The organism is Brevundimonas sp. LM2 (genome assembly GCF_002002865.1).
GTDB lineage: Bacteria > Pseudomonadota > Alphaproteobacteria > Caulobacterales > Caulobacteraceae > Brevundimonas.
Genome location: NZ_CP019508.1, coordinates 775,438 through 831,758, shown reverse-complemented (window position 1 = coordinate 831,758; position 56,321 = coordinate 775,438). Strand labels below are relative to the sequence as shown.

Genomic DNA, 56,321 nt, shown 5'->3' with positions numbered 1-56,321 from the left:
ACCTTCTGCGTCACCTGCTCGGCGCGGAAGGTCATCGGCAGGTTGCGGACATTGGTGTCGAAGCGAACGGTCACCAGTTGGTCCAGCATCTCGGTCGGGGCGGCGTCCGCGCGACGGACGGTGCCGTCGAAACCCGTCACCTGGCAGAACAGCTGATAGAGCGGCACCGCGGCGAAGGCCGCGCCGGTCATGGTCAAGACCCCTGCCGCGCAGGCCAGGGCGATGGCGTTCTTGGAACTCAGCTTCGGCTTCATCAGCGCGAGCGCTCCGCGATCGCCTGCTGCTGGGCCTCCCGATCCGCCAGGTTGCGCTGCATCCGCAGGAAGGTGGTGGAGAAGATCAGCAGGATGAAGGCCACCAGTCCGAGCGCGATCCAGAGGCTGCGCTTGTTGCGGGCGGCGAGTTGTTCAGGCGTCAGATAGACAGGCATGGATCAGATCCCGGGAAGGCCGAAGCTCTCGACCAGAAGGGCCGCGAACAGGGCCATCAGATAAAGGATCGAGAAGGCGAAAAGATTGCGCGCCGGTTTGGCCTCTGCGCGCACGTCATACAATGCGGCCTCTCGCCCCACGGCCTCGGCCTTGTCCGGAGCGTCCCCGGCGCGCGAACGCCAGATCCGCAGCGCCAGCACCAGGAACATCAGGCCGCCGCCGATGGAAACGGCCAGGTAGACGGGCCCGCCCAGACCCGTGAAGCCCGGCGCGATGGCCACGGGCACCAGCACCAGGCTGTAGAGCAGGATCTGCAGCCGGGTCGATTTGGCCCCGCGCGCCACCGGCATCATCGGGATGCCCGCCTTGGCGTAGTCGCCGGTGGAATACAGGGCCAGGGCCCAGCTGTGGGGCGGGGTCCACAGGAAGATGATGGCGAACAGCAGCCAGGCCTGCCACGGCGCGTCCCCCGTCGCGGCCGCCCAGCCGATCACCGGTGGAAAGGCCCCGGCCGCGCCGCCGATGACGATGTTCTGGGGTGTCCGCCGTTTCAGCATCAGGGTGTAGAAGACGGCGTAGTAGACGATAGTCGCCAGCAGCAGACCGGCCGCGAACCAGTTGGTGTTCATGCCCAGCAGCATGACGGAGAAGACCGACAGCACGACGCCGAAGGCCATGGCGTCGTTCTTCTTCAACCGTCCGGCCGCCACGGGACGGCCACGCGTGCGGCGCATCAGGGCGTCGGTCTCGCCTTCCAGCGCCATGTTGAAGGCCCCCGCCGCGCCGGCCCCGATGGCGATGCACAGCACGGCGATGGCGCCGACGAAGGGATTGATCGCGCCCGGGGCCACGACGAGCCCGGTCAGGGCCGTGAACACCACCAGCGACATCACGCGCGGCTTCAGCAGCTGGAAATAGTCCTCCGGCTGGGTGGTCGAGACGGTCGGCGTGTCGGTTGCAGGGGTCTGGGTCATTTGAAATGTCAGAGGGCCGCCTCCCGGTCGGGAGACGGCCCTCGTCCTTGGCATGAACGGAACGGGTCTAGTGGACGTCGGCCTTGACCACCGGCAGCTCGTTGAACTGGTGGTGCGGCGGCGGGGAGGACAGGGTCCACTCCAGCGTCGTGGCGCCCTCGCCCCAGGGGTTGGCGACGCCGGCGCGGCGACGGATCGCGGCCTCGGCCAGCATGATCAGGAAGACCAGCACGCCCACGGCCGTGATCGCATAGCCCCACGACGACACCAGGTTCCAGAAGGCGAAGGCGTCGGGATAGTCGACGTAGCGGCGCGGCATGCCCTGCAGGCCCAGGAAGTGCTGCGGGAAGAAGACGATGTTCACGCCCACGAACATGATCCAGAAATGGGTCGCGCCGAGGTACTCGTTGTACTTCACGCCGAACATCTTCTCGAACCAGTAGTAGAAGCCGGCGAAGATCGCGAACACGGCCCCCAGCGACAGCACGTAGTGGAAGTGGGCCACGACGTAGTAGGTGTCGTGCAGGCTGTAGTCGATGCCGGCGTTGGACAGGACCACGCCGGTCACGCCGCCGACGGTGAACAGGAAGATGAAGCCGATGGCCCAGAGCATGGGGGTCTTGAAGCTGACCGAACCGCCCCACATCGTGGCGATCCAGCTGAAGATCTTCACCCCCGTCGGCACCGCGATGATCATGGTCGCGGCGATGAAATAGGCCCGCAGGTTCACGCTCATGCCGACCGTGTACATGTGGTGGGCCCACACGATGAAGCCGACGAAGCCGATGGCCACCATGGCGTAGGCCATGGCCAGGTACCCGAACACGGGCTTCTTGGAGAAGGTCGAGACGATGTGGCTGATGATGCCGAAGCCCGGCAGGATCAGGATGTAGACCTCGGGGTGGCCGAAGAACCAGAACAGGTGCTGGAACATGACGGGGTCGCCGCCGCCGGCCGGATCGAAGAAGCTGGTGCCGAAGTTGCGGTCCGTCAGCAGCATGGTGATGGCGCCGGCCAGAACCGGCAGCGACAGCAGCAGCAGGAAGGCGGTGACCAGCACCGACCAGGCGAACAGCGGCATGCGGTGCAGGGTCATGCCCGGCGCGCGCATGTTGAAGATGGTGGTGATGAAGTTGATGGCGCCCAGGATCGAGGAGGCCCCGGCGACGTGCAGCGAGAAGATCGCCAGGTCCATGGCCGGTCCGGTGTGACCGCTGGTCGACAGCGGCGGATAGATGGTCCAGCCGCCGCCGAAGCCGCGCCCCGGTCCCCCGTCGACGAACAGCGACAGGCACAGCAGGATCCAGGCGGCCACCAGCAGCCAGAACGAGATGTTGTTCATGCGCGGGAAGGCCATGTCGGGCGCGCCGATCATGATCGGCACGAACCAGTTGCCGAAGCCGCCGATCATGGCGGGCATGACCATGAAGAAGATCATGATCAGGGCGTGGGCCGTGACCACGACGTTGTAGCCGTGCTTGGACTGTTCGACGAGACCCATCAGGGCGACGCCCGAGCCCTCGGTGAAGATTTGGATGCCCGGCTCGGCCAGTTCCCAGCGGATCAGGCCGGACAGGGCCCCGCCCACGATGCCCGCCATGATGGCGAACAGAAGGTACAGGGTGCCGATGTCCTTGTGGTTGGTGGACAGGAACCAGCGGGTGAAGAAGCCCGGCTTATGGTCATGTTCGGCGTGCGCGTCGTGCCCGGGCGTATGAGCGATATCGTCGGCGGTGATGTCGGTGGCCATGTGTGTCTCGGGCTCGCGTTACTGGGCGGCCGGTGCGGCGGCGGCGGGCGCCGGCGTCGCGGGAGCGGTCGTAGGGGCGGCGGGATCGGGAGCCTCGGTCGCTGCGGGAACGGCAGAACCGGCGGCGGCGGGGGCCTCGCCCGTGGCGGGCGCGGCAGGAACGGCGGCGGCGGCAGTCGCTGCAGCGGCGGTCGCGGCCGCATCGGCTGCAGCGGTCATCGAGCCGCCCTTGGAGGCGACCCAGGCCGCGAACTCGGCTTCGGAGACCACGTTGATCTGGATCGGCATGAAGGCGTGATCGACGCCGCACAGCTCAGAGCACTGTCCGTAGAAGATCCCGGTGCGCTCGGCGCGGAACCAGGTCTCGTTGACCCGGCCCGGGATGGCGTCGGTCTTCAGGCCGAAGGCCGGCAGGGCGAAGGAGTGGATCACATCCGCGGCCGTCACCAGAACGCGCACGGTCTTGCCGACCGGCACGACGATCGGCTCGTCGACCGCCAGACGGAACGGCACGCCGCGTTGCCCGGCCTCGTCTTCCGGCAGCATGTTGGAGATGTATTCCGACACGCCCTGATCCGGGTATTCGTAGGCCCAGTTCCACTGGTTGCCGGTGGCCTTGATCGTTAGGTCGACCGGCGGCGTGTCGTGGTAGGCGAACAGCAGGCGGAACGAGAACAGCGAGATACCGACCAGGATCATGACCGGCAGGACCGTCCAGACGATCTCGACCACCGTGTTGTGGCTCCACTTGGCGGGAACCGGGTTCGACTTTTCGTTGTAGCGGAAGACGATCCACGCCAGCAGGCCCAGGACCAGCACGCAGATGCCGACGATGACCGGCATCAGGATGACATTGTGAAACCAGATCGCCTCATGCTTGAGCGGCGAGGCGGCCGGCTGCAGATCGATGCCACCCGGCGTCGGCTGACCCATGAGGTCCTGCGCCCACGTGGGGGTGGCTAACAAGACGGCGAGCGAAGCGGCGCCCAGAAGGCCACCGGTCTTGCTCATGGCTCGCGTGCCTGAATTCGGGACCCTTTGGCCCATGCGAAACATCCTCATTACATCAGCGATCAGGCCACGACATTACGTCGCCCCGCCCGGCCTCTGGGGAGGGGCCCGGCGATTTCAAGCGCGGTCCATATCGGCTCGCTTCGGCCTTGCCAAGCGATACGGCCGCGTTCCGTCGCCGCATGCGGCGAATGTCACACCCGACCCGACCATTAAATCGCTGTCATGTTAGGACAGCTACCTTGCAGCGCACGATACCTTGCGATAGCCTTCAGAAATCAAAGGAGGTGGTCGGACATGCCCGAAACCATAGAGATACAGTTGAAGAAGGGGGTGCTGGGCCTGTGTGTTCTGGCGCTTCTGGCGCGTGCCGACAGCTACGCCTACGAGATCGCAAGCCGCCTGTCGGACGCGATCGACATGGGCGAGGGCACGATCTACCCGCTCATGCGCCGGATGCAGAGCGACGGCCTGGTCGAGACCTATCTGGTCGAATCGTCCTCGGGCCCGTCGCGCAAATACTATCGGCTGAGCCCGGCGGGCCGGGCCGCCCTGGCCGCCCAGTCGGCCGAATGGACCCATTTCACCCGCGCCGTCGACGCGATCGTCGCCAACGATCCCGTCGTCCCCGCCCCTGCCACCGCCCAACCGGGAGAGCCCGCATGACGCGCGCCGAATTCCTTGCCCGCCTGAAGAAGGGTCTGGTCGGCCTGCCGACCTCGACCGCCGCGGACATTCTCAACGACTACGAGACGCACTTCACCGACGGTGCCGCCGCCGGGCGGACCGAGGCCGAGGTGGCCGCCGCGCTCGGCGATCCCGACCGCCTGGCCCGCGAACTCCGGGCCGAGGCCGGGGCCCAGCGCTGGCACCAGGAAAAGAACCCCTCCGCCGCCGCCGCCGCCGTCTTCGCGGTGCTCGGCCTGGGGGCGATCGACATCCTGATCCTGCTGCCGATCCTGATGGGTGTGGTCGGCACCCTGTTCGGGTTCGGCATCGCCGCCATCGCCCTGTTCGTCTCGGGTGGGGCCATCATGGTGGCGGGACCGTTCGCCGGCTTTCCGGGCGGAGCGTTCGCCGCCATCCTGGCCGGTCTCGGACTGATGGCCGCGGCGGCCTCGGCCGGGGCCCTGGTGGCGATCCTGACCATCTGGCTGGTCAACGGCATCATCTGGTTCGCCCGCCTGCACTACCGCCTGCTGAAGCCCGCCCTCGAGCCTCAAACCATCACCCCTGCCGTGGGAGACCCCGCATGATCCGCACCCTGTTCATCATCGCCGCCGCAGGCCTGGTCCTGGCGACGGCCTCCCTCAGCGGCGCCTTCGCCCTCGGCGGCCGGGATCTGGCCCGCCACGGCTGGGCCTGGACCTTCAAGGACGAGGACGGCGACACGGTTCGCTTCCAGCGGGCCGACGACCAGCGCAGCGCGGACGTGACGCGCCAGATCGCCTGGACCGGTGGAGACACCCTGACCGTCGATCTGTCCGCCGATGTCGATTATGTCCAGGGCGACACCCCGGGCGTGACGGTCACCGGCCCGGCCGACCTCGTGGAAAAGGTGCGGCTCATCGACGGCCGCCTGACCTGGGCCGCCGAAGACGCGGACGGCCCGAACCACGAGACGGTCGTCTACGGGCGCAATAAGAATGGCCGAGGCATGTGGGCCCAGTCCGAAGCGGTTCGCATCGTCGTCACCGCGCCCGGCGTCCACACCTTCAACCTGCAGGGCTCGGCCGACCTGACGCTGAAGGACTACGACCAGGAGACCCTGACGGTGGACATCTCCGGTTCGGGCGAGGTCTGGGCAAACGGCACGGCGCGAGCGCTGGAGCTCGACATCTCGGGCTCGGGTGACGCGGACTTGTCGGCGCTGGCGACGACCGACGCCAATGTCGCCATCGCCGGCTCGGGGGACGCCCGCGTCGCTCCGTCCGGCCGGGCCGACATCGCCATCTCCGGCTCGGGCGACGTCGACGTGACGACGCGGCCCGCCACCGTGAACCAGAACGTCTCGGGCTCCGGTGAGGTAAGCCTGGGGTAGGGCAACGGTTTCTCCCTCCCCGCTCGGGGAGGGAGAAGACATTCGCCTTCGGCCTCCCTATCTTTCCGTCATGACCGTCCATATCCCCCCGCCGCCCCTGCTCGAGACCTCGGGCGTCGAGCCTTCCGAAGCCCTTTCGATCCTGCAGTCCGCCCTGCGCGGGGCCGACGACGGCGAGCTGTTCCTGGAACGCTCTGAGTCCGAATCGCTGGTCTTCGACGACGGTCGGCTCAAATCCGCCGCCTATGACGCCAGCGAGGGCTTCGGCCTGAGGGTCGTGGCGGGCGAAACCGCCGGCTATGCCCACGCCAACGAAATCAGCACCGCCGCCCTGCGTCGCGCCGCCGACAGCGCCTCCCTGGCCAAGTCCGGCCACGCCGGCGTCACCGCCGAGGGCCCCCGCGCGACCAATCAGAAGCTGTACGACGCCGTCGACCCGCTCGCCTCACCCGCCTTTTCCGACAAGATCGCCCTGCTGCAGGAGATCGACGCCTGGGCCCGCGCGCGGGATCCGCGGGTGGTCCAGGTCTCGGCCTCGATCGTGGGCGAGCGTCGGGCGATCGAGATCCTGCGCGCCGACGGCCTGACGGTGCGAGACGTGCGCCCCCTGGTGCGGCTGAACGTCTCCGTCACCGTCGAGAAGGACGGGCGGCGCGAGACCATGTCCAGCGGAGCCGGCGGCCGGGCCGGGTTCGAGACCTGGATCGCGCCCGAGCGCTGGCAGGCCCAGGTGGACGAAGCCCTGCGCGGAGCCCTGGTCAATCTCGAGGCCGTCGACTGCCCGGCCGGGGAGATGGACGTGGTGCTGGCGGCCGGTTGGCCTGGCGTCCTGCTGCACGAGGCCATCGGCCACGGCTTCGAAGGCGACTTCCACCGTAAGGGCTCCTCGGTGTTTTCCGGCATGATGGGCCAGCGCGTCGCCGCGCCCGGCGTCACCGTCGTCGATGACGGCTCCATCGCCGGCCGTCGGGGATCGCTGAGCGTCGACGACGAGGGCACGCCGACCTCGCGGACCGTCCTGATCGAGGACGGCATCATGGTGGGGCTGATGAACGACCGGCTGTCCGCGCGTCAGCTGGGCCAGCGCGCCACCGGCAACGGCCGTCGCCAGTCGTTCGCCCACATGCCGATGCCGCGGATGACCAACACCTTCATGGAGGGCGGCAAGGACAACCGCGCCGACATGATCGCCTCGACCAGGCGAGGACTCTATGCCGCGAACTTCGGCGGCGGCCAGGTCGACATCACCAACGGCAAGTTCGTGTTTCAGTGCACCGAGGCCTATCTGATCGAGGACGGCCGGATCACGGCACCGGTGCGCGGCGCCACCTTGATCGGCGACGGGGCCACGGCCCTGACCAACGTCTCGATGATCGGCGACGACTTCGCCTTCGATCCCGGCGTCGGCGTCTGCGGCAAGTCGGGCCAGGGCGTTCCTGTCGGGATCGGACAGCCGTCACTGAAGATCGGCGGCTTGACCGTCGGCGGCACGGCCGTCTGAGCCGCGCCGACCTCAGCGCTACGCCCCACGCCACCTTGTTCTCTTAACGTTCTACCACCGGATGGCCGTCCGGACCCCCCGCGACGGCTCTCAGGGGGTTTGATGATGCAAGGTTGGGAGGAACGGTTCGCTCAGGCGCTCGAGGCGCGGGCGGTCCATAAGTCATATGCGCTGGCGGTCGAGCTGGGCGTCGACGAAAGCGCCATAAGTCGGTGGCGGCGAGGGCGATCCATTTCGCTCGACAACGCCGTGAATCTCAGCCGGGCTCTGGACGTGTCCCTGGACTGGCTCCTGACCGGGCGCGGACATATCGACGGCCACCGGGACGACGACACACCCGTGTCTCGAGGGATCCGAGAGCTTCTGTCCGAACTTCCAGAACATGTGGCCCTCGAAGCGATCGCCGCCCTGCTCGGCCTCGTGAGGCTGATTCAGGCTGGCAAGACGAGATACTGAAGCGTGAGCCGCATCAAACAACTAATGATCTTGCGTCCGGCGCAACATGAAAATCTACCTTAGGTAGATTTTCATGAGATCATTATCTCGTGAGTTGCATTCCGCCATTCATGCCCGGCCCGGCCGGGGCCATCTCCATCAGGAGAGAAGCCATGCCCACGCCCGAACCCACGCCCACGCCTTATGTGATCGAGATCTCCCTTCCCTCCGACACCGTGACAGCGCTGAAGGGCGAAAAGTTCGCCCTTCATGGTTTCAAGGCCGTCAAGAGCAGGATCGGCGGAGCGGCGCCCCTCGTTTGGTTCTCTGACCCGAGTTTCCTGACCACCACCAAGGTGGCGTGGACCGAGCAGTACCAGGCCTATATCTCCGACACCAAGATCATCTCGGACGGTACCATCGTGGCCAGCGCGGCCGCTGACATCACGCTCGGGCAGACGGCGAATGTCGACGTGGACGGAAACCTGGAGACGGTCAGCGAGGGAACGGCATCCGCTATCTCGATCTTGAACGAAAGCAGCACGCAATACACGGCGGGCATCTCTCAGAAGGTCGCTGGATCGGCCAATCCGATGTGCGCGATCCCGTTGCACGGCAACATGCTGGACGTCGTGGTGCCGATCGAGAAGGTTCTCCTGACCTTCGCCTCCAGAACCGTGAACACCGGCACGGTGATCTACAAGGCCTACGCCCCGAGCCTGCTCATCGACCTGACTGAAAAGAGCACGCGCAAGGTCAATTTCGACATCAACGAGGGCTGGAGCTGGGACGACGGCACCTGGGCCACGCCGATCAAGGCGCAGGCCGACCTGGTGCCCCTTCTGATCCACAGCTGACCTCCGTCCGGCTCGCTGGCACGCCCGCCACCGGGCGGCCGCATCTTTCCTCTATCAAGGATTATCCCGATGCCTCAGACCGTCATCCTGAAGGGCCAGGCACACACGTTCGCCGCCCATACCATCCCCGGCAACGTCGATGTGATCACCACACACCCCGCCACCGGCAATGTCAGGTACACGCTGGCCAACGCGCCTGAAGTCGTCGTGCCCATGGACGACAACAAGGTCCACACCTTCACGGTGCGGGTGGTCGACAATACGCTGACCATCACGAACCAAACGACGTCTGGCCTGTCCTGCACCTACTGAGTCCGTTGGGGCGAGGGCTTTCCTCGCCCCGACGGATCGTCTGCGAGGCTCTCGTGACCCGACACCTGACCGTGACGCTTTCCAGTCCCACGGTGCCCGCGTTGCACCGCGAGAACATGGCGCTGTACCTGTTCGCCGCCGTTCGACAGGGCCCATTTGCGTCCAGTGCGCTAGGGACAGCCGGCGGCACCTCCCTGGCGTGGATGAGACGAACCAACCTGTTGCAGACGACAACCATCGCGTTCGGGGACGACCTCAGCGTCTATCTGTCCCCGACGGCAATAGAACCGAACGCCGTCGTCGGGGTCGGGGCGCGGGTCGAGGTCGCGCTCGGTCAAACGGCCCGTTTGAACGACACCCGGCTGCTGACCGCATTCGCTTCAGGCCTTCCGGGCGTCGCCGCCCTGATCAATGATGGCGAGGAAGCCTGGACCTGGGGCCTCTGTCGGACCCTTGCCGGCGAGATGGCCCCGATCTGTGCCTTTCCCCTGCACGGTCACGGCATGGGCATGCTCGCCCCCACGGACCGGATCGTGGCGGTTTTCGCCACCGATTCGACGCCCCTTGGGTCCGTCGTGGAGACCGCCTTCGGACCCGGTCTCTTGATCGACTTCTCCGGAGCCAAGGCCCGGGCGGTGAGTTTCGACATCGACCGCGGCTGGGCGGCCGAAGGCGCCGCCTGGGCCCGGCGGATCCCGGCCGGTTCGGCGCTGGGGCCGTTGCTGATCGCCAGATAGGCCGAGCCGTCGGCTCACCGTCGCGGACAACCGTCACGCTCGCCGTTCGATGCAACGGCATCGGGCCTTGGGCCGCGGGAACCCCTGCACCGCTCCCGGGTTTCCGCGTCACCTGAGGAGCGTCCCCGATGAAGACCATGCCGCCAGCGCGATCGCCTGCAAGACGGGCGTCGGTAGTCGTGTGCACCGCCCTTGTCGCGGCCTTATCGCTTGGCGTCGCGGCCTGGAGCGTCGCGCCTCGCGAGTCAAACGCGTCCGGTCCAGGTCCGCGGTTGTCGATCGCCGTCGTGCCGCCCCGCGAGCCGGTCCTCGTCGAGGGAGGCGTTTTGGAGGTGGGCACGCTAAGCGACGAGTTTGACCGCGCGGTCCTGGAGCGGCAGCTCGAGATGACGGACACGCCCTATGCGCCGCAGGAGGCCTATACGGGGTCGGACTGGTCGCCACCGCCGTCAGCTGCGGAACCGCAGACGCACGCGATGCCATCCGCACCGACCGAAGATTCCGTCATCACGAGCACAGACCCCCTGGCCGACGGATCGCGCCTGTTCGGCTTCGACAGAGGCGCGATCGTCGCGCCACCGGCGGTCGAGCGGTCCGCGAGCACGGATGCAATCCCACAGCGGATGAGCGCTTCCCAGGACTTCTTCCAGTGAGGGCCAGCTCAGAAAATTCAATCGTTACAGTCGCGTAATACTGTCCGCGAGTTAATCCACCTGTCTCCCTTGTAACTGGCGATCGGGTCTTCGGCTCGGCACACCTGCCCTCGCAAACGAGGGGAATTCCAGGCGATGACCAAGACCATCCTGATGGCCACGACGGCTGTGCTTTTCGGCGCGATGCCCGTGCTGGCCCAGACGGCCCCGGCCCCCTCCGCCCAGACGGCGGAACCCGCCGCGGCGGCCAGCCAGCAGGGCGTCCTGGTCTTCACGCCGGACTTCTTCACCGATTACCGACCCAATACGGCGCTGGACATGGTCAACCGGGTGCCCGGCTTTTCGGCCGAGGACGGCGATGGCTCGCGCGGCTTCGAGGGCGCGGTCGGCAACATCCTGGTCAACGGCGCGCGGCCCGCGTCCAAGAACGACTCCGGCACCTCGGTCCTGGGCCGGACGCTGGCCGCCCAGGTCGAGCGGATCGAGCTGGTCCGGGGCGGGGCGCCGGGCATCGACATGCAGGGCTATTCGGTGGTGGTGAACGTGATCACCAAGAGCCAGTCGAGCCGCCAGTCGGTGCTGACCGCGACCGGCTTCCTGTTCGAGGGCGGCATCGACGTCTACAACGGCTCCTACCAGTTCACCGCCAAGGACGGCGATCGCACCTTCGGCGTCACCCTGTCCGACGGGGTCAGCACCAGCGATTCCAACGGACCGGGCCGCGTGCTGCGGCGCGACGCCAACGGCGTGGTCCTGCGCGACGAGGCCTATGACAGCGATCAGCAGGGGGGTGGCCAGGCCATCCGGGTCAACTACGCCAACGCCTTCCTGGGCGGCAAGATCGACCTGACGGCCCGCCTCGGCCAGAACGACTATCGCAACTTCAGCCTGCAGACGGCCCCCGGCATCCGTCGCGACAACGGCTACAGCGAGGAGGGCACCAGCGGCGAGATCGGGGCGGTGTTCACCCGTCCGCTGCGGACCGGCCTGAGCAGCGAGACCCGGTTCATCCGCGAGTGGAACGACTTCGACAGCGCGTCGGTGTCGTCCAGCGAGATCGCGGGCATGGTCAATCCCGAACAGCGGTTCACCTCTGTCGGCAACGCCTCCGAGACCATCCTGCGCTCGCTGCTGCGCTGGGAACGGTCGCCGTCAATGACCATCGAGGGCGGGGCCGAGGTCGCCTACAACATGCTGGAGACCGATCAGGCCTTCACCGTCGGCGGGACGAACGTGCCCCTGCCCTCGGCCTCGGTCCTGGTCGAGGAGACGCGGGGCGAGGCTTTCAGCAAGGCGACCTGGCGCATCCGGCCGGACCTGACCCTGGAAGGCGGGCTGCGCCTCGAGGCCTCGACCATCACCCAGTCGGGGGACGCGGACCAAGAGCGATCCTTCTATTTCGCCAAGCCCCGGTTCCAGGCCACCTGGACCCCGATGGCCAACAACCAGGTGCGGTTCCGGCTGGAGCGCGAGGTCGGGCAGCTGGACTTCGACGACTTCGCGGCCTCGGCCGAGCTGGAGGAGGACAACGTCTTCGGCGGCAACGTCGATCTGGAGCCGGAACAGCGCTGGGTCACCGAACTGGTCTATGAGCGGCGCTTCCTGGGCGACGGAATCGTGTCCCTGGGCTATCGCCATGACGAGATCACCGGGGTGATCGATCAGCTGCCCCTGCCCGGCGATCTGTCGGCGGTCGGCAACATCGGCGACGGCACCCTGGACCAGCTGACGGTCAACATCAGCATCCCGCTGGACCGGACCGGTTTTTCCGGCGGGCAGTTCACCTTCAAGAACGACTGGAACAGCACCGAGGTCACCGATCCGACCACCGGCCAGACCCGGCCCATCTCGGGGATCCGCGAGTCCCAGCCCAACTTCACCATCAGCCAGGACATCGCCAGCTGGAAGCTGAACTGGGCGGTGACCTATCTGTCCACCCTGGCCGAGTATTCCTACGACCCGGACCAGACCTCGGGCTTCTACGGTGCGGACTACATCGAGGCCTTCGTCGAGTACAAGCCGACGGCCTCCACCTCGATCCGGGCCCAGGTCAACCTGTGGGACGACTTCAACGTCGAGCGGACGGTCTATGCCAGCCGTGACGCCGGCCGGCCGATCGCCTTCACCGAGACCCGCGACATCGATCCGCGCACCTTCTGGCAAATCCGCCTGCAGAAGACGTTCTGAGCCGGAAGGGCGCGGACCGCAGGGTCTATTTGACGCCGCGCATCATCCATTTGAGGCCCGGCGAGAGCAGCAGCAGAATGCCGCCGATCGCCACGCCCCAGATGCCGATCTCCTGGAACACCCGGGAATAGGTTTCCAGGGCCAGGGCCGGATTGGTGACCACGCCCCCGACCGTCTCGGTCGAGGTCGACTTGGCGATGATGCCGGCGACGATGTGGGCCAGGGCCGAGGCCATGAACCAGGCCCCCATCATCATCCCGACCATCTTGGGCACCGACAGTTTGGTGATCATGGACAGGCCGACCGGAGACACCAGAAGCTCGCCGATCGAGTGCAGGAAATAGGCCAGGAACAGCCAGATCAGCGGCACTTTGAACAGGGCGTCGGCCTGGGTATTGGCGGCCCAGACCAGCAGCAGGAAGCCGGCCCCGACCGAGACCAGGCCCAGGCCGAACTTGACCGGGACGTTCGGCTCCAGCCCCTTCTTGCCCAGCCACAGCCACAGCCCGGCCAGGATCGGGCCGAAGACGATGATGGTGCCGGGGTTGAAGACCTGGGTCATGGCGGCGTTGAAGCCGGCCGGCATCTCGGTCGACTGGTCCGCGAACAGCGTCAGGCTGGAGCCCGCCTGTTCGAACAGGGTCCAGAACAGGACCGAGAACATGGTCAGGATGATCGCCACCAGCATGCGCCAGCGACCGTCGCCCCGGATGAAGACCACCGAATACAGCAGCAGGCCCGCGAAGATGGTCGGCACCAGATACAGCAGCGAGGCCTCGACGGCGTCATGCTGCTGGACGATCAGCCACATCGGAATGACCGCGAGGATGCCGAGGATGTAGATCCAGGCCTCGCGCGGGACACCGAAGGTCTTCTTGTCCAGCTGGGCGCTGGCGGGCGGATCCGCCCGGTTGCCGAGCCAGCTCTGACCGACCCAGAAGGTGATCAGACCCGCCAGCATGCCGATGCCGGCCAGGCCGAAGCCGTATTTCCAGCCGTATTCGATCCCCAGCCAGGCGCAGACCGCCGAGGCCAGGAACGACCCCAGATTGATGCCGACGTAGAAGATGGTGAAGCCGGAATCGCGGCGCGGATCGCCCTGCTCATAGAGCGAACCCACCACCGTGGAGATGTTGGGCTTGAGGAAGCCCACGCCGACGACGATCAGGGCCAGGGCGAAGAACAGAACCGACTGGCCGGCCAGATCGACGGACTTGTCGATGGTGTAGGCCCCCGGCGCGATCAGGGCGGGAAGCCCGGCCCGGGCGGCGTTGTCGGTCGCGGTGGCGGCGGCGGCATTGGCCCGGTCGACGACGGTCTCGGGAGCCGTGGCCGCGGCCGAGACGGGCCCGTCGGCGGGAACGGCGGCGGCTTCGGGATCCGTCACCGTCTCGACGGCGGGCACGGTGCCCAGCGACGAGGCGGCGGCCGCCGAGGCGGCGCTTTCGGCCGTCGTCGGCAGGTCGGAGACCCGGATGCCCTCCGGCGTGACCTGGATGGGCAAGCGCTGGTCGCCGACGAGGGCGAACAGCTGGCGGTCGGTATCGCGACCCTCGACCTGAATGGCGTAGGACTGGCCCTGATACTGGATGGTCTCGCGACCGCCCGAGCCCTCGAAGGCCATCATGCCGTGACCGGCGACCAGCAGCAGGGCCCCGATGGTGACGGCCTTGCGCGAGCCCAGGAAGCGGTCGGCGATGGCCCCGCCCAGGACCGGCATCAGATAGACCAGGGCGGCGTAGGCGGCGTAGATGCCCTGCGCCTCGGACGAGCCGAACAGGAAATGCTGGGTCAGATACAGGACCAGCAGGGCCCGCATGCCGTAGAAGGAGAACCGTTCCCACATCTCGGTGAAGAACAGGATCACCAATCCGCGCGGGTGCCCCAGGAACTGCTTCTGGGGCGCCACCGCGCCTCCGCCATCCGTCACACTCAAACGCTCGCTCCTGTGGATCGCGCCTCCGGGGCGCTTGTGGCGGCATAAGCAGCACGGCGGACAGGAACGGACAAGCCTTATGGATCATCGAAGCGTCACGAACGTCGCCCGCGCGGCATCGCTCTTCCGCTGTGAACGGGTCGGGGAAGCGGCGGAGCCATGGCGATCGCGCCCGGGACCGTGACGGCCGCCGTCGCCGGCGGTCGCCTGTAAAAGAGTTTCGGCGTGGTCGCCGTGGCTCCGCTCGATCGGTTTTCGCAAGCGTTCGGGGGCAGGATGTCTTGTGTCGGGCAACGCCGGGGCCTCTTCCCCGCCGTCCTGGTCCTTCCCGATTGGTCCTTTTCCGACTCTCAGCCCACGACAGGCGACGACGCCCAGTGCGCCGCCGGACCCGGGGTTTCGCCCCGGCATATCCCGCGATCGACCCCGGCGCGCGTCCGGGTCCTGGGCCCAGGACGCCTTCCCCTCGCGACGGGACGGGAAGAGTCTAGACGGGTTTCCGATGCGGGCGAGTTGGACGGGTCGAAAAAGCGGAGGGGTGTTGAGAAGGTTTGGGGATTCCGGGCGGACGCGGACAATTAGACGATGGAAGGTGGACACCATCTTCCTTCTCCCCTTGCGGGAGAAGGTGCCCCGAAGGGGCGGATGAGGGGTGAAACTCAGCTTTGCGGGTGACGCACTGCATGATCCCGCACCGCCTCAAACAGGAGCGCGGGGTTTCTCAGCACGGCTTCGTTGGCGAACCTGAGGACCGTCCAACCGTTCGCCGTCAGCCAGGCATCACGCACGGCATCCCTCTGCGTCCGCAGCACATGGACGCCCCCGTCCAGTTCCAGGATCAATCGGATGGATGGGCAGGCGAAGTCGGCGATATAGGGACCGAGCGGCAGCTGCCTGCGGAACTTGAGACCGTCCAGCCTGCGATCGCGCAGAAGCTTCCAGAACACCGCCTCGGGCAAGGTCGGATCGCTGCGTCCTTTGCGGGCATTGGATCGTGTTCGATCGGACGGCTTGAGCATAACCGAAGCTTAACCTTTAGAGGACGGAGTTTCACCCCTCACCCGAGCGCGCCAGGACGACGGCTGCGCCGCCGTGCGCGCTCTCCCTCTCCCGCAGGGGGAGAGGGTTTATGAAGACGGCACGCCTCCTGCATCGCCTCGCCGTGGAAGGGCGATTTGTACCGCCTTGGGATAGTGTTGGAATGACCGTTTCGGTCCGAACGATAGAGGAAGACGACCACGAGGCCCTGAATGCCCTGCACCGCTCGGTCGGCTGGCCCCAGCGGTCGCCGGCCGGCTGGCGCTGGCTATGGGACAATCCGGCGCGGCTGGAGGCCGGGGCCCCGGCCGGCTGGCTGCTGGTCGATGACGACGACGGCGCGCCATGCGGCATGACCGGTAATTTCGTGCAGCGGTTTCATCGCGGCACAACGGTGCTCCATGGGGCCAGCGCCTTCTCGGTCATCGTGCGTCCGCGCGCCCGGGGGCAGAGCCGGCGACTGCTGGACCGGTTCGCCGACCAGGCCGCCCTGTTCGCCCGCTATGTGCTGAACGCCAATTCGGCTTCCAGCCCGATCTATGGACGACATGGGATGGCCGCCTGGCCGCCCCGCACCCACGCCCTGAAGCTGTCCTGGCGGGTCGACACCCTGGCCTGCGCGCGCGGCCGGGTGCTGCGCCAGGTGCACGGCCTGACCCCGGCCCTGATCGACGCCGCGCGGGAGCGGCTGATGAACGACCGGCTGGTGGACCCGACGCGCCTGAGCCTGCCGCCCGGGGTCGCGGTCGTGAGCGACCTCGGCGACCGGTCCCGGTTCGGCGATTTTTGGACCGCGCTGAAGGCCGAAGGTCGGCTGATCGCCGATCGCAGCCCGGCGACCCTGCGCTGGCGCCTGAGCGATCCGGACCTGACCCTGCGACCGGTCCTGCTGGCCTTCAACGCCGGCAAGGCCATCACCGGCTTCGCCATGGCCATGGTGGCCAAGGGCAACGCCATCGAGCCACCCGTGCTGGAAATCCTCGACCTGATCGCCCTGGAGGACGACCAGCGGGCCATTCCCGCCTTGATGGAGGCCCTGATGACGAATGCGCGCGCCCTGGGGGCGGCCAAGGTGCGGATCCAGATGGTGAACGACGACCTGGTCCGTCGACTGGGGCCGCTGGCCGCCTCGGCCCGACGCGAAGGCGGCTGGGGTCACGGCCATGCCCGGTTCGAGCCGGGGACCACCGGCCTCGAGACGTGGGCCCCCACCCCGTTCGACGGCGATTACGGCCTGTGCCTGCGTCCCGTGCCGACGCCGGCCTGCGCGGCTCGACGAGCCGCCTAGACCCTGGGCCGCGCCTTCAGTTCGTCGCGGATCTCGGCCAGCAGGACCTCGGTCGGCGTCGGGGCATGGGGTGCGGGCGGGGCCGCCGCCTCGGCCCGCTTGAGCCGGTTGATCACCTTCACCATGAGGAAGATGACGAAGGCCACGATCAGGAACTGGATGACGGTGTTGAGGAAGGCCCCGTACTGGATCGCGACCTCCTCGACGGCTTCCGTCGCCGCGTCCTCGCCACGCAGCACCCAGCGCAGGTCCGAGAAGTCCACCCCGCCCAGCAGCAGGCCGATGGGCGGCATCACCACCTGTTCGACCAGGCTGGTGACGATCTTGCTGAAGGCCGCCCCGATGATGACGCCGACGGCCAGGTCGATGACGTTGCCGCGGGCGATGAATTCCTTGAACTCGGCGACCAGGGCCATCAGGCGTCGCCGCTGGCGTTCAGGCGTTCGCGAAGCTCCTTGCCGCTCTTGAAGAAGGGCACGGCCTTGGCGGGCACGTCCACGGTCTCGCCGGTGCGCGGATTGCGGCCCGCGCGGGCCGGGCGGGAGCGGACCGAAAAGGCGCCGAAGCCGCGCAGTTCGACGCGACCGCCGTCGGCCATGGCCTCGGTCATGCGGCCGAGCACCACGTTCACGACGCGCTCGACCTCGGCATGGGTGAGATGGGTGTTCTCAGCCGCAAGCTTCTCGATCAGCTCAGACTTGATCATGTCCAGGCCCCCGCCCTTTCCTGCTCTCTAAAAGCAAATACGGGTGCAACTTCAAAAGCGTTGCCAGGGCACCCTAGCCGTCGCCCGGCGCGTGAAAAAGGGGGTGCGGACCAGTTTCCGTCGGGAAGAGGGTAAATCGTCGTCAACCGTACACGGACGGCCGCAGCGCACAAAGAAACGGGCGGCCGGATTTCTCCGACCGCCCGCGATCTTCAGAGCCTGATCAGGCTCAGTCCTGCTTGGCTTTTTCCCGCAGGGCCGCGCCGAGGATGTCACCCAGCGAAGCGCCCGAGTCGGAGGAGCCGAACTGGTCGATGGCTTCCTTCTCGTCGGCCATTTCAAGCGCCTTGATCGAGACCGAGACGCGGCGCGTGGCCTTGTCGATGCCCGTGATCTGGGCGTCGACGCGATCGCCGACGGCATAACGCTCGGGGCGCTGCTCGTTGCGGTCGCGGCTGATGTCCGACTTGCGCACGAAGCTGGTGACCGGCGCGTCGTCTTCGCCGAACTTGACCTCGATGCCGCCCGACTCGATGGACGTGACGGTCAGGGTGACGGTCTGGCCCTTCTTGTAGAGCTCGCCGTCGCCGACGGGATCGCCGCCCAGCTGCTTGATGCCGAGCGAGACGCGTTCCTTCTCGACGTCGACGTCCAGGACCTTGGCCTTGACCATCTCGCCCTTGCGGTAGCGCTGGATGGCTTCCTCACCCGAGACCGACCAGTCGAGGTCGGACAGGTGCACCATGCCGTCGATGTCGTTGTCCAGGCCGATGAACAAGCCGAACTCGGTGGCGTTCTTGACCTCGCCCTCGACGGTCGAGCCGATCGGGTTGGCGGCGACGAACGCATCCCACGGATTGTCCTGGGCCTGTTTCAGGCCCAGCGAGATGCGGCGCTTGGAGGCGTCGACATCCAGGACCACGACGTCGACTTCCTGCGAGGTCGAGACGATCTTGCCGGGGTGGACGTTCTTCTTGGTCCAGGACATTTCCGAGACGTGGACCAAGCCTTCAACGCCGGCTTCCAGCTCAACGAACGCGCCGTAGTCGGTGATGTTGGTGATGCGGCCGGTGTATTTCGCGCCGGGCGGGTATTTGGCTTCGACGCCGTCCCACGGATCGGACTGCAGCTGTTTCATGCCCAGGCTGATGCGCTGGGTGTCCGGGTTGATCTTGACGATCTGGACCTGGACGGTGTCGCCGACGGCGAGCACCTGCGACGGGTGGGAGACGCGCTTCCACGACATGTCGGTGACGTGCAGCAGGCCGTCGATGCCGCCGAGGTCCACGAACGCGCCGTAGTCGGTGATGTTCTTGACGACGCCGTCGCGGACTTCACCCTCTTGCAGCTGGCCGACCAGCTCCGTGCGCTGTTCGGCGCGGGCTTCTTCCAGGATCGCACGACGCGAGACGACGATGTTGCCGCGCGGGCGGTCCATCTTGAGGATCTGGAACGGCTGTTCCTTGCCCATCAGCGGGCCGACGTCGCGCACCGGGCGGATGTCGACCTGCGAGCCGGGCAGGAAGGCCGAGGCGCCGCCGAGGTCGACGGTGAAGCCGCCCTTGACGCGACCGACGATGGCGCCATTGACCGGCACGCCCTCGGCGAAGACGACTTCCAGACGGGTCCAGGCTTCTTCGCGACGGGCCTTGTCGCGGCTGATGACGGCTTCACCCAGGGCGTTCTCGACGCGCTCGAGGTAGACCTCGACGTTGTCGCCGACCTTGGGGATCACCGAGCCTTCGCCGATGCCGAACTCGCGGGCCGGGATACGGCCTTCGGTCTTCAGACCGACGTCGATGATGATGATGTCTTTTTCGATGCCGACGACGCGGCCGTGAACGACCTGGCCTTCGCCGAGATCGCGGCCTTGCAGTTGTTCGTCGAGCAGCGCCGAAAAGTCGTCGCGCGTGGGGTTCAGGGTATCAGACATATAGCTCTGGTGTTTCCGATAGGGCTGGGGCGCACGACCGGAGAGTCCTGCGCGCGGTGAAGATCGAAGATGTCAGTCGGGGTCGTCGGACGCGAGGCGATCGGTGCCGGAACGCCCGCGGAAGCCGAGGATGGGTGCGTTGGATTTGCAAGCTGGCTTAGAAGCCGTGTCTCGCGCGCGCCGCCTCGACGATACGGCGGGCCGCATCGAAGGCGCTCTCTATATCCATATCGGTCGTGTCCAGCAAGACCGCGTCGGCGGCCTGGACCATGGGGGCGGAACCGCGACCGGCGTCGCGCTCGTCGCGGCGCTGGATGTCGGCCAGCATGGCCTCGAAGGTGATGGGGTCGCCGCGGCCCGACAGCTGCAGCCAGCGGCGCCGGGCGCGGGTCTCGGGCGTGGCCGTGACGAACAGCTTGGCGGGGGCCTCGGGGGCGATGACGGTGCCGATGTCGCGGCCGTCCAGGACCCCGCCGCCCGGCTGGCGGGCGAAGGCCTGCTGCAGGTCCAGCAGGGCGGCGCGGACGCCGGGATGGCCGGCCACGCGACTGGCCGCCTCGCCGGCGTCACCGCTGGTCAGGGCCGGGTCGTCGGACAGGCGATCGGAATCCAGCGCGCGGGCCGCGGCCTCGGCCGCCACCGGGTCGCCGAGATCCCCGCCGCCCGTCAGGACGTCGAGACCGACGGCGCGGTACAGCAGGCCGGTGTCCAGAAACGGCAGGCCGTAGTGGGCGGCCAGGCGCGAGGCGATTGTGCCCTTGCCCGAGGCGGCGGGTCCGTCGACGGCGATGATGAAAGGCGTGGTCATGTCGGCGCGAGGAAGCACAACCGATCCCGTCGCGCCAGTGAACCTCTGTTCACTTTAGGTCCCCGCCCAGGCCGCGCATCATCCCGACGAAGCCCGGGAAGCTGGTGGCGATCATGTCGGGCTCGTCCACCGTCACAGGCGCGGCGGCGGCCAGGCCGAGCACCAGATGGCTCATGGCGATGCGGTGATCGTGGGCGGTGTGGACGGTGGCCCCGCCCGGGACCGGCCCGCCGGTGACGAGGAACCCGTCCGGCTCCTCCTCGACCGCCACGCCGCAGGCGCGCAGGCCGTCGACCATCAGGCGGATACGGTCGCTTTCCTTGACCCGCATCTCGCCCACGCCGCGCATGACGGTCTGGCCCTCGGCGAAGGCGGCGGTGGCGGCGAGGATTGGATATTCGTCGATCATGGAGGCGGCGCGGGTCTCGGGCACGACGACGCCGCGCAGCGCGGAATGGCGGGCCGTGATGTCGCCGACGTCCTCACCGCCCGCGACGCGGCGGTTGGTGATGGTCAGGTCGGCGCCCATCTCGATCCAGGTGTCGAACAGGCCAGTGCGGAGCGGGTTCAGCATGACGCCCTCGACCGTGACTTCGGACCCGGGGACGATCAGGCCGGCGGCGAGTGGGAAGGCGGCGGAGGACGGGTCGCCGGGGACGGCGACGGCGGTCCCGGTCAGGGGCTGGCCGCCCTGCAGGCGGATGATCCAGCCCTGCCCGGCGGCTTCGACGTCGATCGTCGCGCCGAAGGCCCGCAGCATCCGCTCGGTGTGGTCGCGGCTCTTCTCTGGCTCGGTCACGGAGGTGACGCCGGTGGCGTTCAGCCCGGCCAGCAGGATGGCCGACTTGACCTGGGCCGAGGCGACGGTCTGGACATGGTCGATGGCGTGGAGCGCCCCGCCGGTCAGGGTCGCGGGCAGCAGGCCCGGCTGGCCGCTCCAGTCGAAGGTGGCCCCCATGCGGGTCAGGTGGTCGGTGACCCGGCCCATCGGGCGGCCGCGCAGGGAGGCGTCTCCATCGAAGGTGGCTGACATGGCATAGCCCGCCGCCGCGCCCATCAGCAGCCGCACCCCGGTGCCGGCGTTGCCGCAGTCGATCACGCCGGCCGGGGCACGCAGACCGCCCTGCCCCGTGACCCGCCAGCGCCCGCCGCCCCGCCGCTCGACCCGGGCCCCGAAGGCCTCGGCCGCCCGGGCGGTGGCGAGGACATCCTCGCCTTCCAGCAGGCCCTCGATCTCGGTCACGCCGGACGCCATGGCCCCCAGGATCAGGGCGCGGTGGGACATCGACTTGTCGCCCGGCGCCCGCACCGTGCCGTGCAGGGCCGCGCCCGGTCGCGCAGTCAGATGGGCTGCGTGGGTCACCGCTGAGGCTCCATGGAGGGGTTTGGGACGGGCCGGCCGGTCGCCACGCCAAAGACGGCTTTTGACAGCGCCCCCCCGGAGTGGCAAGGGACGCGGCCGAAATCCCCTCCTCCATCCAAAGGTCTCCATCCCCCGTGGCCGATCCCAAACTTGGCGCCAAGCAGGTCTGTCCGAACTGCCAGGCCAAATTCTACGACCTCTCGCGCCGTCCGGCGCACTGCCCCAAATGCGACACCGAGTTCGATCCCGAAGAGGCGATCAAGCTGCGCAGCCGTCGCGGCCGTCCGGGCGGCTATGCCGCCGACGACGCCGAGGATCAGGTCGTCGAGAAGAAGGCCACCGACGATGAGGACGAGGAAGAGGAGGTCGTCACGCCCGAGATCGATCAGGAAGGCCATGAGCCGATCCTGACGCCGGACGACGAGGACGACACGACGGCCGATCCGTCCGAGGAGTCCGGCATGGGCACCACGGAAGGCGATGACGACGTCCTGCCCGACGACGACGACGACGATGACTCCGTGCCCTTCATCGAGGACGAGGACGATGACGCCTTCGACGGCGATGTGGTCAAGGGCGGCAAGGACGACGATCTGTAGGACCCTTTCCGGGACGTCCGGAGCCGGCGAAATGCGCCGGTTTCGGGCGTCCGGAAGTTTGCGAAAATAAACTGCGGAATCGGGTTGATCCCGAAAAGGGCCTGACATAGGTTCCGCCGCCTCGCCGAGGGCCATCACAAGGCTCCCGGTACCGACCAGAAGGCCCAGTGGGCTCGAGGTTCGGGGCTTTAGCTCAGCTGGTAGAGCGCTTGCATGGCATGCAAGAGGTCAGCGGTTCGACTCCGCTAAGCTCCACCAATTTTCGAAGGGGTTAGCAGGAAACTGCTAACCCCTTTTGCTTTCCGGGCGGGTGGCGAACCCGGCCGCGTGGGATCACCTCGGATCGCACCAGATCCAGCACTTGTGGGCAAGGAGGCTCCGGCCGTCTCGCTTCAGCCGTCCTCTGACATCCCCCCTCTTTGAGCGCCGTCTCGGGCCCGCCCCTGATCCCGGCCCGTCCTGGCTCGGGGGACCAGCACCCTCACCCCTGCCCCTCCATCCTGCGGATTTCCGAGAGACCTTGGGCCACCGTGATCCGTGACAGAGAAGCGAGGGCGTCTTTCTCTATGGTGTCGGAAACCGCGGTGAAGAAGGTCTCGATGTTGCGGCTCACGACACAGACGTCCGGCACGTTCGGTCGAGTGGCGAACAGGCGTTTGTCCTCCACGACCGAGGCATAGATTTCGCCCAGGGTAATGGCGTCTGGCGCCCGCCCCAATCGCACGCCCCCGTTCTTGCCCAAGGTCGCCATGACGATGCCGTCGCGCGCGAGCGGTGTCAGCAGTTTGCGCACGAGGACCGGATTCGCGCCAAGGCCGAGGGCCAGCTCCGCGCTGGTGCAGCGGCTCCCCGTCTCGCGGGCCACGGCGAGGGACAGAACCATCTGCAGCGCGGTGGGGAATCGAAGATCAATCATGAGCGACGGCCGCTCCGTCCATCAACCGCCAATAATGAAACAATGACTCTTGCATTATCCGCGCCAAAATGAAACTTCTACCCTTACATTAAGCCATTCCATTGCCGGAAACCAAGGGTGAGCCATGAAACGTTGGATCGTCAAAGGAGGAGCGACCTCGCTCGATCAGCTCGTTCTGGAAGAGGTCGCCATTCCAGGCCCCGGCGTGGGCCAGGTGCGGGTCAAGGTTCACGCCGTCTCGCTCAATCGGCGCGATCTCCTTCTCGTAACCGGGGCATATGGCGTAGCCCCTTCCGACTTCGTCGCCGTGTCTGACGGCGCCGGCGAAGTTGACGCCGTGGGACCGGACGTGACCGAATGGGCTATCGGCGACAGGGTCACGGGCAACTACTACCCGTCCTGGGCGGATGGCCCCCCTGCGCCCGATCAGGGTTGGGGCCTCGGATCGCCGGGTCAGGACGGGATGCTGGCCGAATATGTCATTCTGGACGCTCGGAGGCTCACCGCCGCACCCGAAACCCTGTCGTTCGAGGAGGCGGCGTGTCTGCCGTGTGCGGGTCTCACGGCCTGGACCGCGCTTCACGGTAACCGTCCCTATACGAACAGGATCAGCCAGGGCGACAAGGTGCTGGTCACCGGTACCGGCTCCGTCTCCGTATTGGCCCTGCTGCTGGCCAAGGCCGCGGGCGCGGACGTCGTTGCGACCACGGGGTCCGACTCGAAGATCGAAAGCATCAAGGCCCTCGGAGCTGGCGATGTCATCCACTACGGCACAGACGCCAACTGGGGTGAACGGGCGGCCGAGGGTGTGGGCGGGTTCAACCGGGTCGTGAACGCCGCCGGCAGCGCATCGCTGGACCAGTGCATCGTCGCCCTTGCCCCCGGGGGCGAGATCGCCCTGATGGGCCTGTTCGAACACGCCGAGGCCGCGCCGAACTTCGTCCTTCTGATGATGAAGGGCGGATCGATCCGGGGGATCTCGGTCGGCAGCGCCATGGCGTATCGCGACCTCGTCGATTTCGTCGACAGGCATGGGATCAAGCCCCCGATCGCACGGAGGTTCACCTTCTCCGAGGCCCGCGAGGCCTACCAGGCGTTGGAGACCAGCAGCGATCTGGGCAAGATCGTCATCATGGTCGCCGGCCGAGTTCCGCAGCCTTAAGGCGTACCCTAAAGACAGTGGAGAAGGCCGCCGGACGGACCGTCGCGGCGGAGGCAAAGTTGCCTGCATGGTTGTTGCGAACAGGCCGGCCCCCCATATCCGGCCTGCGTCCGGTATCGCCGTTGATCGGGTCACCGGGCGCAGTCGCTTCTGCAAGGACTGAGACCATGACCGCCCGCCCCGTGCTGTTCGACAGCCCCTTCCTGCTCGGCTTTGACCAGACGCGCGCCCTGATCGACCGGGCCGCCAAGGCGGCGGCCGAGAGCTATCCGCCCTACAATGTCGAACAGCTGGGCGAGACGGCCGTGCGGATCTCGCTGGCCGTGGCCGGCTTTTCGCCGGACGATCTGAGCATCACCCTGGAAGGCCGCCAGCTGACGATCGCCGGCAAGCGCGAGCCGGGGCCGGATCAGGCCTTTCTGCATCGCGGCATCGCGGCCCGCGGTTTCGTGCGCACCTTCGTTCTGGCCGATGGCCTGGAAGTCGAAGGGGCCCGGCTCGAACATGGCCTGCTGCATGTCGACCTGAAACGGCCCGAACAGGCCCAGACGGTCCGGCGTATTCCGATCTCCCTGGGCTGATCCCGGAGACGCGACGCGACGCCACGGCGGCGAACCGGCCGCACGGTCGGGCGTTGTCTAATTTGAAAAGGAGGCGGTCTTGATGACGCCGATGATGACCAAAGAAGATTTTGCAGGCTTCGGAGCGCCTGATCTCGTCTATGTGCGCGAGATCAGCGCGGCCGACGTCCTGGCCGATACGCCGGCGGCGGAGGCCCAGGGCCTTGCGATCGACCCGGAGCAGACCCTGTACGCCGTCCATGGCGCGGACGGCGAACGGCTGGCCGTGATGCTGGATCGTGCGACCGCCTTCGCCGCCGCTGTCGCCCACGAGCTGGAGCCGGTGTCCGTCCACTAGGACGGCGTTCAGGCGGCGGTGGCGGCCTCGTTGCGGACGAACAGGGCGTGAAGCGCGTCGACCGTTCGCACCTGCCGCAGCTGTTCTCTCAGTTCAGCCGACCGCAACGCCCGCGACACCGCCGCCAGAGCGCGCAGATGCTCGGCCCCGTTCCTGGCCGGGGCCAGCAGCGCGAACATCAGATCGACCGGCCGATCGTCGACGGAGTCATAGGCGACCGGCGTATCGAGGCGCACGAACACCGCGCGAATGCCCGGAAGTCCCTCCAGACGCGCGTGGGGAATGGCGACGCCGTTCCCAAGGCCGGTCGATCCGAGCGCTTCCCGCTCCATCAAGGCGTCGAAAATCAGGGCTTCGGCAATGCCGATGCACTGGGCCGCCGCCGCGGCGACGCTGTGCAGGGCCTGACGCTTGGAGGACGCCCCGCTCTTCAGCACGATGCCCTCCGGGACCAGTAGCTCGCCGATATCCATGTTTGTACCAGTTTCAGCGGGGTGTCGGACGGACGGAGGAGCGGCCAAAGGTCGGCCCCCGCCGTCTAGACGGCGAGGGCGGGGTTGGAAAGGATTATGCGCCGGAACCGTTTACAGAACCGTGTCCGTTCAAAGACGCGGTGCGTTCAGGATCGATCCACCCTACGTTTCCGTCCGGTCGGCGATAGACCACCGACAGCCCGCCGTGGGCCGCATTGCGGAACAGGACGATCGGATAGCCCGTCATATCGAGTTCCAGCACCGCACGCCCGACGGTGATCGTGCGGATCTCGGAGACGCTCTCGGCGATGACCATGCCGACCGGCGGAGGGCCTTCCTGCTCGGTGTCGCCGAAGGTCTCGTCCTCGACGGTGTCCGGATCGCGCAGGACCATGCTGCGGGCGACCTCGCGCGCGGCGTCTTCCGTCTTCTCGGGCGACAGGCCCTTGGGGCCGATGTGGTGATCCTTGAGGCGACGCTTGTAGCGTCGGACCCGCTTCTCGAGTTTCTCGAGACTGTCGGTGAAGGCGGCGTGGGCGTCGCCGCCGAGGCCCGTCGTAACCAGGGCCTGGCCGGACGCCAGGCGGACCCAACAGTCCACCTTGAAGCCATGACCGTCCTTGGAGACCACGACCTCGGCGTTCTCGCCGCCGCGTTCGAAATATTTTCCGACGCCGTCCTGGAGTTCCTGGGAGATGCGCGAGCCTAACGCTTCGCCGACATCCACGTGCTTGCCGCTCACTTGCACTTGCATGCCGACAGAACGCGACCGGGCGCGGAAGGTGTCAACGGCGAACGACGGTTTTGCGGTCACGCTTGCGCGATTGGGCGTCGTTTGCGCCCGCGACCCGCCGCCGGATCAGCCGGTCTTCAGCATCCGCCGGCGCTCGATCGACGACGGAATACGCAGCGCTTCCCGATACTTGGCGACCGTACGGCGGGCGATGTCGATGCCCGCCTCCTTCAGGATCTCGACAATGCGGTCGTCGGACAGGACATCCCCCCCGGACCCCTCGTGGTCGATCATGGACTTGATCCGATGGCGGACCGCTTCCGCCGAATGGCTGGCCCCGCCGTCGGTGGCCTGGATCGCGGCGGTGAAGAAGAATTTCAGTTCGAACACCCCGCGCGGGGTCGAGACGTATTTGTTCGAGGTGACGCGGCTGACCGTCGACTCATGCATGCCGATGGCGTCGGCGACGGTCTTCAGGTTCAGGGGACGCAGGAACTCGACCCCGAAGGCCAGGAAGGCGTCCTGCTGGCGCACGATCTCGGACCCGACCTTCAGGATGGTCTTGGCCCGCTGGTCCAGCGACTTGACCAGCCAGTTGGCCTGGGCGGCGCAGTCGGCGACGAAGGCCTTCTCCGTCTCGCTGCGGGCGGCGGCCGAGACGGTGGCATGATAGCGTTTGTCGACCAGCAGGCGCGGCAGGGTGTCGGTGTTCAGCTCGACCCGCCAGCCGCCGGCGGGATCGGCGCGCACATGGACGTCGGGGATGACCGTCTGGGCCACCTCGCCGGCGAACCCGGCACCGGGTCGGGGCGTCAGGGCCTTCAGCTCGCCGATCATCTCGGCCAGATCCTCGCCGTCCACGCCGCAGGCGGTGCGCAGGGCGACCAGGTTGCGGCGCGCCAGGAGCTCGAGGTTGTCGAGCAGGATCGCCATGGCCGGGTCGAACCGGTTCCGTTCGATCAGCTGCAGCTTCAGGCATTCGGGGACCGAGCGGGCCATGACGCCCGTCGGCTCGAACCCCTGGCAGACGGTCAAGATCCGCTCCACCCGCTTGAGGTCGCAGCCCAGCCGCTCGGCGATTTCGAGCAGTTCGCCGCGGAAATAGCCGCCGTCGTCGACCCCGTCGATCAGCGACAGGGCGATGGCGTGGTCGGTGGGGGACAGGCCGGCCGTGGAGGCCTGGGCCTGCAGATGCTCCCACAGCGTGGGATCATGGCGGTCGGGGCGTTCCCCCCCGTCGCCGTCGTTGAAGGAGCCGCCCTTGCCGGCCGCCGACCAGTCCGACAGGCCCGGCTGTTCCGCCGCCTCGTCCGACAGCCGGTCCGAGGTGCGCTCGCCGGGCGTGGCGTCGCCATAGACGTCGTCCTCGCGCGCATCGACGGTGGAGGACCGGTCGGGGGCCTCGGCATCGGAGAAGCTGAGCTCGGTGGCGTCGACGGGGGCCTCGCGGCCCTCGTTCGGCAGGCCTTCCGCCTCCTCGCGCTGGAGCAGGGGGTTTTTTTCCAGTTCGGCGTCGACGTATTCGTCCAGCTCCTGGTTGGACAGCTGCAGCAGCTTGATGGCCTGCTGCAGCTGGGGCGTGATGACCAGCCCCTGGCCCTGACGAACCTCCAGCCTCTGACCGATCACGCGCGCCACCCCTGATCGCCGGACCGCCGTGGCCCGGAACTTGCTGTCAGGATGAGGCAGAGCGGTTAACGGCGGCTTTCGACGCCAAGGCCACGCTTTGGCGCCCCGCCGTGTCGGTTCAGTCTTGGCTTACACGCTGCGGGGTCTCTAGGGCTGCCGCATGACCCCCGGCACCATCGCGATCCTGTCTCTCAGCATGTCCACGGACGCCTTCGCGGCCGCCGTCGGCCGCGGCGCGTCGCATCGCCCGTCGTGGCGGGGCGCGGTTAGGGCCGGGCTGGTCTTCGGCATCGTCGAGGCCATCACGCCGCTGATCGGCTGGACCCTGGGCATGCTGGCGGCCGGCATGGCCGAACAGGTCGATCACTGGATCGCCTTCGGTCTGCTGACGGTCGTCGGCGGCCGGATGATCTGGGAGTCCCGCAAGCCGGCGACCGCGGACGCGGGCCCGCCGCGGCGATCGCGGTCCGCGGCCTGGATCCTGGTCGCCACCGCGATCGGCACCAGTATCGACGCGGCGGCGGTCGGGGTCGGCCTGGCCTTCCTGGGAGCCAATATCTGGATCATCGCGCTGTGCATCGGCCTGACGACCTTCGCCCTCACCACCGTCGGCATGCTGATCGGGCGGGCCGTGGGGCTTCGCTTCGGCAAGACGGCCGAGCTGATCGGCGGCGTGGCCCTGATCGGTCTGGGGACGCTGATCCTGTTCGAGCACCTGGGCGTCCTGCCCGGGTAAGGCGGGGCCTCAGCCGTACAGGTCGCCCAGATAGACGCGGCGCACCTCGGGGTCGTGGATGACCTCGTCGGCGGTGCCTTCGAACAGCACGCTGCCGTTCGAGATGATCGAGGCGCGGTCGATGATGTCCAGGGTCTCGCGCACATTATGGTCGGTGATCAGGACGCCGATCCCCTCCCCCGCCAGATAGCGGATGACCTGGCGGATGTCGGCGATGGCCAGGGGATCGATGCCGGCGAAGGGTTCGTCCAGCAGCATGAAACTGGGCTTGCCCGCCAGTGACCGCGCGATCTCGACCCGGCGCCGCTCGCCCCCGGACAGGCCGGTGGCGGGGGCGTGGCGCAGGTGCTGGATGTTCAGCTCTTCCAGCAGCCGGGTGGTCTCGGTCTCGATCGCCCTGCCGGTCTCGCGCAGCTCGACCACGGCCTTGACGTTGTCCTCGACCGTCATGCCGCGAAAGATCGAGGCCTCCTGCGCCAGATAGCCCAGGCCCATGCGCGAGCGCTGGTACATGGGCTGGGCCGTGATGTCCTCGCCGTCCAGCCAGATGCTGCCGCTGTCGGGCGGGATCAGGCCGGTGATCATGTAGAAACAGGTGGTCTTGCCGGCGCCGTTGGGGCCCAGCAGGCCCGCCACCTCGCCGCGCTGGACCGTCAGGGAGACGTCGGCCACGACCTGGCGCGCGCCGAAGGCCCGGGCGATGTTCTGCACACGCAGGCCCCGCGCGGGAACCGACGCGGGCGTCTCCGGCGTGGCCTGGCGATCGTCCAGATTGAGGGCGGAGAGTTCCTTGCGCGCCATTCGGATGCGGAACCGAGCCGGGGCTCAGTCGGCCCCTTCCGGATAGAAGACGCCGCGCACGCGGCCGGCGTTGGTCCCCGTGCCGCCCCCCTGGATCCGGGCCTGACCGGTGTCGACGTTGTAGGTCAGGCTGGCGCCCGTCAGGACGTTCTGGCCCTGGGTCAGGATCACGTCGCCGGTCACGGTGACCGTCGCGTCGTTGACCGCATAGATGGCCCGATCGCCGCGGATCGTCTCATTGGGGGTGACGTAATAGACGTCGCCGGTCGCCTCGATCCGGGTCAGGCCGCCCGACGCGTCGCGGGCCCCCTCGATGGCATTGGCGCGCAGCCGGGTCTGGCCCTGCTGGATCTCGGCCCGGCCACGCAGCGACACGGCGGTGTTGGTCAGTTCGCCGGAATCCGCGCCATAGCCGATCGGTTGGTCGGAGGTGTTGGGCCGGCCCTGGGCCAGGGCCGCGCCCCCGGCCGCCAGGGCGACGACGGCGCTGCCGAGCAGGAGAAAGCTGGTCGTCTTCATATCATCCACCGGAAGAAGGGCTGATCGTGCCCTGCACCTTGTTGTCGCCCGAGCCGCGGAACACGACCCGTCCGCCCTGTTCGTAGATGGCATAGGACGTTGCCGAGATGGTTCCAAGGGGGCCGCGCCCCTGGACGCCCTTGTCGCCTGTCACGACGCCGGTCGCCGTATCCACCACGGCCTCGGGCGTGGTCAGGGTGAAGCCCGAGCCGCCGTCGGAGATCTTGACGTTCGGGCCGATCGTCACGCTGCGCGCGGTCTCGTTGTACATCCCGGCGTCGGCGGTCAGTTCGGTGATCTTGGTGCCGCCCAGGTTCAGCCGCAGCACCGGACCGTTCAGGCGGAACCGCCCCGTGGCCGGGTCGCGCACGGCCCCCTGGGCCCCGATCACGAAGCTGCGGCCCTGGGCGTCCTGGCCGTGGAACATGGGATTGTCGAGACTGATCTCCTTGGAGGCGCTGGCGTTGCGCTCCACCCCCGACATGACGGTGCGGAACACCGTCCAGGTCAGGGCCCCGCCGGCCAGGAGCACGATCAGGATCGGCAGCAGGCGGCGATACAGCTGGACCCGACGCGAGCGCGCGCGCCAGCGACCGGCCTCGGTGGCCAGCCGCGCCTCGTCAGCGCGCTTGCGATCCTCGCTGCGGTCAAAATCGGTCATCAGGTGTGCGCGAAGATGTCCATCTCGTCCCAGCCGCGCAGATCGAGGCGCGCGCGGGTCGGCAGGAAGTCGAAACAGGCCTGGGCCAGGGTCATCCGATCCTCGCGCACCAGCATCTCGTTCAGCCGGCGCATGATGACGTGCAGGTGCAGGACATCGGAGGCGGCGTATTCCAGCTGGGCCTGCGACAGTTCTGGCGCGCCCCAGTCCGACGACTGCTGGGCCTTCGACAGGTCGATCCCCGCCATCTCGCGCGCCACGTCCTTCAGCCCATGCCGGTCGGTGTAGGTGCGGGCCAGTTTCGAGGCGATCTTGGTGCAGTAGACCGGGCCGGTCTCTACCCCCAGGTGCAGTTCGACCATAGCGATGTCGAACCGGCCGAAATGGAAGATCTTGAGCACCCCCCGGTCGGCCATCAGCCGCTTCAGGTTCGGACAGTCGTAGCCGGGACGGTTCAGGCGCACGACGTGGGCGTCGCCGTCGCCCGAGGACAGCTGGACCACGCACAGGGGATCGCGGCGGAAGCGCAGCCCCATGGTCTCGGAATCGACCGCGACCTCCGGGCCCAGGTCCAGGTCGTCGGGCAGGTCGCCCTCATGCAGGTAGACAGTCATGGGGTTTCCTAGACCAGCGGTGCGGCGGAGGCGAGAGCGGCGGGCAAAACCAAAAAGGCGCCGCACCGAAGTGCGACGCCTTTGGAAACTGGTGCCCAGGAGAGGACTCGAACCTCCACGACATTTCTATCACTGGCACCTGAAGCCAGCGCGTCTACCAATTCCGCCACCTGGGCCCCGTCTGATCCCGACACGCTGTCGTTCTCATCCGGAAGGCGCGGACCCTTAAGGCAGTGTACGGACGGGGTCAACAGCGGTTTTAACGGCATCTGCGACGCTGCGCGGATGCCCCGCGTTGCGAGCGGCGAGCCCATCGTCTATCCCCGCCGCACAAGGCCCGATGGGCTTGCCAACGACTTCGCAGGATCGCGCCCATGTCCGAATCGACCCCTGGTCTGGTCACCGTCTTCGGCGGCTCCGGATTCGTCGGGACCCAGGCCGTTCGCGCCCTGGCCCGACGCGGCTGGCGTGTGCGGGTGGCCGTGCGCAAACCGCATCTGGCGCAGGATCTGCGCATCCTCGGCGACGTGGGACAGATCCAGCCGGTGCGCTGCGACATCACCCGCCCCGCCGACGTGGCCGCCGCCCTGAAGGGGGCCGACGCCGCCGTCAACCTGGTCGGCCTGCTGTTCGAGGCCCCGGGTCGGGGCTTCGACACCGCCCACATCCAGGGCACCCGCAACATCGCCGAAGCCTGCGCAGCGGCCGGCGTCGGGCGCTTCGTCCAGGTCTCGGCCATCGGGGCCGACGCGGGCTCGGAAGCCGACTATGGCCGCAGCAAGGGCGAGGCCGAGGCCGCCGCCCGCGCGGTCAAGCCCGACACGGTCGTCCTGCGGCCCTCCATCGTGTTCGGGGACGGCGACGGCTTCCTGAACCGCTTCGCCTCCATGGCGACGACCGCGCCCGCCCTGCCCCTGATCGGCGGCGGCAAGACGAAGTTTCAGCCGGTCTGGGTCGGGGACGTGGCCGAGGCCATCGCCCGCGCCGTCGTCCTGCCCGAGGCGGCGGGACGGACCTTCGAACTGGGCGGGCCGCAGGTGTGGTCGTTCCGGGACATCCTGAAATACATCCTGCACGAGACCGGCCGGGCCCGGCTGCTGGCCCCCCTGCCCGTCTTCGTCGCCGCCAGTTTGGGCCGCGTGCTGCAGATGAGCAGCCTGGTCGGCATCGCCCCGGTCCTGACCCGCGACCAGGTGCTGATGCTGAAGGTCGACAATGTCGTGTCGCCGGGGGCCGAGGGTCTGGCCGCCCTCGGCATCGAGCCCACCGGTCTGGAGGCGATCGCCCCCTCCTATCTGTGGCGCTATCGCCGGGGCGGACAGTTCGCCGCCAACCCGGGCGCGCCGAAGGACGAGGCGCACCCCGCCTGATCCTGCCGACTAGAGCAGCCGGATCTCCTTCAGCCGCTGCAGCAGGAAGTCCTCGGCCGTGATGGCCTGGCCGGCATAGCGGTCGGGGTTTTCGGCGGTGATCGTCCCGGGCAGGGTCTCGATCCGGAAGTCCGGGTTGAAATGCAGGAAGAAGGGGGTCGAATAGCGCGCGAACCCGCGGCGCTCAGGGGCCGGATTGACCACCCGGTGGGTGGTCGAGGGCAGGACATGGTTGGTCAGGCGCTGCAGCATGTCGCCGATATTCACGACCAGGGCCCCGGGCGGCGGGGCGATGTCCAGCCAGTCCCCGTTGGCATCCTTCAGCTGCAGACCGGCCTCCTCGGCCCCCAGCAGCAGGGTGATCACATTGATGTCCTCATGCGCGCCCGCCCGGACGCCGGGGGCGTCGGCGGGCACCGGCGGATAGTGCAGCATGCGCAGCACGCTGTTGCCCATCTCGACCTTGTCCTCGAAGAAATCGTCGCCCAGGTCCAGAGAGCGGGCGATGGCCTTCAGGAGGCGGCGCCCCAGGGCGTCCAGGGCCTCGAACATGCCGTAGACATGGTCCCGGAACCCCGGCACCTCGGTCGGCCAGAGATTGGCGCGCATGTAGCGGCCATAGGGATGACCGGCGGGCAGCTCCCGGCCCGTGTGCCAGAACTCCTTCAAGTCGACCGCCTGGGCGTCCTTGGCCGCCTCGGTTCCGAACGGCGTCAGGCCGCGCGCCCCGCCCGTGCCGGGCTGGTGGTAGGCGCGCTTGACGTCTTCCGGGTGGGCGAAGAAGGCCCTGGCATCCTCGACGGCGGCCGCGATCACGGCCTCGTCCAGGCCATGATCCGACACTACGGCGAAGCCATAGCGTTTGAACGACGCGCCGAGGTCGTCGCTGAAACCCTGAAAGTCGGCGTCGTAGCGCGACATCGAAACAGGCCGGATCGCCTCGGCCGAGCGCGTTGAGGGGGTCGGAGCAGCGTCGAGCGTGGATGTCACGGCAGGGCCTTTCGAAAGCACGGATGGCTGTCTTTACGCCCTGCGCGGCAAAATTGGCACTTTCGGGTCGCGATGCGCGGATTAGCCCTCTGTTCATGTCCGGGTCAGGTCGGAACCTTCACCATAAGCGCCACGTTCCCCCATCACTGAATTCCAGAAGGAAGAGAACCATGCGCACCAACCTGATCGTCACGAGTCTCGGCGTCGTCGCCATGCTGGGGGCCTCGGCCTGCACCACCATGGATCCGTACAGCTCGACCCCGACCCGCAACAACACGGCCTCGGGGGCCCTCGCCGGGGCCCTGGGCGGCGCGGTGCTGGGCTATCTGACCAACACCTCCAACGGCGAGCAGGGCCGTCGCAACGCGCTGATCGGCGCGGGCGTGGGCGCTCTGGGCGGCGCCGCCGTCGGCAACTACATGGACCGGCAGCAGCGGGCCATGGAGGCCGAGCTGTCCGGCACCGGCGTGGGCGTCGCGCGCCAGGGCGACAATCTGGTCCTGCGCATGCCGTCGGACGTCACCTTCGCGGTGAACCAGTCCAACATCGAGCCGCGCTTCGATGCCGTCCTGTCCGACGTGGCCGGCGTGCTGCAGGAATATGATCGTTCGGTCGTCGACGTCGTCGGCCACACCGATTCCTCCGGCGGCGACGCGATCAACCAGCCCCTGTCCGAGCGCCGCGCCCTCGCCGTCGCGGACGCCCTGATCGCGCGCGGCGTCATCCGCGAACGCCTGTTCGTGGCCGGCCAGTCGTCGCGCGTCCCGGTCGCCTCCAACGCCACGACCGAGGGCCGGGCCCAGAACCGTCGCGTCGAGATCCTGATCCGCCCCTTCACCGGCTGATCCGTTCGCGACGGAGACAGACACACGGTTCGGTGACTTGCGTCGCCGGACCGTGTGTGGTCCCTGAAGCCTGTCGGCGCGGGGGCGATTCATGGATGACGAGAGCGGTTTCGGGGCGAGCCTCCGCCTGATCGTGACCGCCCTGGTCTCGGCCGTGGTCACCGCGACGCTCGTCATCGGCATCGGCCAGGCCGTGCTGGACCCGGCCGGCCCCCGCGCCCCGTCCCCCTCCCCGCTCCTGATCGCGGCGCGTCACTGACGGCCGTGCGCCGCTCTGCGCGACGATGACGTCCCGCGTCGCCCCCTGCCGGCCCTAGTCCTGTTGGGCGAAGCGTCTGGCGATGGCGCGGGCGGTGGGGGTGAGGGATCGGGGTTCGTGATAGTTGCCGTTGACCTGGGTGCGGGCGATGACGTGGGCGCGGAAGCGGGTGAACAGGTCGGGGTCGGGGGTCGCCGGGTCGGCCCAGAAGGCGTCGAGGGGGGCCGGGTCGGTCAGGCCGTCGATGTCGAAGAAGGCCTGGCCCAGGACCTTGACCGGAGTGCCGAAGCCCAGGGCGGACAGGGCGGCGGAGGAGTTGTTGACCACCATGCCGTTGGAGGCGCGGCAGAGCTGGGCCAGGTTGCCGCCGTCGATGAAGTCGACGCGGTCGGCGACGCCGCGCTCGACGGCCAGGATCCGGGTCATGCGGCGCAGGTCCATCAGCCCGGGGTCGAGGGGATGGTTCTTGACCACCAGCCGGGCCTCGGCCGGGGCGTGGTGGGCGAAGGAGGTCAGGACCTCGGCCAGAAAGGCGGTGTTGTCGGCGTAGTGGGAATAGCGCAGCAGCTGGGCGTCGCCCTCGCGTTGCAGACAGGCGATGAAATACGGCCCGCGGGCGCGGATGACGCGGACCTCGCTCTCGGTCCGCGAGGCCAGCATCAGCCCGAAATAGCGCCGCACATGGCCGAGGCACTGCAGCCACGGCGGGGTGGTGTAGGGCGGGGCATAGCCGCGGTAGAAGGGCCGGCCCAGCAGTTCGAACAGGTGATACAGGCTGATGTTGAGCACGTGGTGGGGCAGGATACGCCCGACCGGCCGGACCGGCACGATCTCGGGCAGGACCGCCTCATAGGCGTGGCGGTCCCGGGGCAGGCCGGAGGAGGCATTGACGCCGTCCGGCTCGACCGTGATCCAGTCCGGGCGGAAATAGCCGTTCTCCAGCACCCATATGTTGAGGGGGTGGGGGCGTTGCGCCCAGCCGCTAACGCTCGGCTCGCGGCGCCTCGCTGCTTGAGCGGCAGGATTGGAGGGGGCGCTATCGCTCGAGACGCGGTCGCTCGTTGCTTGAGCGCGGTCGTCTTCCCTCGCCCCGCGACCCTCGGCCCTCGCCCCTGCCTGGGCGGCCAGAGCCTTCAACGCCTCGGCCTGGCTGAGGACGGCCTGGTTGTAGGATCCGCCCTCGCCGAAGACGATCAGGTCGGTCAGGCCCAGGCGGGTGACCAGCCCGGCCAGGGCGTCCGGCCAGTCGCGCACCGCGCCGCGCCAGGGCACCGCCCCCGGCCGACCCCAATAGGCCGCGTCCCCGGCATTGAACTCCATGCGCCAGACCCGCGCGCCCCCCGCCTCCAGCGCCTCGGCCAGGATCCGGCCGAACGGGCCGAAGGGGGCCGTCACGATCAGGAAGCGGCGGGACTGCAGGTTGAGTGCGCTATCGCGCGCGACGCGGTCGCGCGCTGCTTGAGCGCGGGGGGGCTCAGGGGCGCTATCGCTCGACTCGCGGAGCGGCGCGGCTTGAGCGCGTGGGTGTTCAGGCTCGGGCGACGCCGGGGGACGTTCGCCCCTCGCCCCTCGACCCTCGACCCTGGCCTCGGCCCGGGCGTCGGCCCTCGCCGTGGGTGCCGGGGCGCGCGCGGGCGTCCGGCGGGCGGGAATACGGATGTCGGCCATGATCAGACCCGGCTCGGGCAGGGTGAGGACACGGTCGGGAGCGTCGAGGTGCGACGGTGTGACATGGGCTCCCTTGTCGTCGCCCGCGCGACCGGGATCAACCGGCTTGTCCAGAAAAGCGGAGGCGACGGGCGGGTTTTCGCGCATCCCGGGTGATCCGGGCCACAGGCCCGGGGCCATCCGCCCGGGGGAGACAGGGGGCGGGGCCAAACAAAACCGCCGGCCCCCTTTCGGGAACCGGCGGTCAGGTCGTGTCGCGTCATCGGCGAACGGGTCGCCCGGCGAACCGGGCGGAACCGTCCTAGAAGTTGATGCCGATGGTGGCGCGACGGTTCAGGGGCTCGCGCACGCCGTCGGCGGTCGGACGGGCCAGGTTGGTCTCACCCTTGCCGTCGAGGGCGATCACGCCGCCGTTGACGCCGTTGGACACCAGGGCGTCGGCCACGGTGCGGGCACGACGGTTCGACAGACCCACGTTGTAGGCGGCCGAGCCGGACGTATCGGCGTAACCGACGACCAGAACGCGCGTCGGTTGACCCGACTTGGCGTAGGTGGCGGCCTGCGTCACCACCGAACGGGCTTCGGCCGTCAGGTCCGAACGATCCCAGTCGAAATACACCACGAACTCACGCGCGGTCGGGCGCGGGGCCGGGGGCGGCGGCGGCGGCGGGGGCGGGGCGGCGGCGGGCGGCGGGGGCGGCGGGGGCGGAGGAGCCATCGGCGCTTCGTCGGCGCCGAACGCATAGCGCAGGCCCAGGGTCACGGTGTGGCTGTCGTCGTAGTCGCCTTCGAACGTGCCGTAGTTGTTGACCGCCAGGGCCGACGACGTGGTCGTGTCGAACTCGAACTCACCCGTCAGATAGCGATAGGTCAGGTCGATGTTGGCGCGGTCGCCGACCGCATAGCTCAGGCCGGCCAGGGCCTGGGCCGCGAACTTGGTCGAGGAGTCGTCGGCCACGATCGACACGCCGCGCTGACCGCGGATGGTGCCGGTGAAGTCGGTGTTGACGCGGTTCACGCCGACGCCGAGACCGACGAACGGACGCACGCCCCAGTACTCGCCGCCGATGTCATAGATGACATTGGCCATCAGCGTGGTGGATTCGACGTCGCCTTCCGGCGAGAAGCAGGCGCCCGTGGCCGGGGTGAAGTTACACACGCCCGACGGAACCGTGCCGGTCGAGTGACGGATCGTGCCGACGTCGCCCGAGCGGTAGCCGCCCTCGAGCTCGACGCGCCAGTTCGGGTTGAACCGGTAGCCCAGACGCGCGAACGCGGCCCAGCCGTCGTTGGCGTCGATCTGCCAGTTGACGCCGTTGCCGGCCGCCTCGACGTTATACTGGCCCTGGGCGAAGTGGTAGCCCGCGTCAACCGCGCCGTACCAGCCGTCCGGCTCAGCCGAAGCAGCACCAGCCGACAGGGCAAGTGCCGCCGCCGCGCTAGAAGCCAGGAACAAGGTCTTGAATCGCATGGGTGTGAGCCCTCCGCAGCCAATTGTTGTATATGCGGCGGCCTCACCGCCTTCGAGCCTCTTAACAGCGTTGCCGCAGGAGGTCGAGAGCTCGAATGCCTCGAAACCTGACGAGGAGAGGACCGTGGCCGTGAGGCTACAGGCGCAATCGAAACCTGCTTATCAGATGGACCGATGCGGGGACTGTGGTCTGACGATCAAAACCGATCTGTTGAGGTGGTTGCATGATCGACACTGCCAGCAGGCAAGCAAAATGATGCGCCCCCGGCGTACGCGCGTCGGATGACGCCTTGCCAAGGCTGATGACGTCGGAGCAACGCGCTGGCAGTCCGGCCGCCACTAAAACAGTTCGCCGCCGCTTCGCCAGAGCGGGTGGATGCGGCGCAAGCCAACCGTCGTGGTCGATGCGGACCGTCGCCTGCTGGGCACGGTCTCGGACGCGGATATCCGGCGCGGCCTAATGCGCCACCCCGAGATGAGCGCACCGGTTAGCGCCGTCATGAACCGCGACCCCGTCGCCCTTCGTCTCGCCGGCCTGGAAGCGGAGGCGATGGTTCGCCTGTCCGAGCGGGGCGTGTCCCTACTCCCCCCTTGTTCGATGAGGCTGGCCGGGTCGTGGGCCTGGCCCCCGATGCGGGGATCGCGACGAAGGCGTGGGCCATTTTGGTGGTGATCATGGCCGGCGGGCGCGGTGTGTGCCCTGCCCCCTGGCCCAGAGCTGCCCCAAGCCGACGCTGAAGGTCGCGGCACGCCCGCTGTTGGAAAGCATCACCGAAGGGATGAGGGACCAGGGGTTCAGCCGGTTTCGCCTGGTGGTGAACTATCTGGCCGTGTCATTACCGAACATTTCGGCGATGGACCGGTGCAATATGCTTCGTTGAACGTTTCACAATGCCCAGTCGTTAGCGACATCAACGTATGGACTGCGGTAGGCACAACGCCAAGGCGCGGCTAGGAAGCTCGGCCCAGCCGAAGATCCACCCGTTACGAGACATCTCATGAACGAAAGCATTGCCACGCCATTGATGATTGCGCCGCGGCGTTTCGGCGACAACCGTGGCTGGTTTATGGAAACCTATTCGGAAGTCGCCGCCGCAAAGTTTGGCATCCACGACCGGTTCGTTCAGGATAATCATTCCCTCTCGGCTTTTGAAGGCACGATCCGGGGCATTCACTTCCAGAAACCACCGCATGCACAGGCCAAGCTGGTGCACTGCGTACGCGGTTCAATTCTGGACTACGCTGTGGATCTTCGACGCGGCTCCCCGACCTTTGGGCACCATATAGCCGCGAAGTTGACGGCCGAAGGCGGGGAACAACTGTATGTGCCGGTCGGCTACGGACATGCCTTTGTCACCCTCGAACCGGATGTCGAGGTTGTGTACAAGGTGACCGACATTTATGCGCCCGAATGCGATGGGGGCATTGTTTGGAGCGATCGAACAATCGGCATCTCCTGGCCGCTGCCCGCTTCCGGACCCATTCTTTCCGACAAGGACCAGGCGCTGCCCACCCTGGCCGAATTTAACAGTCCGTTTGTTTATGATGGTCGGCCGCTCGAGCCGCTTTCCGTCCCTTAAGGAGCCTGGCACATGCGCATAATGGTAACCGGCGGTGCGGGCTTTATAGGATCGGCTTTGGTTCGGCGCCTCATCGCGCATACCGATCATCAGGTGCTTGTCTTCGACAAGCTGACATACGCCGGTGTGTTGAGTTCGCTGGAATCCGTGGACGCCAGCGATCGCTACCGATTCATCAGGGCCGACATCTGCGACCCCGATGCCGTCGCGAAAGCCTTGAAGGATTTCCGCCCGAACGTTGTTGCCCATCTGGCCGCCGAAAGTCACGTTGATCGCTCGATCGACGGACCGGGCGAGTTTGTCCAGACCAACCTGGTCGGCACCTTCGTCATGTTAAACCAAAGCCTTGGCTACTGGCGGACCCTGCAGGGCGACGAGAAAGCCGACTTTCGGTTTCATCACATCTCCACCGACGAGGTGTTTGGATCGCTGGGCGATCACGGGGCCTTCACCGAGACAACGCCGTACGATCCGCGCTCACCCTATTCGGCTTCCAAAGCGGGTTCTGATCATCTGGTGCGCGCCTGGGGTCACACCTACGGATTGCCCGTGCTCATCACGAACTGCTCAAACAACTACGGACCCTTCCATTTCCCGGAAAAGCTTATCCCCCTGATCATCATCCGCGCCCTCGGTGGCGAGGCGCTCCCTGTCTATGGGGACGGATCGAACGTTCGTGATTGGCTGCATGTCGACGATCATGCGCGTGCCCTTAAGACGGTTTTCGAAACTGGAAGACCCGGCGAGACATACAACGTCGGTGGCAACGCCGAACGAACGAACATCGAGGTCGTGACGACAATCTGCAAGATCCTGGATCGTTTGCGGCCGCGTACCGGTGGCAAGCCGTACGCTGATCAGATTTCCTATGTGGCGGATCGGCCAGGACACGATCACCGCTATGCTATCGACGCTTCCAAAATCACGGCAGATTTAGGTTGGACGCCGTCGGTGACGTTCGAGGAGGGGATTGAACAGACCGTCCTATGGTATCTGGAAAATCAGGCTTGGTGGCAGGACATTCTTGATGTGCGCTATGCGACCCAGCGCCTTGGCGTCGCGACGCATGGTTGAACCCGTACACATCCTCGTGACGGGTGGCACGGGGCAAGTGGGCCTGGAGCTAACGCAAGCCGACTGGCCCCCAGGCGTGGTCATTCACGCCCCGGACCGCGACGCTCTGAACCTTGGTGACCGGACCGCTTTGAAGAACGCGTTTTCCGCTATGTCCTTCGCTGCGGTGATCAATGCCGGGGCCTATACGGCCGTTGACAAGGCCGAGACCGACATGTCGGCGGCCTTTGCCGCGAATGGTCTGGGTCCGGCCGTATTGGCGGAAATCACGCGAAGCGCTGGGATTCCGCTTATCCATGTCTCTACAGATTATGTATTCAACGGCCTGAAAGCCGATCCCTATGTGGAGGACGATCCCGTCGACCCGCTAAGCATCTATGGTGCATCCAAACTTGCAGGCGAGATGGCCGTGCGGCTTGGCAATCCAAAATCCGTCATTCTACGCACGGCCTGGGTGTTAAGCATCCATCGCACCAACTTCCTCAAAACCATGCTTCGGCTCGCATGCGATCGCCCTATGGTGAAGGTCGTCGCCGATCAGGTCGGATGCCCGACATCGGCGCGCGACATTGCAACAACCCTAAAGACCATCACGCTGCGAATGATCCATGATCCCAAGGGACCTACCGGGACCTACCACTTCGTCAATGCGGGGGAGGCAAGCTGGGCCGGTTTGGCCGAGGAAATCTTCAGAGTCAGCGGCGCGAGCGGTGGCCCATCCGCGACCGTCGAAACGATCAGCACCGCCGAATATCCGACGCCAGCCCGACGCCCTGCTAACTCACGCTTATTGACCTCCAAGCTGAAGCGCGACTTCGATGTTGGCCCGCGCCCGTGGCAACTCGCAGTCGTCGAAATAATCGCCGAACTTGATTCTCAAAGGGCACGGAAATGAAGGGTATTATTCTCGCAGGGGGAGCTGGGACTCGACTTCATCCGATGACAACGGTTACGTCTAAGCAACTCATGCCTGTTTATGACAAGCCCATGATCTACTATCCGCTATCGACACTTATGCTAGCGGGCATCCGTGATGTGCTGTTGATTACGACCCCACGCGACCTTCCGAGTTTTGAGGCCCTTCTTGGTGACGGGAGCCAGTGGGGCTTGAGCATAGCCTATGCAGTTCAACCCAGCCCGGATGGCTTAGCCCAAGCCTACATCATTGGCGCGGACTTCGTGGGAAGCTCGCCTTCCGCGTTGATCCTTGGTGACAATGTTTTCTACGGACACGGTATAAACGACCTGTTTTCGAGTGCCCTCGGTCGACCCGACGGCGCCAGCGTCTTCGCCTACAGAGTAGCCGACCCCACGCGTTACGGCGTAGTCGAGTTTGACGATCGCATGCGAGCCTTATCGATTGAAGAAAAGCCTGTTGTTCCGAAATCCGATTGGGCGGTGACCGGCCTTTATTTCTATGATGGCGACGTGGTCGACATTGCCGCCGACCTAAAGCCATCGCCGCGCGGCGAACTTGAGATCACCGACATCAATCGCATCTATCTCGAGCGCGGCCGGCTCTCAGTGGAGATAATGGGTCGTGGCTTTGCTTGGCTGGACACTGGCACGCCGGACAGTCTTCTGGAGGCAGCTGAGTTTGTCCGCACGCTCGAAAAGCGCCAGGGGTTCAAGATCGCATGTCCAGAAGAAGTCGCCTACGAAATGGGCTTCATAGACGCGACACAACTTGCGCGGCTAGCCCAAAAGCTCGGAAAGAGTGATTATGGGACCTATCTAACGAAGCGGATCCTCGGCCGCTGATGAGAGAGGTTAGACGGACATCGTTGGACGTGGGCGTCGGCACTAGGCTATTTCGGCAAATCCAGTGAAAAGACGCTCATTTCACCATTCGAAGTTCGAACGATTTTCGTCAAAGTACCACTTGGCCATGTTGCCCGACCTGCTGTCGAGCTTAAAAAACGTGTCGGCGGGGACGCAACCTCAGCCGCTTCGGAAACCAGTGGGGGCGTCTTGAGCCAAGCACGCATATGCATCGACGGATACAATCTGTCTTTGCCGCGCGGAACGGGAATTGCCACATACGGGCGAAACCTTCTTTCGTCGTTCTCGCAAATCGGCGTTTCTGGAGAGGCGCTTTACGGAACCCTGACGAAGCGAACAAACGACGAACGTATTGATGAATCGCGGATCGCCGCAAACGACGATCGTGATCGGACGATGGCGCGTTTCAGTTTTTTCTGGCGCACGGCTAGTAGCCGCCTGGGTCGAACAGCCTATCCGATCAGGCCTGCCCCAAACACCGTCTGGCCCTCCGGCAGGCGACCTCAGGCAGATCGCCTGTGGCTCTCGCCCTCGCTATACAGGCTCGGGAACCGCTGTTACTCGAGATACGGAGCCGAGACCGGTGTTAAATTCCGCGCAAGTATCGATCACCCAGCCCCTTCAGTCATGCACTGGACTAGTCCGCTGCCAATCTATGCGCAGAGCGTGCCCAACATCTATACTTTTCACGACTTGATCCAACTTCGTTTTCCCGAGCTGACATCAGGGAACCCAAAACGCTACGCCGAGCTTTGCAACACGGTCCTCAAACGGGCTGATCATATATCAGTCGTCTCCGAGACGACGCGGCGCGAGTTGATTGATATCCTAGGCGTTCCCTGGGAACGTATCACCAACACGTATCAGGCGGTGGATATACCGGACGCCGTTGTCAGTTCGACCCCCGATGATGTCGAAGCTGTGCTCGATGCTGCGTTCAATCTGCATTGGAAGGGATACTATTTGCACTTCGGGGCGATCGAACCGAAAAAGAATCTCGGTCGGATCGTTGAAGCCTACGTCGCATCGGGCGTCCGCACGCCGTTGGTTATCGTGGGCGCTCCAGCATGGATGTCGGAAGGAGAAACCGCACTGCTGGAACGCATTGCTCGAGAAGGAGGCGATCAGGCCAGCCGGATCAAGCGCTACGAGTATCTGCCGTTGCATCTGCTGCTTCCGTTGATCAAAGGCGCGCGAGCGGTTGTTTTTCCGTCATTGTACGAAGGTTTTGGGCTCCCCGTACTTGAAGCGATGACGCTGGGGACCGCCGTCCTGACATCGACCGCTGGCTCTTTGCCTGAGATCGTTGGCACTGCTGCCTTCCTCGTTGACCCCTACGACGTCAATTCAATTGCCCGAGGTTTTCGGGCTATTGACGGCGATGACAGCTTGAGAGAGGGCCTGGAACGGGGGGGAGTTGTGCGCGCAGCCGATTTTTCCACCACTGCGTACAAGGCGCGGTTGGTCGAGCTTTATAGTAAAGTTGGCGTCGATATCAAATCTTCTTCCGAAACCAAGGCATGACAACTTGCGTCAGGTTGATCCCTGGGCACCGACGCCTTGCCTATGGCTAGCGCCTACTAGCGCCCCGATAGAAGCGCGATTCCTGCCGGACCCGGGGTACCTCTGGGCATGCGCTTGCCCCAAAATAAGAACGGGCGCTGCGAGACACAGTGCGTCAATTGTCGTAAGGGCGTTGCCACCCTCCTCGAAGGCTTTCCCGTCATCCGCACGACAACGACCGCAAAAATGTTGAGCTCGGACAAAATCCTCTGGCAGGTTAAGCGCTTCCTCCAGCGGGTCAGGTTCGAATGGCTTGCCGGGCACCCCAGTTACAAAAATAGCTTGGATGCCGCGCGCCTGTCATATGGTCAATTCGACTGGTTGGAAGCGGAGCGGCACTATCGCCTAGCCTGCCTTGTACGTCCAGAAAGCGGCGTGGCAAGAGTTGGGCTAGGGAAGGTGCTCGTCGACCTGAACCGCTACGGCGAGGCCGAGGCAGTTTTTCGCGAAGCCATGGGCCTCCGCCAGAAATCACCCCAGCTTTATGTACAGTATGGCCATCTGCTTTCCTTGCTGGGACGCAAGGATGAAGCCGCCAGGATGTATGCCGCCGGAACCGCACTCAAGGCCTCACCTACCGTCATCGACATCGATCGGGAATGGTCAGACTTCCGTTCAGGGTTCGTTTGGCCAAACATTCCAGACGGTTCGCGCGGCGGTCAGTTGGCCATCATAGCGGATGGGCGTGGCCTTCAGCCTTCTGAGCTCCGCGCCATGTTGACAGCGATGGCTGATCAAACCGATCACGATTGGACAGCGACTGTTCTCGTCGATCGCGGCACGGACCAGCATCCGGTTGCAGGGTTCGCCTATCGTGACCATCGGTTCAGGTTGGTTGAAGAGGCCGCGGACTGGGATGGTACAGATCCTGTGGCCATGGGCGTCGTCTTGGTGGCTCCCAGGACTATTCTGGATCCGAGAGCGTTAAGTTGGCTGCGATTCGCCCTTTCCTACAGCGCAAGCGACCTGGTTTTTGCGGATCACGACCACCACTCCCCAGACCGACACCGACAGCCGCCGTGGAGATCGCCGGTCCTGTTTTGTGAACCCGGCAAGTATGGGGCGGCATCATCTCCGCCGCCTTCCCTGCTGTTTGTCGCCCAAGCCAACCCGCAACGGCTGCTGCAGCGTTGGGAAGAGTTGTCAGGGTGGGCAATGATCAGCACAAGTCTAAGAGAGGCGATGGAGGCCAATCAGGTCGTCGCTCATTGTCCGCTACCGCTTTCGTCCGTGCGACAGGACCGGGAGAATACGAGCCCTCAGGTCTCGGATTCTTGCGGCTTAACAACGAAGTCCCATGGCCAGAATACCAGAATATCGGTGATCATCCCGACCCGCGACGAGGGGGAAGTTCTCGAGACATGCATTCGGTCCATGGTCGCACTTGCGAGCAATCCGGATCAGATCAACTATCTCGTTCTAGACAACCGTAGCCAGGAGCGCGTCACGCAAGAAGTGTTCGACCGACTCGCGAAGATTGCGAACATAACGGTTGTGAGGGTAGACGAGCCTTTCAACTGGTCCAGACTGAACAACGTTGGAGCTAGTCACGCGGAAGGTGACATTCTTGCGTTTGTCAACAATGACATCGAGATGCAATCCCAGAACTGGGACAGCGAACTGCGCGCAGCGCTCTCGGATCCCTCAGTCGGGGCGGTGGGCGCGCGGCTGCTGTACCCAGACGGCACCCTCCAGCATGTCGGCATAGTCCTTGGTGCCGTAGGGGGCCGACCGATACATGAAGGACGCGGCGCACCGGCGACGGATGATGGATTGCTTGGTCGTTGGTTCAGCCAGCGAGAGGCTTCTGCGGTGACGGGCGCTTTTCTCGCCGTCCGCGCCGGGACCTTTGCTGAAATCAACGGTTTCGAGGAGCGCTTATCGATTGCTTACAACGACTTGGATTTCTGCTTCCGCGTCAGGGCGGCTGGACTGCGGGTTTTGTATCATCCGCAGATTGAGGCCACACACTATGAAAGCAAGACGCGAGGGCTCGCCCTAACTTCTGAAAAGATCGCTTGGGACGACGAAGAATTCCTACAGTTGTTCCGAATTTGGGGCGAGGCCTGCCAGATCGACCCCTATGTGAGTCCGTGCTGGTCATTCGCCGCGGAGCGCATCCTTCCCGAACCTCGCCCGATCAGTTTGAAGGAAATAGAACAGGCCCTAAGCGGCGATCCTTTGATGGAAAACCATCGACGGAAAATTTCAGCTCGGTCAATCGCTGCATCCAAAGGTCGGGCGCGGGGGCACGATCGCAAACGCCCGCCCCGTAGAATTGACGCTACAACGGCACCCTAAAAACGCCTAAGCCCCGCGTGCAAGTGGCAGGTCTGGCCGCAAGAGAGTTTGTAGCGAAAGCCTATGGCGTGTTCCATCAACCGAACAGAACAGCTCACCCGTCCATGACCCATTGCGTGCGATCACTATGAAAACATTTGCGTTCGCTTCCAAACACTCCAGGGTTTTGGGCGCCTTGATGATGCGCGAGGTCATCACACGATTTGGCCGGGAGGGCCTTGGCTTTCTGTGGCTCGTCGGCGAACCTCTGATGTTCTGTTTCGGCGTTCTCTTTATGTGGAGCGTGATCAAGCCGGAGTATGAGCATGGCGTCCGGCTGGGCCCGTTCGTCATGACTGGCTACATGTCTTTGCTGCTATTCCGGCACCAGATCTCCTACGCGCAAGCGGCAGTTCAGGCCAACGTCGGACTGCTTTTTCATCGACGCGTCCAGGTCCTGCACCTCTACCTGGCGAGAAACATTCTCGAGTTCATGGGCACAACGGTGGCGTTCATAGTGGTCTATGTCGCCTTGATCGCAACCGCTCAAGTGTCGTTGCCCAGGGATTGGGGCGCGCTGTACGCAGGCTGGTTTCTGCTCGGCGTCATGAGCACTGGCCTAGCCAACATGGTCGCCGCCCTGGCGTTGCGATACGAAGTGATGGAGCGACTGGTGTCGCTCCTGACCTACGCGATGATTCCCATATCCGGCGCGTTTTTTATGGTCGATTGGCTGCCGAGCCAGTTTCGCGACACATTTCTCCTGATACCTCTCGCCCATGGCATCGAGATGGTTCGGCACGGGGTGTTCGGAGAGTTCGTAAAAACGTACTACGACTTTTGGTATGCCATGGCCTGGGCCGCCATATTCAATTTTTTGGCCATGATCCTGCTGGCGGATGCCCGGGAACGCGTAGATAACGAATAGCAATTGCGGGTGCTTACTCGCTCACGGAAGTGTCATGACTGAACCGCATCTACAATATGTAGGCCCCCTTCCGAAGGCCCTCACCTACGACGGCAAAGGTGCGAAGTGGAAAGAATGGCCATGGGGGTTCATCGTGGTGGTGGTCGTTCCGACCCTCATCGCAGCGATCTACTTTCTGCTGATCGCATCGCCTGTCTATGTGTCCGAGTCGCGGTTCGTTGTCCGCACGGCGAACGGAGGAGGCAATCCTTCGTCATTCGGCGTCGCTCTCCAAGGGGTGGGTTTGAGCGCGGGGCAAACGGACGCCTTCGCAGTGCACGAGTACGTTAGATCAACGAACGCCGTTGCCGATCTCGAACGGACGATGGACCTGCCGGCAGTGCTGGGGCCGCCCGGCACGGATTTGTTCTCGCGATACCCGCGGCCCGGAGAGTATAGATCCGACGAAGGAGTTCAGAAAGCGTTGTATCGCTTTGTCACAGTTGGCTATGACTCTACGACCAGCATCAGCACCCTCCGGGTCAAGGCATTTCGGCCGCAAGACGCTCAGCGCATTGCCCTAACCCTGCTGGAAGGCGGGGAGGCTCTCGTAAACCGGTTGAACGAACGCTCGGTCAACGACGCCGTCGCGCAAGCTAAGCTCGCCCAGACGCAGGCGCAGACGCGTCTGAACCAAGCGCAATCCACGTTAACGAGCTTTCGAAACCAAGAGAGATTTATCGATCCCGTTCGTACGGCAACGGAGAGTTCGCAATTGATCGGCGGCTTGTTGGAAACCGTCGCTCAGCTTCAGGCCGAACGGAGCCAACTGGCCAGCGAAGCTCCGTCCAGCCCTGCCCTTCCCAGCCTTGATGGTCGCATTGCCGCATATCAACGCCAGATCAACGCTGAGAGAGCAAAGGTCACAGGTAGTTCAGGCTCCCTGGCGCCCAAGATTGGTCAGTACGAAGAGATGATCTTGGATCGCGAACTGGCATCCGAAGAACTAACTCAAGCCACCGCTGTGCTGATCGCTGCTGAGCAGGATGCGCGTCGTCAACGCCTATACCTCGAGCGGATCGTTGCCCCCAGCTTGCCTGATCAAGCGATCGAACCTCAACGTCTACTGTCAATCCTAGTCGTTTTGACATCATGCCTATTGATCTATGGTATCGGTTGGCTGCTCTGGGCTGGCGTCAGGGAGCATAGACAAACGTGACCGATGTGTTGCCGAGCAATGTCGGACTTCACGTCCAAGGACTTTCTTATACGTATCGCACCGCTCATAAGCCGGTATTCACCGATCTGAGCTTCACCCTGGAGAAGCAGGGCCGTCTTGCTATTTTGGGAAGGAATGGACAAGGTAAGTCCACCCTCATACGGCTCTTGGGAGGAATTGTACGTCCATCGGAGGGCAAGATCGCTTGGTCGATGAACCAGTCCTGGCCCATCGGGTTCTCCGGCGGGTTTCAAGGAACGTTAAGCGGTATAGATAACATCAAGTTTCTTGCGCGGCTCTACAACCGTGATTTCAAGGAAACCTGGCAGCGCGTGGATGATTTCGCGGAGTTGGGGATGTCGTTACGTGCGCCGGTAAAGCATTATTCTTCAGGCATGAGAGCCCGCCTCGCCTTTGGCCTGTCACTTGCGATTGAGTTTGACTGCTATCTGATCGACGAGTTGGTAGCGGTAGGAGACGCCCGTTTCCAAGAGAAATGTCAACACGAGTTGTTTGAACGTCGAGCCCACCGCGCCTTCCTCATGGCATCCCACAACATCGACCTGATCGCTGGGTATTGCGACAGGGCTTTGATTATCGAGAGCGGCAAAGCAAAAATGTTCGACGACATACAGGAAGCAGTCGAAATCTATCGCTGGCTCCGAGCCGCCTGATGGACCATGAGCCTCGGCAGGCGAACCATCCACATGGCTGGATGATGCGCTGCGTGCTGATTACCCCTTCTTTTGACTACGAGGCTTGGCTGGCCGCCTTGCATTACGGTGCCCTCGAAGCCGGTCTCGAAATGATCGTTAATCACACAGGGGATCTGGAACCGGGCTCAACCGAAGATCGACGCCTGATCGTTACGACCAATAAAAAATTTCTTAACCCGGCGCCGGATGCCCACATCGCGGTCATCGCAACCGGCTTGGTAGGAGCGGTGGCGAAAACGTGCGAGCTGACGGGAGGAAGTGGTATCTATGCCGTCATCGATGCTGCGGAGCTTGTCGTCGACGCGCTAAACTATCCTAATGCCAATATCATAACCGAAGAGGCTACCGCGGCCGGCCGGGCTCTTGAAATATTGCCTGGCTTGCGTGTGGTCGCGCCGACCCCGTCGTCCGGCGACATGCTAGGCCCAGTGGAAAGCGCGGGCGCAAAAGCCCTGTTACTTTACGCGAATGGCTTACCCGATGTGGGTACTTCGAGCGAGTGGTTGCCGCAGCTGTTTTTCTATTCGCCGCGACGCGAGAAACAACGAGAACGCATCACGAGTCTAGATATCACGGGTGGGCCTGGCTTGCTCGTCAACGGACCGCAGATCAGTCTACCTCCGGGGCGCTGGGAAATCACAGTGCAATTTACACTGGATGATGACGCAGCGAGATACGAGTTGGCTCTCGAGTGGGGCGGTCTGCCTGACCATTTTGTGACGATGTCGGTTAAGCCGAACCATGGCGGCCTGTTTAGGGCTGTGATGTCGTTTGAAACAGATCGATCCGTTCGAAGTGAACTGAGGATCCGCCTCACTGAAGGGGCTCTACATGGGCAATTTGAGTTCCTAGGTGCCCAGGTGCGTCGCACGGGCTGAGGAGGGACACCAATAACCTGGTGTCATGATGTCCCAAAGCCCGTTAAGCGCGGAAACCTAAATCAAGGCGCGCCTGCCGATCGATGCTCGCGGCCTGCTTCTCAGGCAACCCAACACCTTACTAAATCCTGCCGATGGTTTAACGCTTGAGCAACGCCGCTAAGAAGGGTTGATCCGTCGATCGTCGGCTATTCGAAAACGATTCGCTCGATCATCACACCAATCGGGCGATCGCCGCTGAGGTATTCAGACGACTTCAACTGGATGACGTATCGCCCCGCGGAAAAGGCATGCTCAATAACAAGCCGCCCCTCCTGCGCCAGGTCACCACTATGCGGTACGCCGTCGAAACTCCCGACATCTTCTAGCAAAGCCGTAAGGACTTGGCCCGGCACCGCGGATCGGTAGACAATGGTCATACGCGTTGCATCCTGTACGTGGTTGACCACCTCGAAAGTGCTCTCAGGCGGCATCGTCCACCTAAAGGGATGCGCTAGCCAACCATCATGTGGGGGGTTCTCCCAGTCGTGAAAGCCCGACAATACGGTCCAGCGTGCATATCCATCGATGGACGGCCCCGGATCCGCCGCGTCGATCCGGACGCCTTCAAGGATAAATGCCAGCGACCGTCCTCCGCTATCAAGGTGGGTCTCTGCGGGGACAAGCTCCAGCAGGTTCTGGCCGTAACGGAAATCGCCCCGGAAAGTAATCGATTGAACCTGAGACAGGTCACCGACGAGCGGAATGCTCCAACCGATGAGCTCGCCATTGAACGTAACGCCAATGGATTGACCGAGGACAAATGTCCTCAATCTTAGTCGGACGGTCCGATTTGCTATGACGGAGGAACTGACAGTGATCGAAGCCGAACGACCGTCAGTCCATCGGTAAGGTTTGGTGATACCGATATCTGGCACGGGAGCTTCTTCAAAGCTGAACCCCGTTCCAAACCGCCATAGGCCGTCGAAACTATAATCACTGTCCTCCTCCGACTGGATTGCTACCTCTGAGCGGCCGGACTTCTTTGACGGAAGAGTTAATTGTGGCTCAGCGCGCGCGAGCTCCATCAGGCCTTCCACGACTCCGCCGAGCTCAGCTTCAAAGGCGTCTTCGTTCAGGATAGGGGAGCCGCGTAGGCGGTCGATGTCGGCTTTTAAGACGTCGCCACCAACGAGCAAACGCCGTGCTATCTGGATATAGGCCTCCTCGTTTTGGGCAACCCAGTTGGACCGATCCATCGCATCCAGGATGTCGGCTCCTTGAGTGCTGCGTTGGTAGCTGCCCCGCTGTGTAACAACCGGCAATCCCATCAACAATGGATCGAGCGTCGATAGGCCTCCTGAGTGTGGAAAGCTGTCGAGATAAACCCGGGCTTGGGGGAGCGCTGCCAGCATTTCCGACCGAGTGTCCCAAGGACCTATCAGTTCAATCCGCGCTGGATCCACCCCCTGTTCGTGCGCGATTTCGGACAGCCATTGGCGGAAGGCAACGCGTGGATAGAGAGGATCCCAGTTCGGATTGAATGGGTACAGTTTCAATACCGCCGTCGGCTCCAGCGCAAGTAACTTCATCCACGTCGTAAGTATGGTCCGGTTTAACTTGTAGAAGTTTGCGCCGGAGATGAACGCCGGCTTGCTCTCGACCTGAACGATACACTCGGGGTCTTTGATTTCAATCTCATTCGCCGGGAAACATACCGCGCTACCCGGCTTGAGCATCAGTTTTTCAGAGTAGTTCGCGGACGGCCGAGAGGAACGCTCGCTGTGCTTACCTGAAATCCACACGTCCATATTAGGAAAGCCGGTGGTCGTAGCTGAGACGTAGGTGGTCGCCTGGATGCGCGCGACCCGGGACGCAGCAAGCAAGATATAGTCCGATATTCCCCAGGTGACGCTGTTGAGAAAGAGGGCCACTGCGGGAGAGCGACGCAAGATCCGGATTGCAGCCCGTTCAACACCTTCATTCAGAACCTCAAATCGGTCTGCGAGTGCGGTCAACTCGTCCTGCAGAGAACCCGGTGCGTAAGACCCAGCTGAGTGCGGGCAAACGAAAATCTCAACTTCCAAATCCGGTCGCTTGAATGCGCGAATATAGGATAGGGCCGTCAGGGTTTCCGTACTCAGGTCGGTATGCGCGAGAATAACTGCAACGCGGCTCTTGAGCTCGGACGACAGGAGAGGAACCTTGATTGTTTCACGAACGAAAGCGTCGACCAACTTACCGCGCGCAACTTGAAGGGCTTTCATATTTGTCGGCTGCCCGTACAGCGACGCAACCTTGACAGATTTGAGAACTGTCTCGGCAAGGATGATCCATTCGCCTAAATCGGAAGAAGCCTGGTAGTCGCCCACCGCTTCAAATAGCAATGTGGCAAAGCTCTCCGCTATTTCGGCCTGCTGTGCGTTCCAGTACACCTTTTGCTGCGGGCCGAGAGCGCCCAGAAGCTGAGCCCGCCAGTCAGGATCCTTCAGCATCCAGTCGATCTGCTGACGCTCAAGGAAGGCGGGTCCGAAGAGAAGGAGCGCCGCAACGACTGCGCCCCGTAACCGCGCATCTTTACCGCCACTCTCGATGAAGGCGGTCATCGTTTTGGTGGCCGCCCTAATTTCTGCGGTCGAGAAGTTCCTCAACAAGTCAAGGTAGTTGGGGTTTCGGACCAGGGCCTCAAGAATAGGCGCACGCGGCGTCGCACCACGGACCTGAGGGTGCGTAACAGACGAGCTGTAGAAGTGAGAAATGAGCGCGCTGCGGCATTTCGCAAACTCGCCCGCGTGTTGTGGGCTCGAACTCAGCTCCAACAGGGCTAGAGCCAGCTCTGCCTCGAGCCTCAGCAGGCCATCGGTTCCTTTCCGAGCAGCGAGTATGTCAATGACTTCAGGCAGAGCTTCGAGCACGACCAGGCTTGCTATGGCGAGCACCTGGCTGTCGCCCCCGGCAAGATCGCTGTTGAACTTCAAGTCATAGGACACAGCGTCTGCCGAAGTGCTGAACACCTTTTCTCGGAGGGCGACATCCCAGCCCAAGCGGCCCCGCCACCACGCCTGAATGCCTCCGATGTTCAGGCCTGCGAGCGCCGTCAGATCGTCCGCGTTCGCAACTGCCAGAACCCCGCCCAACTGGACCTTGGCCTTCCAAACGGCGCCAGCATTTCCGTCGAGTAGCGCTTCATCGACCGCACGAAGCGCTTGCACGGTGCCATGAACAATCATTTCACCACTCCAACGGGCGGTTGAGTCGACCCGGCGAGCCCGGCTGCCTTCATCCGTTCAACAATCGTAATCAAACGATGAACCAGCATATGCCCGTCCTTGGCCATCAGATGTCGACGTCTGACGCCAGCTTCGCCGCCCGTCTCAAACAGTTTTGCGGCTTCCAACCCTGCGGCATGCACCGCCTCGGGACTAGCGTCTTTCGACACCACCAGATCGTAACCAACTCGATCCGATATGCCCTGCGTGGTGGCGATATCCAGCATATCCGGGGTGACCACAGGCACCTGACCCGTTAGCCACGCATCAAAAAATCTTTGCGACAGATCCTGATCAAACGGCAGCGAAAGCGAGGTCGCGTGGCTGGACCAATTCGCAAACCGTTCGCTCGCTGAAAGCGTGAAATACTTGTCTAGCTTGTGCGGATCGATCGTAAATATGCTAGGCACGAGCCCCGATTCAATGAGGGAATCCAGTCGCTTATTGCGTTCAACAGCGTCTGGATACCGGACGAATCCGCCGTAAAGGTCTTTCGATCTGCGATCGGCCGGTGTCATCAGTGGCTCGAGCTGACCTGCCTCCTCGCGGGTCCACTGTGTGACACACAGCGGAACGGCCGGCCAAAGGGCCGAGTTCCGGCTTCTTAGATAGGCCCCGGCAAAAGCGTGCCCCGGGACAGAAATATCCAGCAGGCCACTGGTCTCCAGATTGTCCATATAAATATGATGGTTGTCCCAATACCAACCCACCAGAATGGGGCGGCGCTGCCTGTGGGACAACGATTGCAAAGCGCGCCTCTCCGACGGCCAGAGGTGCACGAGCAGAATCACCGCGTCATAGTTCAGCCAAACTTCCGGGTCGACAGAATCGCTAAAGTGGCAAGTTACGCCGAGCGCACTGAAGCTTGATGAGACCTCGCTTGCCGTTCGTGGCGAGAATATCTTATCCATTCTCGTCGTAACAACGAGAACGCGCGGAGATCCGATCTTTGAAAAATTGGCCAGACGGCCAATTATGTCGTCGGACCTCTCGGAGGAGAGGATATCCGGAACGTATTTGTCTCTGACATTGCCTTGCTCTCGCACACAACGATCAAGATGAGCGGTCTTTTGCTTGTCATGGTGCCTAAACAACGCCGTCGGCCACGGAACGCCTTGGATTTTCAGACCAGCCTTCGCAAACTGCATAAACAACTCATAGTCCATGCAGTAGTAATTGTCAGAATTAACATTTCCACCAACACGATTGAGGAGTTCACGCGTAAACACCAGCTCGGGTTGATAGAAAAAGTGCCCTTTTAGCCAATACTCGCCGATATTTGCTAGAACGTTGGGGGTGAAATCTTCCTGTTTGACGCGAGGCTTGTTTACAAGCGCCGGAATCTTGCGCCTGTGGGCCACGCAAATGCCGAATAGCAGATCGGCCTTGGTTCTCAACCATTCCAGCGCCCACATATGCAGCGCACCCGGCCCGAACATGTCGTCGGAATTCAACCACGTGACCAGATCACCGGTCACGAGCGCAAAGCCCTTGTTGATAGCATCGGATTGCCCTTTGTCAGGCTCAGAAATCAAATGCGTGAACCGGTGACGATAACGTTCCAGTATCTCCGGAGTGTTGTCTGTCGATACCGCGTCGATAACAATAATTTCTACGTCACTATAGTTCTGGTTTAGAATAGAGAGAATAGTCTCCTCTATATACTCACCTTGGTTGAAGGTCGGGATAACGACCGAAATTCTGGGCCAATTCACGCCGCTCGGGAGCAATGCGTCGTATGGCGCTGTATCAAGAACGTGCTCAGGCCACGAGGGAGGCCAGATGAGAGCGGGCACATCATTCCCGGAGATACAACCCGTTCGGGCGAACAACTGGCGCGCCGCTGAAATCTCGCCAACGTGAGCCAGCAGTTGGGCAAAGGCAAAAACCATCCCAGGGTTCTCGGGTGTCGCCGAGAGTGCAATGGAAAGCCCGAACAACGCCATCACGGGCTCGTCGGCTTGAGACAGAAGCCGTGTCCACAAGGCCAAGGTTTGGGCCGCGCGTTGACGGTCAGTCCACCAGGACGTCTCCATATCGTCCTTGAGCGAAAGCCCAAGTCGCTCGCGGACTTCATTCAGGAATTTGTTGAGAATATAAGCCAGGTCCTTATCCGGATCGAGGCCAGCCGCCGAGACTTGGAACATCAGATCCGCCAACCGCTTGGCGTCGAGGCTCTCGCGGCCCAACCAAGCCAGTTGAAAAAGCGCCACGGCTCTAATGCGGGGATGCGAGATCCACGTATTTACGACTGCTATCGATCGCTCGACAGACGTTGCGTCCAGACCCTTGTCCGCAGCCAGCAAGGCAGGCAGGCCAGCGCTCATCAAAAAGCCGGTCACCTCCATCAAAGGCTTCTGCCCGGCTTGGATCGCGCTCGCAATTTTTTGCAGCGTCTCGAATTGACCTTGTTGATGGAGCTCGATGCAGACGGAGGTTATCTGCTGCCGGGTGACGTCGGGGTGCGCACACAATGCGGTCGCCGCAAAGCGGAGTTGATCTGGGTCGTTGAGCCCGACGGCCGCCTGGAACTGAACAAGACAGAACTCATAGGGCGGCTGACCCGTCAGGGACTGACGCGCCAAAACCGACATGGCCCTGGCGTAATCCTCAACGCGAACACAATACCCGGCAAGTTCAACGATTGCCTCGCCATACACCTTGTCAAAGCCGAGGTGATCAGCCCGATAATCGGCAAGAGCCAACTCGATCAACCGGATGGATTCATCCGTACGACCAATCCGGTCCA

54 protein-coding genes and 2 tRNA genes (2 of these 56 only partly in view) are annotated in these 56,321 nt (G+C 64.6%); 30 read left to right on the top strand and 26 right to left on the bottom strand.

The window, feature by feature from the left end; all coding sequences use genetic code 11:
• The 5 genes from BZG35_RS04120 to coxB all read right to left on the bottom strand — a co-directional run.
• Positions 1 to 254 carry the 5' end (the start) of a cytochrome c oxidase assembly protein gene (locus tag BZG35_RS04120; RefSeq protein ID WP_077354493.1) on the bottom strand. It extends 307 nt beyond the left edge of the window, so 254 of the gene's 561 nt are visible here — the first part of the coding sequence; it begins with the start codon at positions 252 to 254; the stop codon falls past the left edge of the window.
• A complete protein-coding gene (locus BZG35_RS17850; RefSeq protein WP_171981875.1) occupies positions 254 to 430 on the bottom strand; it encodes a hypothetical protein in 177 nt (58 codons plus the stop codon). The genes BZG35_RS04120 and BZG35_RS17850 overlap by 1 nt, the downstream gene beginning before the upstream one ends.
• Before the next feature lie 3 nt (positions 431 to 433).
• On the bottom strand, positions 434 to 1,405 hold the full coding sequence (cyoE, locus tag BZG35_RS04115; RefSeq protein WP_077354492.1) for a heme o synthase: 972 nt from the start codon (positions 1,403 to 1,405) through the stop codon (positions 434 to 436).
• A gap of 67 nt (positions 1,406 to 1,472) precedes the next feature.
• The gene (gene ctaD, locus BZG35_RS04110; RefSeq protein ID WP_077354491.1) at positions 1,473 to 3,155 is read right to left on the bottom strand and encodes a cytochrome c oxidase subunit I; all 1,683 of its coding nucleotides are present in this window, start codon (positions 3,153 to 3,155) and stop codon (positions 1,473 to 1,475) included.
• Positions 3,156 to 3,173: 18 nt separating this feature from the next.
• A complete protein-coding gene (gene coxB / locus BZG35_RS04105) occupies positions 3,174 to 4,166 on the bottom strand; it encodes a cytochrome c oxidase subunit II (RefSeq protein WP_216351880.1) in 993 nt (330 codons plus the stop codon).
• A gap of 297 nt (positions 4,167 to 4,463) precedes the next feature.
• On the opposite strand from coxB, the gene BZG35_RS04100 reads away from it, so the two are divergent.
• The 10 genes from BZG35_RS04100 (at position 4,464) to BZG35_RS04055 (ending at position 12,889) form a co-directional block, all read left to right on the top strand.
• A complete protein-coding gene (locus BZG35_RS04100; RefSeq protein ID WP_077354489.1) occupies positions 4,464 to 4,832 on the top strand; it encodes a PadR family transcriptional regulator in 369 nt (122 codons plus the stop codon).
• A complete protein-coding gene (locus tag BZG35_RS04095) occupies positions 4,829 to 5,422 on the top strand; it encodes a DUF1700 domain-containing protein (RefSeq protein ID WP_077354488.1) in 594 nt (197 codons plus the stop codon). Before BZG35_RS04100 ends, BZG35_RS04095 begins: the two co-directional genes overlap by 4 nt.
• Positions 5,419 to 6,207: a GIN domain-containing protein gene (locus BZG35_RS04090; protein WP_077354487.1), complete on the top strand. Its 789-nt coding sequence runs from the start codon at positions 5,419 to 5,421 to the stop codon at positions 6,205 to 6,207. The genes BZG35_RS04095 and BZG35_RS04090 overlap by 4 nt, the downstream gene beginning before the upstream one ends.
• Positions 6,208 to 6,277: 70 nt before the next feature.
• Positions 6,278 to 7,708 (top strand): metalloprotease TldD, encoded by a 1,431-nt coding sequence (gene tldD / locus BZG35_RS04085; protein ID WP_077354486.1) that lies wholly within the window; start codon positions 6,278 to 6,280, stop codon positions 7,706 to 7,708.
• A gap of 102 nt (positions 7,709 to 7,810) precedes the next feature.
• Entirely contained in the window at positions 7,811 to 8,164 is a 354-nt protein-coding gene (locus BZG35_RS04080) for a helix-turn-helix domain-containing protein (protein WP_077354485.1), read from the top strand.
• A gap of 152 nt (positions 8,165 to 8,316) precedes the next feature.
• The gene (locus tag BZG35_RS04075) at positions 8,317 to 9,000 is read left to right on the top strand and encodes a hypothetical protein (RefSeq protein WP_077354484.1); all 684 of its coding nucleotides are present in this window, start codon (positions 8,317 to 8,319) and stop codon (positions 8,998 to 9,000) included.
• A 69-nt stretch (positions 9,001 to 9,069) separates the two neighbouring features.
• Complete coding sequence (locus BZG35_RS04070) at positions 9,070 to 9,312, top strand: hypothetical protein (protein WP_077354483.1); 243 nt, start codon at positions 9,070 to 9,072, stop codon at positions 9,310 to 9,312.
• Positions 9,313 to 9,365: 53 nt separating this feature from the next.
• Positions 9,366 to 10,049 (top strand): DUF370 domain-containing protein, encoded by a 684-nt coding sequence (locus BZG35_RS04065; protein ID WP_150125926.1) that lies wholly within the window; start codon positions 9,366 to 9,368, stop codon positions 10,047 to 10,049.
• A gap of 272 nt (positions 10,050 to 10,321) precedes the next feature.
• A complete protein-coding gene (locus tag BZG35_RS04060) occupies positions 10,322 to 10,702 on the top strand; it encodes a hypothetical protein (protein ID WP_077354481.1) in 381 nt (126 codons plus the stop codon).
• 135 nt (positions 10,703 to 10,837) lie between these two features.
• On the top strand, positions 10,838 to 12,889 hold the full coding sequence (locus BZG35_RS04055) for a TonB-dependent siderophore receptor (protein ID WP_077354480.1): 2,052 nt from the start codon (positions 10,838 to 10,840) through the stop codon (positions 12,887 to 12,889).
• Positions 12,890 to 12,914: 25 nt separating this feature from the next.
• Here BZG35_RS04055 and BZG35_RS04050 read toward each other — a convergent pair whose 3' ends face one another.
• Positions 12,915 to 14,819, bottom strand: coding sequence for a peptide MFS transporter (locus BZG35_RS04050; protein WP_253189329.1), 1,905 nt, complete (start codon positions 14,817 to 14,819; stop codon positions 12,915 to 12,917).
• A 665-nt stretch (positions 14,820 to 15,484) separates the two neighbouring features.
• Complete coding sequence (locus BZG35_RS04045) at positions 15,485 to 15,844, bottom strand: DUF559 domain-containing protein (protein WP_077354478.1); 360 nt, start codon at positions 15,842 to 15,844, stop codon at positions 15,485 to 15,487.
• 182 nt (positions 15,845 to 16,026) lie between these two features.
• Between BZG35_RS04045 and BZG35_RS04040 the strand changes: the two genes are divergently transcribed.
• On the top strand, positions 16,027 to 17,151 hold the full coding sequence (locus BZG35_RS04040; RefSeq protein WP_077354477.1) for a hypothetical protein: 1,125 nt from the start codon (positions 16,027 to 16,029) through the stop codon (positions 17,149 to 17,151).
• Here the strand turns inward: BZG35_RS04040 and mscL are convergent.
• From mscL to aroA, 5 genes are all read right to left on the bottom strand, one after another.
• Entirely contained in the window at positions 17,148 to 17,567 is a 420-nt protein-coding gene (gene mscL, locus BZG35_RS04035) for a large-conductance mechanosensitive channel protein MscL (RefSeq protein ID WP_077354476.1), read from the bottom strand. The two genes, BZG35_RS04040 and mscL, sit on opposite strands and share 4 nt — an antisense overlap.
• Positions 17,567 to 17,857, bottom strand: a complete 291-nt coding sequence (locus BZG35_RS04030; protein ID WP_077354475.1) for an integration host factor subunit beta — start codon at positions 17,855 to 17,857, stop codon at positions 17,567 to 17,569. The genes mscL and BZG35_RS04030 overlap by 1 nt, the downstream gene beginning before the upstream one ends.
• A 229-nt stretch (positions 17,858 to 18,086) precedes the next feature.
• Positions 18,087 to 19,790 carry a 30S ribosomal protein S1 gene (gene rpsA / locus BZG35_RS04025; protein WP_077354474.1) on the bottom strand — a complete coding sequence of 568 codons (1,704 nt, stop codon included), beginning with the start codon at positions 19,788 to 19,790 and terminating at the stop codon, positions 18,087 to 18,089.
• 157 nt (positions 19,791 to 19,947) lie between these two features.
• Entirely contained in the window at positions 19,948 to 20,598 is a 651-nt protein-coding gene (locus BZG35_RS04020) for a d(CMP) kinase (protein ID WP_077354473.1), read from the bottom strand.
• A 49-nt stretch (positions 20,599 to 20,647) separates the two neighbouring features.
• Positions 20,648 to 21,961 carry a 3-phosphoshikimate 1-carboxyvinyltransferase gene (aroA, locus tag BZG35_RS04015; RefSeq protein ID WP_256364138.1) on the bottom strand — a complete coding sequence of 438 codons (1,314 nt, stop codon included), beginning with the start codon at positions 21,959 to 21,961 and terminating at the stop codon, positions 20,648 to 20,650.
• Between the two features lie 134 nt (positions 21,962 to 22,095).
• On the opposite strand from aroA, the gene BZG35_RS04010 reads away from it, so the two are divergent.
• On the top strand, positions 22,096 to 22,560 hold the full coding sequence (locus BZG35_RS04010; protein ID WP_077354471.1) for a TIGR02300 family protein: 465 nt from the start codon (positions 22,096 to 22,098) through the stop codon (positions 22,558 to 22,560).
• Between the two features lie 182 nt (positions 22,561 to 22,742).
• Positions 22,743 to 22,818 (top strand) — tRNA-Ala (locus tag BZG35_RS04005).
• A 223-nt stretch (positions 22,819 to 23,041) separates the two neighbouring features.
• Here the strand turns inward: BZG35_RS04005 and BZG35_RS04000 are convergent.
• Positions 23,042 to 23,476, bottom strand: coding sequence for an Rrf2 family transcriptional regulator (locus BZG35_RS04000; RefSeq protein WP_077354470.1), 435 nt, complete (start codon positions 23,474 to 23,476; stop codon positions 23,042 to 23,044).
• Between the two features lie 124 nt (positions 23,477 to 23,600).
• Here BZG35_RS04000 and BZG35_RS03995 point away from each other — a divergent pair, with 124 nt between their 5' ends.
• From BZG35_RS03995 to BZG35_RS03985, 3 genes are all read left to right on the top strand, one after another.
• Entirely contained in the window at positions 23,601 to 24,638 is a 1,038-nt protein-coding gene (locus BZG35_RS03995) for an NAD(P)-dependent alcohol dehydrogenase (protein WP_077354469.1), read from the top strand.
• A gap of 167 nt (positions 24,639 to 24,805) precedes the next feature.
• Positions 24,806 to 25,219 (top strand): Hsp20 family protein, encoded by a 414-nt coding sequence (locus BZG35_RS03990; protein ID WP_077354468.1) that lies wholly within the window; start codon positions 24,806 to 24,808, stop codon positions 25,217 to 25,219.
• Positions 25,220 to 25,301: 82 nt separating this feature from the next.
• Positions 25,302 to 25,556: a DUF1150 family protein gene (locus BZG35_RS03985; protein ID WP_077354467.1), complete on the top strand. Its 255-nt coding sequence runs from the start codon at positions 25,302 to 25,304 to the stop codon at positions 25,554 to 25,556.
• Between the two features lie 8 nt (positions 25,557 to 25,564).
• Here the strand turns inward: BZG35_RS03985 and ptsN are convergent, their stop codons facing one another.
• The 3 genes from ptsN to rpoN form a co-directional block, all read right to left on the bottom strand.
• The gene (gene ptsN / locus BZG35_RS03980) at positions 25,565 to 26,029 is read right to left on the bottom strand and encodes a PTS IIA-like nitrogen regulatory protein PtsN (protein WP_077354466.1); all 465 of its coding nucleotides are present in this window, start codon (positions 26,027 to 26,029) and stop codon (positions 25,565 to 25,567) included.
• A 94-nt stretch (positions 26,030 to 26,123) separates the two neighbouring features.
• On the bottom strand, positions 26,124 to 26,783 hold the full coding sequence (gene hpf / locus BZG35_RS03975; RefSeq protein ID WP_077354465.1) for a ribosome hibernation-promoting factor, HPF/YfiA family: 660 nt from the start codon (positions 26,781 to 26,783) through the stop codon (positions 26,124 to 26,126).
• Positions 26,784 to 26,888: 105 nt separating this feature from the next.
• Positions 26,889 to 28,391, bottom strand: a complete 1,503-nt coding sequence (gene rpoN / locus BZG35_RS03970; RefSeq protein ID WP_077357808.1) for an RNA polymerase factor sigma-54 — start codon at positions 28,389 to 28,391, stop codon at positions 26,889 to 26,891.
• A gap of 160 nt (positions 28,392 to 28,551) precedes the next feature.
• Here rpoN and BZG35_RS03965 point away from each other — a divergent pair, with 160 nt between their 5' ends.
• Complete coding sequence (locus BZG35_RS03965) at positions 28,552 to 29,127, top strand: manganese efflux pump MntP family protein (protein ID WP_077354464.1); 576 nt, start codon at positions 28,552 to 28,554, stop codon at positions 29,125 to 29,127.
• A 9-nt stretch (positions 29,128 to 29,136) separates the two neighbouring features.
• On the opposite strand, the gene lptB is transcribed toward BZG35_RS03965, so the two are convergent.
• From lptB to BZG35_RS03940, 5 genes are all read right to left on the bottom strand, one after another.
• On the bottom strand, positions 29,137 to 29,928 hold the full coding sequence (gene lptB / locus BZG35_RS03960) for an LPS export ABC transporter ATP-binding protein (RefSeq protein WP_077354463.1): 792 nt from the start codon (positions 29,926 to 29,928) through the stop codon (positions 29,137 to 29,139).
• A 24-nt stretch (positions 29,929 to 29,952) separates the two neighbouring features.
• A complete protein-coding gene (locus BZG35_RS03955; RefSeq protein WP_077354462.1) occupies positions 29,953 to 30,447 on the bottom strand; it encodes an LptA/OstA family protein in 495 nt (164 codons plus the stop codon).
• A gap of 1 nt (position 30,448) precedes the next feature.
• On the bottom strand, positions 30,449 to 31,108 hold the full coding sequence (gene lptC / locus BZG35_RS03950) for an LPS export ABC transporter periplasmic protein LptC (RefSeq protein WP_077354461.1): 660 nt from the start codon (positions 31,106 to 31,108) through the stop codon (positions 30,449 to 30,451).
• Positions 31,108 to 31,722, bottom strand: a complete 615-nt coding sequence (locus tag BZG35_RS03945; protein WP_077354460.1) for a ribonuclease D — start codon at positions 31,720 to 31,722, stop codon at positions 31,108 to 31,110. The genes lptC and BZG35_RS03945 overlap by 1 nt, the downstream gene beginning before the upstream one ends.
• An 89-nt stretch (positions 31,723 to 31,811) precedes the next feature.
• A tRNA-Leu gene (locus tag BZG35_RS03940) sits at positions 31,812 to 31,898 on the bottom strand.
• A gap of 198 nt (positions 31,899 to 32,096) precedes the next feature.
• Here BZG35_RS03940 and BZG35_RS03935 point away from each other — a divergent pair.
• Entirely contained in the window at positions 32,097 to 33,092 is a 996-nt protein-coding gene (locus tag BZG35_RS03935; RefSeq protein WP_077354459.1) for a complex I NDUFA9 subunit family protein, read from the top strand.
• Positions 33,093 to 33,101: 9 nt separating this feature from the next.
• Here the strand turns inward: BZG35_RS03935 and BZG35_RS03930 are convergent, their stop codons facing one another.
• Positions 33,102 to 34,013: an isopenicillin N synthase family oxygenase gene (locus BZG35_RS03930; RefSeq protein ID WP_077354458.1), complete on the bottom strand. Its 912-nt coding sequence runs from the start codon at positions 34,011 to 34,013 to the stop codon at positions 33,102 to 33,104.
• Positions 34,014 to 34,252: 239 nt separating this feature from the next.
• Between BZG35_RS03930 and BZG35_RS03925 the strand changes: the two genes are divergently transcribed.
• Complete coding sequence (locus BZG35_RS03925; protein WP_077354457.1) at positions 34,253 to 34,927, top strand: OmpA family protein; 675 nt, start codon at positions 34,253 to 34,255, stop codon at positions 34,925 to 34,927.
• 91 nt (positions 34,928 to 35,018) lie between these two features.
• A complete protein-coding gene (locus BZG35_RS17845) occupies positions 35,019 to 35,186 on the top strand; it encodes a hypothetical protein (RefSeq protein ID WP_171981874.1) in 168 nt (55 codons plus the stop codon).
• 54 nt (positions 35,187 to 35,240) lie between these two features.
• Here the strand turns inward: BZG35_RS17845 and BZG35_RS03920 are convergent, their stop codons facing one another.
• Positions 35,241 to 37,001 carry a capsule biosynthesis protein gene (locus BZG35_RS03920; protein ID WP_253189262.1) on the bottom strand — a complete coding sequence of 587 codons (1,761 nt, stop codon included), beginning with the start codon at positions 36,999 to 37,001 and terminating at the stop codon, positions 35,241 to 35,243.
• Positions 37,002 to 37,155: 154 nt separating this feature from the next.
• The gene (locus BZG35_RS03915; RefSeq protein WP_077354456.1) at positions 37,156 to 38,325 is read right to left on the bottom strand and encodes an outer membrane beta-barrel protein; all 1,170 of its coding nucleotides are present in this window, start codon (positions 38,323 to 38,325) and stop codon (positions 37,156 to 37,158) included.
• Positions 38,326 to 39,323: 998 nt separating this feature from the next.
• Between BZG35_RS03915 and rfbC the strand changes: the two genes are divergently transcribed.
• The 10 genes from rfbC (at position 39,324) to BZG35_RS17530 (ending at position 50,324) form a co-directional block, all read left to right on the top strand.
• Positions 39,324 to 39,905, top strand: coding sequence for a dTDP-4-dehydrorhamnose 3,5-epimerase (gene rfbC / locus BZG35_RS03910; RefSeq protein ID WP_077354455.1), 582 nt, complete (start codon positions 39,324 to 39,326; stop codon positions 39,903 to 39,905).
• Positions 39,906 to 39,917: 12 nt separating this feature from the next.
• On the top strand, positions 39,918 to 40,979 hold the full coding sequence (rfbB, locus tag BZG35_RS03905) for a dTDP-glucose 4,6-dehydratase (RefSeq protein ID WP_077354454.1): 1,062 nt from the start codon (positions 39,918 to 39,920) through the stop codon (positions 40,977 to 40,979).
• Complete coding sequence (gene rfbD, locus BZG35_RS03900) at positions 40,972 to 41,874, top strand: dTDP-4-dehydrorhamnose reductase (protein WP_077357804.1); 903 nt, start codon at positions 40,972 to 40,974, stop codon at positions 41,872 to 41,874. Before rfbB ends, rfbD begins: the two co-directional genes overlap by 8 nt.
• Positions 41,871 to 42,740, top strand: a complete 870-nt coding sequence (gene rfbA, locus BZG35_RS03895) for a glucose-1-phosphate thymidylyltransferase RfbA (RefSeq protein WP_077354453.1) — start codon at positions 41,871 to 41,873, stop codon at positions 42,738 to 42,740. Before rfbD ends, rfbA begins: the two co-directional genes overlap by 4 nt.
• Before the next feature lie 417 nt (positions 42,741 to 43,157).
• Positions 43,158 to 44,285 carry a glycosyltransferase family 1 protein gene (locus BZG35_RS03890; RefSeq protein WP_077354452.1) on the top strand — a complete coding sequence of 376 codons (1,128 nt, stop codon included), beginning with the start codon at positions 43,158 to 43,160 and terminating at the stop codon, positions 44,283 to 44,285.
• A gap of 108 nt (positions 44,286 to 44,393) precedes the next feature.
• Positions 44,394 to 46,625 (top strand): glycosyltransferase, encoded by a 2,232-nt coding sequence (locus tag BZG35_RS03885; protein WP_077354451.1) that lies wholly within the window; start codon positions 44,394 to 44,396, stop codon positions 46,623 to 46,625.
• A 127-nt stretch (positions 46,626 to 46,752) separates the two neighbouring features.
• Positions 46,753 to 47,532 (top strand): ABC transporter permease, encoded by a 780-nt coding sequence (locus BZG35_RS03880; protein ID WP_171981873.1) that lies wholly within the window; start codon positions 46,753 to 46,755, stop codon positions 47,530 to 47,532.
• A gap of 34 nt (positions 47,533 to 47,566) precedes the next feature.
• The gene (locus BZG35_RS03875) at positions 47,567 to 48,730 is read left to right on the top strand and encodes a chain-length determining protein (RefSeq protein WP_077354450.1); all 1,164 of its coding nucleotides are present in this window, start codon (positions 47,567 to 47,569) and stop codon (positions 48,728 to 48,730) included.
• On the top strand, positions 48,727 to 49,404 hold the full coding sequence (locus BZG35_RS03870; protein ID WP_253189261.1) for an ABC transporter ATP-binding protein: 678 nt from the start codon (positions 48,727 to 48,729) through the stop codon (positions 49,402 to 49,404). The genes BZG35_RS03875 and BZG35_RS03870 overlap by 4 nt, the downstream gene beginning before the upstream one ends.
• A complete protein-coding gene (locus BZG35_RS17530; RefSeq protein WP_150125923.1) occupies positions 49,404 to 50,324 on the top strand; it encodes a hypothetical protein in 921 nt (306 codons plus the stop codon). The genes BZG35_RS03870 and BZG35_RS17530 overlap by 1 nt, the downstream gene beginning before the upstream one ends.
• 188 nt (positions 50,325 to 50,512) lie before the next feature.
• Here the strand turns inward: BZG35_RS17530 and BZG35_RS03865 are convergent, their stop codons facing one another.
• A complete protein-coding gene (locus tag BZG35_RS03865) occupies positions 50,513 to 53,533 on the bottom strand; it encodes a hypothetical protein (protein ID WP_077354449.1) in 3,021 nt (1,006 codons plus the stop codon).
• Positions 53,530 to 56,321: the 3' portion of a glycosyltransferase family 2 protein gene (locus BZG35_RS03860; RefSeq protein WP_171981872.1), read on the bottom strand. It continues 355 nt past the right edge of the window; 2,792 of the gene's 3,147 nt are visible here — the last part of the coding sequence; its start codon lies beyond the right edge, outside the window; the stop codon is at positions 53,530 to 53,532. Before BZG35_RS03860 ends, BZG35_RS03865 begins: the two co-directional genes overlap by 4 nt.

Excerpts from the sequence above, each read along its gene's own strand:
- BZG35_RS17850 (WP_171981875.1), bottom strand. The coding sequence starts at position 430 with ATGCCTGTCTATCTGACGCCTGAACAACTCGCCGCCCGCAACAAGCGC.
- cyoE (WP_077354492.1), bottom strand. The coding sequence starts at position 1,405 with ATGACCCAGACCCCTGCAACCGACACGCCGACCGTCTCGACCACCCAG.
- ctaD (WP_077354491.1), bottom strand. The coding sequence starts at position 3,155 with ATGGCCACCGACATCACCGCCGACGATATCGCTCATACGCCCGGGCAC.
- coxB (WP_216351880.1), bottom strand. The coding sequence starts at position 4,166 with ATGAGCAAGACCGGTGGCCTTCTGGGCGCCGCTTCGCTCGCCGTCTTG.
- BZG35_RS04100 (WP_077354489.1), top strand. The coding sequence starts at position 4,464 with ATGCCCGAAACCATAGAGATACAGTTGAAGAAGGGGGTGCTGGGCCTG.
- BZG35_RS04095 (WP_077354488.1), top strand. The coding sequence starts at position 4,829 with ATGACGCGCGCCGAATTCCTTGCCCGCCTGAAGAAGGGTCTGGTCGGC.
- BZG35_RS04090 (WP_077354487.1), top strand. The coding sequence starts at position 5,419 with ATGATCCGCACCCTGTTCATCATCGCCGCCGCAGGCCTGGTCCTGGCG.
- tldD (WP_077354486.1), top strand. The coding sequence starts at position 6,278 with ATGACCGTCCATATCCCCCCGCCGCCCCTGCTCGAGACCTCGGGCGTC.
- BZG35_RS04080 (WP_077354485.1), top strand. The coding sequence starts at position 7,811 with ATGATGCAAGGTTGGGAGGAACGGTTCGCTCAGGCGCTCGAGGCGCGG.
- BZG35_RS04075 (WP_077354484.1), top strand. The coding sequence starts at position 8,317 with ATGCCCACGCCCGAACCCACGCCCACGCCTTATGTGATCGAGATCTCC.
- BZG35_RS04070 (WP_077354483.1), top strand. The coding sequence starts at position 9,070 with ATGCCTCAGACCGTCATCCTGAAGGGCCAGGCACACACGTTCGCCGCC.
- BZG35_RS04055 (WP_077354480.1), top strand. The coding sequence starts at position 10,838 with ATGACCAAGACCATCCTGATGGCCACGACGGCTGTGCTTTTCGGCGCG.
- BZG35_RS04045 (WP_077354478.1), bottom strand. The coding sequence starts at position 15,844 with ATGCTCAAGCCGTCCGATCGAACACGATCCAATGCCCGCAAAGGACGC.
- BZG35_RS04040 (WP_077354477.1), top strand. The coding sequence starts at position 16,027 with ATGACCGTTTCGGTCCGAACGATAGAGGAAGACGACCACGAGGCCCTG.
- mscL (WP_077354476.1), bottom strand. The coding sequence starts at position 17,567 with ATGGCCCTGGTCGCCGAGTTCAAGGAATTCATCGCCCGCGGCAACGTC.
- BZG35_RS04030 (WP_077354475.1), bottom strand. The coding sequence starts at position 17,857 with ATGATCAAGTCTGAGCTGATCGAGAAGCTTGCGGCTGAGAACACCCAT.
- rpsA (WP_077354474.1), bottom strand. The coding sequence starts at position 19,790 with ATGTCTGATACCCTGAACCCCACGCGCGACGACTTTTCGGCGCTGCTC.
- BZG35_RS04020 (WP_077354473.1), bottom strand. The coding sequence starts at position 20,598 with ATGACCACGCCTTTCATCATCGCCGTCGACGGACCCGCCGCCTCGGGC.
- BZG35_RS04000 (WP_077354470.1), bottom strand. The coding sequence starts at position 23,476 with ATGATTGATCTTCGATTCCCCACCGCGCTGCAGATGGTTCTGTCCCTC.
- BZG35_RS03995 (WP_077354469.1), top strand. The coding sequence starts at position 23,601 with ATGAAACGTTGGATCGTCAAAGGAGGAGCGACCTCGCTCGATCAGCTC.
- BZG35_RS03990 (WP_077354468.1), top strand. The coding sequence starts at position 24,806 with ATGACCGCCCGCCCCGTGCTGTTCGACAGCCCCTTCCTGCTCGGCTTT.
- BZG35_RS03985 (WP_077354467.1), top strand. The coding sequence starts at position 25,302 with ATGACGCCGATGATGACCAAAGAAGATTTTGCAGGCTTCGGAGCGCCT.
- ptsN (WP_077354466.1), bottom strand. The coding sequence starts at position 26,029 with ATGGATATCGGCGAGCTACTGGTCCCGGAGGGCATCGTGCTGAAGAGC.
- hpf (WP_077354465.1), bottom strand. The coding sequence starts at position 26,783 with ATGCAAGTGCAAGTGAGCGGCAAGCACGTGGATGTCGGCGAAGCGTTA.
- BZG35_RS03965 (WP_077354464.1), top strand. The coding sequence starts at position 28,552 with ATGACCCCCGGCACCATCGCGATCCTGTCTCTCAGCATGTCCACGGAC.
- lptB (WP_077354463.1), bottom strand. The coding sequence starts at position 29,928 with ATGGCGCGCAAGGAACTCTCCGCCCTCAATCTGGACGATCGCCAGGCC.
- BZG35_RS03955 (WP_077354462.1), bottom strand. The coding sequence starts at position 30,447 with ATGAAGACGACCAGCTTTCTCCTGCTCGGCAGCGCCGTCGTCGCCCTG.
- lptC (WP_077354461.1), bottom strand. The coding sequence starts at position 31,108 with ATGACCGATTTTGACCGCAGCGAGGATCGCAAGCGCGCTGACGAGGCG.
- BZG35_RS03945 (WP_077354460.1), bottom strand. The coding sequence starts at position 31,722 with ATGACTGTCTACCTGCATGAGGGCGACCTGCCCGACGACCTGGACCTG.
- BZG35_RS03935 (WP_077354459.1), top strand. The coding sequence starts at position 32,097 with ATGTCCGAATCGACCCCTGGTCTGGTCACCGTCTTCGGCGGCTCCGGA.
- BZG35_RS03930 (WP_077354458.1), bottom strand. The coding sequence starts at position 34,013 with ATGTCGCGCTACGACGCCGACTTTCAGGGTTTCAGCGACGACCTCGGC.
- BZG35_RS03925 (WP_077354457.1), top strand. The coding sequence starts at position 34,253 with ATGCGCACCAACCTGATCGTCACGAGTCTCGGCGTCGTCGCCATGCTG.
- BZG35_RS17845 (WP_171981874.1), top strand. The coding sequence starts at position 35,019 with ATGGATGACGAGAGCGGTTTCGGGGCGAGCCTCCGCCTGATCGTGACC.
- BZG35_RS03920 (WP_253189262.1), bottom strand. The coding sequence starts at position 37,001 with ATGCGCGAAAACCCGCCCGTCGCCTCCGCTTTTCTGGACAAGCCGGTT.
- BZG35_RS03915 (WP_077354456.1), bottom strand. The coding sequence starts at position 38,325 with ATGCGATTCAAGACCTTGTTCCTGGCTTCTAGCGCGGCGGCGGCACTT.
- rfbC (WP_077354455.1), top strand. The coding sequence starts at position 39,324 with ATGAACGAAAGCATTGCCACGCCATTGATGATTGCGCCGCGGCGTTTC.
- rfbB (WP_077354454.1), top strand. The coding sequence starts at position 39,918 with ATGCGCATAATGGTAACCGGCGGTGCGGGCTTTATAGGATCGGCTTTG.
- rfbD (WP_077357804.1), top strand. The coding sequence starts at position 40,972 with ATGGTTGAACCCGTACACATCCTCGTGACGGGTGGCACGGGGCAAGTG.
- rfbA (WP_077354453.1), top strand. The coding sequence starts at position 41,871 with ATGAAGGGTATTATTCTCGCAGGGGGAGCTGGGACTCGACTTCATCCG.
- BZG35_RS03890 (WP_077354452.1), top strand. The coding sequence starts at position 43,158 with ATGGCGCGTTTCAGTTTTTTCTGGCGCACGGCTAGTAGCCGCCTGGGT.
- BZG35_RS03885 (WP_077354451.1), top strand. The coding sequence starts at position 44,394 with ATGCGCTTGCCCCAAAATAAGAACGGGCGCTGCGAGACACAGTGCGTC.
- BZG35_RS03880 (WP_171981873.1), top strand. The coding sequence starts at position 46,753 with ATGAAAACATTTGCGTTCGCTTCCAAACACTCCAGGGTTTTGGGCGCC.
- BZG35_RS03875 (WP_077354450.1), top strand. The coding sequence starts at position 47,567 with ATGACTGAACCGCATCTACAATATGTAGGCCCCCTTCCGAAGGCCCTC.
- BZG35_RS17530 (WP_150125923.1), top strand. The coding sequence starts at position 49,404 with ATGGACCATGAGCCTCGGCAGGCGAACCATCCACATGGCTGGATGATG.
- BZG35_RS03865 (WP_077354449.1), bottom strand. The coding sequence starts at position 53,533 with ATGATTGTTCATGGCACCGTGCAAGCGCTTCGTGCGGTCGATGAAGCG.